Origin of the sequence: Gordonia sihwensis NBRC 108236 (assembly GCF_000333035.1) — a bacterium.
Lineage (GTDB): Bacteria > Actinomycetota > Actinomycetes > Mycobacteriales > Mycobacteriaceae > Gordonia > Gordonia sihwensis.
In genome coordinates, this window is sequence record NZ_BANU01000020.1 from 1 (window position 1) to 57,008 (window position 57,008).

Genomic DNA, 57,008 nt, shown 5'->3' on the forward strand with positions numbered 1-57,008 from the left:
CATGCCGGTGTTTCTCCTTGGGGCGCTGGCCACGGAGATCACCGCAACAATCCGCGTCCCGGCCTACGGGATCGGCCTGGCGGTAGGGGTCTACTGGGCTGCGGCCGCCCTCACCTCCGCGTGCACCGGTGTGATTGGTCGTGTGCTCAGCGAGAAAGGCATGGGCATCGCCGCCTTGCTTCTGGCGGTCGTGAGCCTGACCGGCAGCGCGTCCTGGATCTCTGCGTGGCCGTGGCTAATTGTATGGGCATCCCTGGGGGGACTCGGGAACGGTCTCGGGCACCCTTCCTCCAACCACTTGCTCGTCACGCACATCCCAGCCGCCTCGTGCGGGCTGGCCTTCGGGGTGAAACAGGCCGCGGTCCCTGTGACGGGGTTGGTCGCCGGCGTTTCGATCCCGTTGGTTGCGTTGACTCTGGGATGGTCCATGGCCTTCCTGCTGATGGCTGTACTGGGCATGCTCGTACTGGTCCCCGTGGCCCGGACCCGGACCATGCCGGTCGTTATGGGTACGACCCGGCCGGCGGGGCAATGGGATACCCAGATGCGTTCGGCGTTGGTGCTGATGGCCGCGATGACGATGTTCGCGGGCGGTGCCGTTACGTCCGCCGTGGCCTTTGCCGTGATCGGCGCGCTGGAGCGGGGGATTGCAGTCGGCCCGGCTGGTGTGATTCTGGCCGTCGGCAGCGCCTTAGGAGCCGCGACCCGTATCGTCATTGGCGGAGTCGTCGATCGAGGCGGCGTGTCAGCACTTTCTCTGATCCAGACAGCACTCATCGTCTGCGCCGTCGGGCTTTCACTCATGGCGATCCCCACCACCTGGAGCTACGTGGTAGGTGTCCTGCTAGCGGTGGGCCTGGGGTGGGGGTGGCCAGGTCTGGTGCACTTCCTCATCTCGCACATGGCGCCTGGGGCCACCGCAGCGGCCACCGGCATTGTCCAGACCGGCACGTACATCGGCAATACCATCGGCCCCGTGCTCACCGGGGTGGCCCTTAGCCCCGCTGATTCACGGGCCGGTGTGACTGCTGCTGTCGGGTGACGGCGGGATCGATTTCGTGGGTGGGCGTGCGTGTGTGCCGGCTGGCGCTGCCGGTGGGCGGGTCCCCGGGTGGTGATGTCGTGGGCGGGCATGTGAGGTCAGGCTGGTTTGGGGATCGCGGCGATCGTGTTGAACACAGCGACGATCGCGACGGCCCAGGGCCATGTTTCCGGGATCTTCACTTTTCGCCGTCGGCCGCTGCGGACCAGCCGGGCTGCCACGTGAAGGAAGCGGTAGCGCAGTGCCTTGGGCTCGCACAACGCCAGGACTGCGGCCTCGCCGGTGCAAGCGAGCATCCGCGTCCAGGCAACGAGGTCCGCTGCGATCATCACCGCGACGAGCCAGGCCTGGTTGAGCGCGAACCCCCGCGAAGGTAGCCGCCCGAGCCCGGTGTCCTTGGCGTGGCGTATCCGGTCCTCGACCCGGGCGTGAGCCCGATGCCTGGCCTCGAGGAATTGCAGCTGACCCGTGGCGGTGGTGTTGGTGACAAAAGCCTGGTAGCGCCATCCATCGATCTCCTCGAACATCGACAACTGAGCACCCGGATGGGGCCGCTCGCGGCGCACGATCACCCGCATCCCGTCTGGCCACTTGGCGAGCATCCGTTGGGAGAGGAATCCGGTCAGCTCCGCGATGTCGGCCCCGTCACGAATGTCCCCGTTGGGGTTGAGCGCTGGTCCCCACGCGGCTTCGGGGCAGGTCGCGATGGCCCGGCGAATCGGGGCAGTGATGGAGAAGCCGACCGAGTACTCCACCTGTCGACCACGGACGCGGTTCTGCTCGGTGATCCAGTCGATCAGGTCGTGGGAGGCGCCGGCACCGTCGGAGCGGATCAGCAGATCACGCCGATGACTGGCGGGGATCTGCGCGATTGCCTGGCCCAGGACGTCGATGTGGTCGGCGGCGGTGTTGGACCCGGCGTTGCCTGGGCGCAAGCTCGCGGCGAGGAACTCTTCTGTGTTGTCGCACCACACGCCGATCGGGTGGTACCCGAACGTGCGCTTATACGTCGGCGCAGCAAGCTCCTTCTCGCTGTGAGTGACCACAATGGTGGCGTCCACATCGAGCACGACCGTCGATCCCAGATCCCGCCCCGCACACGCCGATGCGGGCACTCCGCCGGGCAGGTGGGACCACACGTGCCGCCGCGTGCGAGCCCGCGCCACCTGGATCTTCTTGCGCTTGCCGGCAGTGACCTCATCGAGCGTGCGCCACACCGTCGGCGCCGACGCCACTGGGCCCAGGGCGCCGGACTGGTGGCGCAGGACGCCGATGTCGGAGATGGACTCGCCGCCATCGGCGAGCATCACCGCGGTATCGATCAACACCCGGCCGCGATCGTGGATCGGGATGAACCGGCGGCGAGCCATGGCCCCTGACAGCTCGGCGGTCAGACCGACCTGATCAGCCAGAAGTCGAGGCACGATAGCCCCGGCATGCGAGACCACCCCGACACCATCTGCAGTAACGGACAGACCGGCCGACCACGAAGTACGCTTCACCTACCGAGTGCTTTCTGCTGGAGAACATGGAACCTTAGACAAGTCCCAGTTTCCCCTGTTCAGGAAGCACTTCGGTCTATTTTCGCCCAGCGATCCGCAGATTCCCATGAATCACCCGGGTTAGCCTCGGTAACTCGACACTGACCTGGGCGATGCTCGTCACTATGGCAACCGTCGCCGTGGTCATTTCCTTCTTCTTCGGGCTCCGACTGCGGAGAATCGACTCTCTGGAATCGCCGCTGGCCTGAGGTGGTCCTGTCCACAGCACCACCGTCACCGGCCGTCGAGATCCTTAAACGAGCAAGTTCTGGATTTCTTTGGCGACTGTCTGGAGCATAGCTCCGAGTTCTGTGCGGAGTTGTTCAGTCATGCGGTGAGCGGGCACGGATACATTGATCCCGTAGTATCCTCCGCTCGGGCTGGTGATGGGAACAGCGACTGACATGACGCCGTCTTCGCTTTCTTCCTGGCTCGTTGAGTACCCGGTTTGCCGAATCGTTTCGAGGGCACGCTCCAGATCGGAACGGGAAATGATAGATCCCTTGGTGAGACCCGGGAGCTCCTCATACGGGTACAGGGCATGCAGTTGTTCCGTGGTGAGTAGGCTCAGCATTGCTTTGCCCGTTGCAGTGCAGTTGGCAGGAAGCATCGCACCTTGACGTGAGGCAACGCGGACGGCACGTTGGCTTTCGATGGCCTCCAGAAAGTGTGCGTTCGAGCCTTTGAGCTCGGCAAAGTGCACCGTCTCTCCGGTTGCCTCGAATACCCTTTCCATTGCTGGACGAATTAGCGTTCCGATGTCGACGTGGCGCCGTATGGCGAAGGCGATGGAGCTGAGTGCTTGTCCGGGTTCGTACGCTTTGGTCTGAGGGTTCTGCCGTACGAAACCTCGGTAGAGGAGCATCCCCATGAGGCGATGGGCCGTAGATGACGCCACTCCGAGGTACTTGCTGGCATCGGTGAGCCGGATGCTCGGCCGAGTCTCGAAGAGCAGCAACAATCGGAGTGCGTTGTCGACGGATTCGATGGGGTACTGCGGAGGAGGGCCGTATCTGGAGTCGTCCTCCGCCCGTGATGCGGACATGAGCTTCATGTTACTGACCGGGGGTTCAGTCTCTGTCCGGCTAGGGCGCAGGCCATCAACGAGGCTCACCAAGTCGTGCGAGTTCATGTCTCCAAGCAGTCTCTGTGTTGAATGCTCCTCCGAGGTCGGGCAGTTCGGCCATATCGGCGTCGGGCAGATCGACGAGGTGCCCACCAGCCGAAGTCACTTGCAGTGCCAACCCGGACAGGCCGTCCACGCTGATGGCCTGGAGAACTGCTTGCTCGACGGTTTCGGCCGCGCTGGTGAGGCCGTGGCCCCGCAGCACAACAACGGGCCTTGTTCCCATAGCATCGGCCATTTCGGTGGCGAGCCGACGGTCGCGGATGAGTACTCCGCGGGGATAGACGGGCACCCCGTTGGCGGCGAGGCGGGCTCCGGGAATGTCGTACGCCCCTACGATGGGGCGTACTGCAAGCCCTGCCAGGTCGGCGGCAACCACTCGCGGGGGATGGGCGTGAACGACAGCCCGGATGTCTGGGCGGCGCCGGAAGAGCTCGGTGTGCAGCGGCAGTTCGTTGGGGACCGTGTATCCGCCCGCGAGCTCGCCGTCGGCGGCGGGATTGCCGTCGAGGTCCACCATGCGGATGTCTTCGGCTTGCGTATACGCCAGTCCGCGTTCGTACGGGCCGCGACAGCGCACCAGCAATGTGCTGTCGGTAATTTTCAGGCTGATGTGACCCAAGATTCCATCTGCAAGGCCCCGATGGGCCAAGACCCGGCAGGCGAGGGCGATACGTTCCCGGCTGACGCTCTCGGTCTGGGGCAGCAAGTTTCCGGGTGTCATGACGCCCTCCTCGGCGGTGGCTCCAACTGGGGTTCGAGCTTGGCGCGCAGATCCTGCACCGTGATGCCCCTGGCCATGCCCAGACGGCAGGCAATGAGGGCTTTGGGCCAGTTCACGATGGCTGCGCCCCGGACGGTGGTGCCGTCGATGGTGTAGAGGGCGGCGAACTTGCCGTGGACCTGCGGGTGTCCGATGAGGACGTGGTCGACATTGCCTCCGACGCGTCCCACGACCTGGATCTTCCAGTCGTGCTGGTCGCTCCACACGTATTCAATGGGCGTGTAGGCGCGCGGCTGTTCCGGATGGATGATGTTGTAGGCCACGCAGGCGGCCTGTTCCACCGCGTTAGTCCAGTGCTCGGTCCTGACGTCCTCGCCGTGCTTCTGGTGGCGCCAGCGGGCTACGTCGCCGACGGCGTACACGTTCGCAGCGTCGAGGGCTTGACAGTACTCGTTGAGCACGACCCCGTTGTCCACCAGCAGGCCGGATGCGCTAAGCCAGGAGTCATTGGGGATGACGCCAATACCGATCAGCACGGTGGCCGCCTGAACGCTCTCACCGTTGGTCAGGTGGAGGGAGAAGTTGCCCTCCTCGCCTTCGATAGCTTCCACTCCGGTGCCGAACATGGTGTCGACCCCGTTGTCCTGGTGAAGGTCTGCGAACCACTGGCCGATCTCAGGGTTAAAGAGGCGGCTCATGGGCACGGGCACCGGGTCGATGACGGTGACCTCCAATCCCAGGCCGCGGGCGGTGGCTGCCGCTTCGGCGCCGATGAACCCTGCCCCGATAACGGCCAGCGCCCCACCCCGGAGAAGGTCCCCACGTAGTTCGCGGGCGTCCTCAAGGGTGCGCAGCACGTGAATCCCTGGAGACTGGCCCCAGGGAGAGGGCCGGGGTGATGCTCCGGTGGCAATGACGAGGTTGTCGTAGCGAAGGGGGTCATGCCCTTCAAGCTTCAGCAGGTTCTCGGCGACGTCCAGATCGACAGCGCGGTGCCCCAGCAAGAGTTGGATGTCCTCGGCATCGGCCTGCTCCTGTGTCAGCAGCCGGATAGAGTCCTCGTCGGCGGATCCCGCAAGAACGGATTTCGACAATGGCGGCTTATCGTAGGGAAGTTCGGTCTCTTCTCCCACGAGGATGATCTCCCCCTTATAGCCTTCCAGCCGGAGGGACTGCGCGGTGCGCACCCCGGCAATGGAGGACCCGACGACGACGACGGTGCCCGGGCTCATGCGTCCTCTACCACCAGTGCGGAGACCGGGCAGCTGCGCGCGGCTTCGGTGACGCGGGCGCGGTCGGCTTCGGGGACTTCGGTCTGGAGCAGCACGACGATCCCGTCGTCGTCCAGGTCGAAGTAGTCAGAGGCTCCGACGACGCAGTTCGCGTATCCCTGACAGGCCTGCAGATCGGCTTTTACAACGGGCATGGTCGAACTCCTTAGCTTGAGACGGTGGTGCTCTGGCGGTTGGGGTGTTTATTCGTCTTCGGCCACGAGCGGCCCGAAAGGGTGTCCGATCATGGCCGAGAACGTGGCCGGGGCCTGCCAGGTCAGGGACTCCAGTTCCAGCGGACAGAGCGTTACCCACTGGCCCGAACGAGGAGATTGAATCATCAGCCGCGAACCGTTGCGGGTCTCGATGCGGGTGACCTGGACCTCCGAGAACTCGTTAGCGATCACGATCGGCTTGCCGGTGACGTGCTCTTCGAGCCGGCGGCGTTCCTCGGTGGCCTGGATCGCCGCGAGGCGGTCTTCCTCCTCGCCTTCCCATTCCAGTTTCACAGGAAGATCGCCAGGTTCTGCATGCGGATGACCGACTCGTCGACCATGATGGTGCGACGGGCCAGCTCCCACCCGGACCCGGATGAGGTACGGCGGAGGAGATCCTCGCGTCCTGCCGAGACAGTGGAGGACTCCCCGACGTCACCACGGCTGCGGAAGAGAAGAACCGCCGAGTCCACGATGATCTCTTGCGGGTCGGGGGTGCGGAAGGTGCGCACGTTGGTGATGTAGTGGCGCAGCCGTGATGGGGGGTCTTCGGTCCACGCGTGCTCGGTGGCGAAGCGTGCCACGCGGCGACTGAGCGAGTACTTGTTCTCGTCCCAGTGCGCCATCCCCGGTGAGGTGGAGTATCCGGCGCCCAGGGCAGTGGTGACGCGGACGGGCATGAGATAGTGCACGTCATCGGCGATCCGGGAGAGCCACTCGTCGTAGTCCTGGGCGTCCAACAGGTACGCCTCATCGACCAGCCAACGATGCGCCTCCAGGTGAAGTTCATCGTTGAAAGGCAGGGTCTGCCCCGTCCGCTGAGTACGCGGGGCGTGGGCTCCCAGCGCCGATTGTTCGGACAGCGTCAAGTTCTCGTTCTCGTGTGCCGTTCCAACACTCATGATCAGACCTCCTCGTGAAGGGTTGCTGCGGGCGCGGTCTCTGCGCTGCCGCAGGCCGGGCGGGCGGGCCCCGATCCGGCGGCCGGTGGCGCTTGCACCGGGTCCGAGCCCACGTGCACCTGCGCTGCGGCTTCTACCGGACGTTCGAGGTGATCGGCCCACCGGCGCAACAACTCCCGCTGGTTGTACTCGCTGTAGCCGACACGGGTGGCGCCGGGTCCCGAGTATTCCTCGGGGGACAGGGCCTCGACGACGTTCTCGCCGTTCTCGAGCATGCCCATCCGGCTGTTGAGCAGCAGACGCCGTGCCATGGAGCCGGCGGCAGTATTGGTGAGGGACACCCAGTTCTCGACGTCGTCCTGCTCGAACATGCCGCCACTGCCGAAGCACATGAGATACGCCTTGTAGGAAAGCGCTTTGTACTCCTCCGGCGCGTTCTTGTCGACGGCGAACCACGAGAGGACTTCCGTCTCGTTCTCGCTGATCGGCTGCCACACGCGGATAGAGATGAAGGGGAGCACCTCGTCGGAGCCCTCTTCGACCCGCGGCCAGTTATGGACGAAGCTCATGTTCGGGAACAGTGAGGCCGCCGAGATCATGAACCCGTCCTTGCCGACCACGTCGAGCTGCTCCTGGGTCCACTGCTCCTTCATCCGGGCGATCATCTCGTCCGGGTAGCCCACGTAGCGCAGGCGCTCCTCCAGGCCACCTTCGGGCAGCTTGTAAGTGGTGCCGCCACCGTTGCCAGCCCAGTACGTGGTGCCGTCCTTGCGCTTCTCCGCCTTGGGCTCGCGGAAGAGGCCGATCTCCACCACCGAGGTGTGGGTCTGGGGCGTGTGGTACATGTCCCCGGCGAAGTTCTCGGCCCCGATCTTCCAGTTCGCCTTGACCCGCCAACGCTGAGGGCCACGCAGCTCGATGCCGTCCGCGCTCTGCTTCGTGTAGTAGTCCAGGTAGAACTTGAAGTCCCCCAGGAACTCCTCCAGGGGCTCGGCATCCGGGTCCATGCTGATGAAGATCAGACCGTTGTACGTGGCCAGCGAGGGAGCAGGCAACAAGGTCTGGCCCTTCTTCTTGAAGCCTTCCTCCCCGCCGTATGCCTCCTTGTGAAACGGCAGGCCAACGAGGCGCCCGTCATTGCGGTAAGACCAACCGTGGTACGGGCAACGGAAGTGGGAGGCATTGCCCATCTCCGCCCGGCACACCTGCATGCCCCGGTGGAGGCACATGTTGAACAGGGCCCGGACCTGGCCCTGTTCGTCCCGAGAGATAATGAACGAGTCCTCGAGGACCCTGCGGACCACGTAGTCACCAGCCTCGGGGACCTCCGACTCGTGGGCGACGAACAGCCAGCTGCGGCTGAAGAGACGTTCCTTCTCGAGTTCGAAGAGCTCTTTGTCGTTGTAGATATGTGCAGGGATCATGCCCCGCCGTACGTCCTCGAGGACGCCGTGATGGTCTGCCATGGGAGAGCTCCTTCTCGATCATCGATCAGTCAGTCTGTAGAGCAGAGGTCCACTCTGTCGTGAAGAGGTTTCCGCATTTTGTGATCTACGTCAACCCCTCCCACTCTTCGTGCCAGGTACGGGTGGGTGCGGCAAGGGTCAGTGGCCGTTTTCGGGGGAGTCGGAGTCGCGGGCGGCGTTCTCTCCGCGGTCCAGCCTCGCCAGGGCGGCCATTTCCTCGGCAGTCAGGGAGAAATCGAACACCGAGATGTTCTCGACCAGCCATGCGGGTTTGGCGGCCTGCGGGATCGGGACGATTCCTTGCTGGACGTGCCAGCGGAGCAGAACCTGCGCCGGACTCTTTGCTGTCCGTTGCGCGATCTGCACCACGATGGGGTGGTCACGCAGTCCCGATTCGCGACCAATAGGGCTCCAGGCCTCGGTAATGATGCCCAGGTCCTGGTGCACTGCCCGCGGGGGTAGCCGTGCGAGATCGGGGCTGAGCTGGATCTGGTTCACGTCAGGAACCACGCCGGTCGCGGCAATGACCTTCTCCAAATGGTCCGGCTTGAAATTGGAGACACCGATCGCTTTGACACGGCCTTCGTCCAAGAGCTTGACGAGGCCTCTCCATGCCTCGGTGTACTGGTCCAAGGCCGGCACGGGCCAGTGGCACATGAACATGTCCAGGTAGTCCAGGCCCAAGGCTTGGAGACTGCGGTCGTAGGCCCTCTGCACACCGTCGACGCTGTGGGACTCCTTGTTGAACTTGCTGGAGACGAACAGCTCTTCACGCGCAACGCCGGCAGTGCGGACACCGCGTCCCACCGCGTCTTCATTGCGGTACTGGAACGCGGTGTCGACGAGCCGGTAGCCGCTTTGAATGGCGTAGCGGACGGCCGTCTCGCACTCTTCCCCCACCAGTGGCCAGGTGCCCAGGCCCAGATGCGGAATGCTATGCCCGTGCCGCAGTCGGAGCCTCGGGACCGTTGCGGGGTCATCGCTCGGATGGGTTTTCGTCGTCATGGACAGCCTCTCGTCGAAACGTCTTGCTTTCTTGTCACCGGAGGCAAATAGCGCGAGCCTCGGGGTCTGTGTCGGTCAGTCGACATCTTTGTTGGATCTCCAGGTGGTTGCAGCTGGGGTGATGATGAGCAGGCCCGCGGCCAGCAGGGCCGCGGTCACCGGAACGAGGGTGACCAGCCCGGCCATGCCCAGCGGTGAGAGGAAGAGCGCCGTGGCGCGGAAAGTGCCCGTCAATGCGAGGGCGTCTCCGCGTTCTTCTGGGTGCACCTTCTCCGCTGCGATGGCCGGACCGACGGTCTGCAGGACCCCGGCACCGATGCCGGAGATGGCCAGGGCAATGGCCACCGGGGCGGTCAGACCGGCGAACGGTCCCACTGCGGCCAGTCCCAGCCCTGTAGCTATCATCCCGATGACCAGAGACGCCCTGACGCCCCGGCGCCGGACCCACCCGCTGGCGGTACTACCGACGAGAACGGTGGCGTTGGCGATGGAGAGCAGGATACCGATGACTGCAGCCGGTTGGCCTGCCAGGGACAGGGCCAAAGGGACGTAGGAGTTTAGAAGGCTTTTCCAAACCCCTGCGCCCGTGTTCATCCAGCAGGCAGCGTTGACACCGGGTCGTCGCCACAGACGGACATCCCTGCCAGTGGGTGAAGAAGGCCTGGCCGCGAACGGGGGAAACCTGATCAACAAGGCCGCGGGGACGACGGCGACGGAACCTGCGACGATCCCCATCATGAGTGGCAGTTGCACCGAGGCCTCCCAGAGGTATCCGGCCACCGTGGGGCCGAGAAGCGCACCGATCCCCGCCGCCAGATTGACGTCCCGGAGGCCACTGACCGGTGCGGCGGATGTACGAACGGCGTGGGTCTGGCTGCTGGTCCAGAAGAACGCCCGGGCTATTCCCTGGACCAACTGGGACGCGACAAAAAACACGACCGCGGGAGAAATCGCGAGCAGTGCGCACGAGATCGCGATCATCAGCCCGGATCCAGCTTCCTCTTCGAAGTTGTTTGTATCAGACATCTGGTCTTTCGAGCACGAAAGACCGACGAAGGGTTCTGCTAAAGCGAGATGAACGCACCAACCGCGGCGTTGAACTTTTCGCGCTGGTCACTGAACACGTGATGACCAGCGTTGTTGATGAGATAGAGCGAGCTATCCAGGGTGTTGGCAGCGATCAGATCGAAGAGCCCCTTACCCATCGACACCGGCGCCGATCGATCATTGACTCCCCACACAACCAGCGTCGGCACCGGGATTCCTGCGTCGGCAAGCCGTTCCTGAACCCAGCGCCTGCCCTCGCTGAGGCTAGGCAACCAGTGCTCCTCCGCATTGCGTGCATATCCGGCGACAGCGTCGCGCTGCTTTTCGCTCTCGAGCCACTTTGTGGCGATCCCGATGTAGTCCTCGGGCAGATCTCCCTCATTAACCGCCTGGGCAGCATGATAGTGACGGATCAACTCGGCCGAACCTCCGGGGGCAGTCCTTTCGACTCGCTCGTAGAAGTCCATGTCGGTTCCGACGGGCGGCGCCGGTGCCGCAGTCGCACTGCTGATGATGACCAGCTTCTTTACCATCTCAGGGTACTTCAACGCGAGAAGGACCGCCGTCATGCCGCCGCGCGAGTGACCCACCAGGGTCAGGTTCTTGAGCCCCAACTGAGTTGCAAAGTTCGCAACGTGTTCGGCGACCGCGTCGACAGTCCAGTCTTCGTCATTCAGCGGGAGACCAGTCTCGCCCTGACCGAGTTTGTCGACCGCGAGGACACGGCCGTACTCGCCGAAATCCTCTAGAACGTTGCCCCAGGATTCGATTCCGGCCGGTATGAAGAACCCGAAATGCCCCCCATGGATGAGGAGGATCGGATCCTTGTCCTGGCCGTCGTCGAAATAACGCGTCTGAACCCCTTTCACATCGACGAAATGGAACTTCTGGGTGATTGAAGAGCTTGGCACGGATAACGCCTTTCTGTGCACGATAACGATTGAACAATTCATCGCAGTTCGACCCCTACCGACGTGGTAGTTCTGGCCAGTAGAAATCTCTTCTGCGTGTGCCTGAAAGCTACGCGCCTCCGCATCGACTGTCAATAGAAAGGGCCCTTCCGGATTCAGAGTGCATTGATCCGATCCTGAAGCTGTCCGGAGTGGATCAGTGACCGCAAGATGTAGTGCTTGAGGTTGCGGAAGCCCAGGGCGATTCCGCGGAGGTGTTCGAGCCTGCCGTTGATGGCCTCGACGGGGCCGTTGGAGGCACCCACGTCGAAGTAGGCGAGGATCTCGCGGTGCCGCTTCCATAGCGACCGGCCGAGCTGGGCGAGCTCGGGCAGCTCGGTGGGCACCCCGGTCCGGATCGAGCGCAGGAGCTTGTACATCGCGATCTTGCCCTCCCGCTTGCCCGAGGCCTCGTAGGCGGCGATGAGTCGCTGGTAGACGCCGTAGGTGACCTCCACCGCCGCGTGCGCATCGTTGGCGGTGAACGCCTTGAACAAGCGCACTTTCTGTTTGTCGGTCAGCAGCCCTGCCCGGGTGTTGAGCGTCCTGCGGATGCCGTACAGCGGATCGCCGGTGCGGCCCCGGTGCCCGGTGGTGGCCTGCTGGATGCGTTGGCGGCACACGGTGAGCTTGTCGGCGGCAAGATGCACGACGTGGAACGGGTCCATCACCGTGCGTGCTGCGGGCACGGCCTTGGCTGCGGCGGAGTGGTAGCCGGCGAACCCGTCCATCGTGACCACCTTGACTCGGTCTCGAAATGCCTGGTCGCGGGCGTTGAGCCACTCGGTGAGGACCTTCGCCGAACGGCCCGGGACCATCCTTTGGCGCGGCCGAGGAACTTGTGCCCGCCGCCGTCGGGGATGCGTCCGAGCTTCTTGATGTCCACGTGCACCAGATCGCCCGGTGCGGCGTGCTCATAGCGCTGCGGGCGTCGCTTGGTGGCGCGCACCGGGGCGCCGGTGGCCGGGTCGGTGAACGCCAGGCGCACGCACCCGAAGCGGGACAGGATCTTGTGCACCGTCGAGGGGTGCATTCCCAGGTGGTAAGCGATTCGGGCTGGCCCCCACCGGCGCGATACGCGCAGGCCGATCACCCGGCGCTCCCGACGACGCGGGGTGCGGTGGGGGCAGGTGTGCGGCCGGCTGGAGCGGTCAACCATGCCGGCCTTGCCCTGCTCGCGATACCGGCTGGCCCAGCGTCGGGCCGTGGTGACCGAGACACCGAACCGTTCCGCAGCTCGGGCCGGGGGCCAGCCGTCTTCGACGACACACCGGGCCAGGCGCAGTCTTCCCGTGGGCGTCAAGGTCGCGTTAGCGTGGGACACGAAGACCTCCGTTGTGGGTGTGGTTGCTTGGTCGCTTTCACACCTCACACGGAGGTCTTCCTCATTTCATCTCGCCATGCCGACCGGAGACACAACCTCCGTGGTCAGTACATCTAGCCGACTGGGCCAGTGCCCGAGGTGCGGCAGGAAGGCAGGCCGGTATCCTCTTGGGCGTCAACGATATGCCCGCCGCGGCGACCAAATGCTGTACGCGTGGCAGCCCGGGATGCTGGCATCGAGCCCCGGATCGCGAGTCGCCCGGTCTGACAACGTGGTCGTTGACCCGCTCAGCGATCGGCCATTGCGGCTGCCACCCCTCCAACCGAGAGCGCGAGCGGAGAGAACCTGCTGAACGGCGCAGCCGGCCGCTAACGTCGGTGGTAGCACGTTCACGAACCGGGGCACAGGGCGTACCGGCCACCGCCGCCCGACGGGGTTCGTTCTCGACCGCGGTTGCCACCGCGTCCGGCGAAACTCCGTCGGTCACCGGCCGCGCCGCGGCAGCGATGGTTCGTCCACCAGGGGGTCGGAGACGGTGATGGCCCGCATCGGGCAGCTCGCGGCGGCCTCGAGCGCTAAGGCGCGGGTGCGGGGGCCACCGTCAACAGGCTCCAGAACGACGGCGACGCTTCGCTCGTCATCGAGGTCGAAGAGCTCGGGCGCGGTCACAACGCACGAGGCGAAGCCCTCACACCGCTCGAGGTCCACCGTAATGTTCATCATGTTCATCGTCCCTCCGTGGTTAAGTCATGGGCAGTCTGTTCGGCGGCGAAGCGCCGCATCGGATCGATCCTGAGCGCGCCGGCCAGCTGCATGATCAGCAGTGGGTGGGCGCCCCTTTGCTGGAGGGTGACCAGGTCGCCCTCCAGGACGGCCGCAAGATCGGCCAGCCGTACGCCTGCGAGGTCGGCCGCGAGCTGGCCCGACTCTTCCGCAATAGAACGAAACTCCGGATCCCGGACGACCCGGCGGATGACCTGGTCCAGGGGTAAGTTCACGGTTCCTCCTCGGGGGCCAACCGAGCCAGCGCGATCCCGGTCGCCCAGTCCGGGACGGACTCGTATGCCAGGACGACCCCTCTCGGCCCACGGGCCGTCCGCTCAGGCTCCGACACTCCCCAGCCCTCCTGACGGGACGCGGCGGCCATCGCGGTGACCCAGTTGCAGATCTCCGGGGCACCATTGCCGGCCTCAGCGAGGACGTCGGCGGTCTTCATGGCGAGGATCGCGCCGAGGTCCCCTGCGCGCACGTGCTGCAGGAATCGCTCGTCGAAGGCGGAGTTGATCTGGCCCATCTCCGGCGTGCCGACCCAGTGGGAGAGCCCGCCGGTCCCGAGCACGACCACTGTTTCGGCTGCGGGCCGCCGCGTAATGACGTCGCGCAGCAGTTCCCCCAGTTGGGCGCTGCGCCACAGGGGTGGCAGAGGCTCGGTGTTGGCGTTCTGGAACACCGGGACCACCGGGATGTCCATCTCTGGTCGGATCAGGGTCAATGGTGCCATGAACGCATGGTCGATCTTCGGGTTGGCGGAGAACGCGAGGTCGAATCCGGCGGCCACCCCTTCGGAGAGCAGCTGGGCAGCGAAGGCGCCAGCAAGTGGGACCTCGGCGCTGGCCACTCCTCCATCGCCCCAACCGGTGGCTATCTCTCCGATTCCGACGCATATCTGCGGAAAGCTGTCGTAGCTGAAGGATGCTAGGTGCTCGCTGCTGACGACGACGAGCACGTCAGGGGACAGCCGGTCAATTTCCGCACGCACCTGAGCGAAGGCCTGATGGACTGCGGCGTGCACGTCGTTGTCCGGTTGGAGCTTTCGGATCATCATCGCCGTGTGGGACGTCGCGTACGCACCTACCAGCCTGCCCATCAGCGGGCCGCCCGTTGCCGGTTGGTGGCCGGATCCGTGGGGCCGCCGTCGCCGTCGCCGTCGGTGCGCCCACCTCGGCGCCCCGCGGTGACCGAACGCACGAAACCGCCGACGACAGCGTGGAATTCCGCCGGCTTCTCGAACTGCGGCCAGTGACCGGCGTCCTCCATCAGACGGAACGTTGCATCGGGAATGATCCGGCTGGCCGCCTCCCCCACCGTCCACGGCATGGTCGGGTTCTGCCGGGTCCACAGCACGAGCGTCGGGCAGTTGATCGTCGCGAGCCGCTCGGCGGTCAGCAGTTCCTCCGGCCGGGGCCGGGAGGTGAATGCGGCGACCATGTCACCGGCGGTGGCGGCGAAGTCCGGGCTGGCGTAGATCCGGTACCGGGTCTCCACCAGTTCGTCGGTGACCACGGACGGGTCATGGACCAGCCATTCCAGCCGAGTCCGGACCTTCTCCCGGGTCGGGGTGTCCAGAGCCTTGGTGGTAGCCTCCGCGACCTGCCGGCCGACGTTCTCGGTCAGCGTGGCACCGTCGGCGTCCACCTGCAGCCCCGCCCCGGTGACGCTGACGAGCGAGGCGACCCGCTCGGGGTGGTGGACGGCGAGAAACGCCGCGACCCAGCCACCGAGAGACTGCCCGACCAGGTGGGCTCGCGAGGCGCCGATCTCGTCGAGGAAGCCGAGCACGTGCTCGGCGAGCGCGCGGATCGAGTACTCGATCTGCGGCTTGTCGGTGAAGCCATGACCCAGCATGTCAATGGCATGCACGCGGAAGTCCCGGCCGAGGACGGCGACGTTGCGCACCCAGGTCTCGGCGTGCCCGCTCACGCCGTGCAGCAGGACTACCGGCTCACCGGCGCCTGCCTCGATGCTGCGGGTGCGGTAAGAGCTCGCCTGGCGGTACCGGACCTCGGTTCCCAGCAGGTCCACCCAGAACGAGTTCCCCTGGGGCTGGGCCATTCCCCCTTCAGTGCTCGTCACGTTGAAGCTCCTCTCTGTTCGGCCGTGCGGCCGGTGCGGGATGGTCGGTCACTCCGGTCCGAACGGCTCGGAGAGCAATGTCGTGTAGGCCCTCTCGTCGAGCCAGGTGAGGCTCTCCAGCTGCAGCGCGTCAAGGAAGACCTCGCGGCCGGTGCGCAGGCTACGGATGGCCAGGCGAAGGTCGTTGCCGTCTCGGTCGGCGCGTACCCGCACCCGGGCGAACTCGTTGCGGACTACGAGCTCGCCGTCGGCAGAGCCGATGCGCAGCCAAGAACTCGGCTCTGGTGCGCCATCAGCCCCGACGTCCCGACTGCCGTCGAGGTCAGCCGCCTGGGCCTCAGAAGAAGATGGAGATGGCACGGGGCAACACCCGGTGGTCGAGGAGCACGGTCCGTTCGGCGATCTTCCAGCTCTCACCGGAGGTCACGATCCGGTCGCGACGGGAGCCGACGAAGAACTGCTCGGAGTTGGCTCGCCGGGACTGGAAGATGATGAAGTTGCACTCCGCTACCAGGTCGCCGTCCGGCCCGGGGGTGACCAGGACGTTGCTGATGAACCGGCGCGTCCGCGACCGCGGCTGCTCCGCGTGGGCAAGGCCACCGGCCAAGCGCTCCATCCGCTTGGCGAGGAAACGGGCGTCCTCCTCCATGAGCGACCACTCGCCGGGGACGTGGTCCCGGTGCTGCCGCACCTCACGGGTCTCCGTGATCGGCATCCAGTAATGGACATCCTCAGTGAACAGGTCGAGCCACTCGTCGTAGCGTTGCTCGTCGAGCATCTTGGCCTCGCTGTAGAGGAAGTCCTCGACGTCGCGGCGCAGATCGGTGAGGGAATTGGTCATTTCTGCTCTCCCGGGGTGGTCATGAGTTCGAGCCAGTAGCGATAGAAGTTGCGGTGGTTCTGCTCCGAATAGTGGGGCCCCAAATGGCCGGGGTATCCCTCCTCGTGGATCTCGCCCTCGTGCCCCAGGCCCATCGCGTAGTTGAAATCCCGGGTCTGGGAGACCACCCCTCGGGCGGACTCGGTGATTTGCTCGAAGTTCTCGCCATCGTCCTGGCCAAAGATCCCGGCCGCGGCGTTCTCCTGGGACATCTGGGTGCGGGCGAAGTCCTTGACCGACTGCGGCGCGTCGCGGTCGAAGAGCGCCGTCTGCCAGACCTCGATCTCACCCGGTCCCCTCGGGTGCCATTGGAAGAGCCCGAAGACGTGGAAGACGCCGAACTTGATCCATGACAGGTTCGGGAAGATATTGCCCTGACCGAGCCCGTGCATCTCCGCCTGCAGCGGGGAGACCCGGGCCTTGAGCCGCTCGTGCACGGCGTTGACGTACTCGATCGCCTCCGGCCCGAGGAGCTGAGCCATCCCGACGTCGTTCTGATAGGCCCGGCCGGGCTTGCTGATGTCGCCCATCCCGTGGCCGTGGTCGAAGTATGCGATGTAGTCGCCGAGCGTGTCGTAATCGGGGAGGAAGCCGATCTGGAAGGCCGACCCATGTGTGTAGAGCACGTGGTAGTCGTCGCCGGCGAAGTTCTCCGCCGCCAGCTTCCAGTTGGCCTTGATCCGGAACTTCATCGTGGGGCCGATCACCTCGAGCCCGCCGAGCGGCGCCTCGAAGGCCAGGTCCAGATACCAGAGCTGGTCAGCGCCGAGGTAGTCTACCAGCGGGATGGCGTCCTCGTCCCAATTGGCGAAGATGAAGCCCTTGTAGTTCTCCACCCGCGGAACGGCCTTCAGACCTAGGCGCGGCTTGTCCAGCTCGCCATGGTAGACGGTATCTGCGCGCGGTGCACCGATCAGATCGCCGTTGTTGCTGTAGGTCCAGCCGTGGTAGGGGCAGCGGAAGAACTTCGAGGACCCGGCGTCGGTGCTACACACGGCCATGCCCCGGTGGGCGCAGGAGTTGAGCATCACCCGGATCACTCCGTCCGCACCGCGAGTGGCGATCACAGGGTCCTCGCCCATGAAGTTCGTCAGGTAGTCGCCCGGCTCACTCAACTGGGACTCGTGGCCGATGAACAACCACGTCTTGGTGAATACCCGGTCCAATTCCTTGCGGTAGGTTGCCTCGTCGACGAAGACTGTTCTGCTGACGGCACCCTCGTCGGGCTTCACCAGGTCGTGCAGTCTTGCGGCGGCCACGTCAACGGGGCGTTCGCTAATGCTGGTCATGATCGGGTCCTCTCGGGGTCTGACGGGTTGCGTGAGGTGAGATGGGAGGGCGGACCCGAACGGCCCACCTGTAGGCGGATCGTCTGGGCGTCTGCGGTATCACTGAGCGCTGTCATTGCTGGTCCAACTGTTCTGGGCCCCGAGGTTTGCCATGCCCGCGGCGTACAGGGCACCCTGCGCGTCGAAGGGGAGGTGGGCCACGCCGGCCCGCTCGTATGACGGGGTCGCGGCTTCCAGCCGGCTGTAGATCTCCTCCATGTCCGGAGGCAGCTCATGGTCCTGCCAGGCGGCGTAGTCCCCGTAGCCGTGGTCGTAGTTCCACTCCGGCACGTAGTAGAGGCGCCCGGACGTCCCCGCGCTGTCCTGGGCGGCGAGGAAGAGCGAGATCGGCAGCAGGTGCTCGGGAATCGCCGGGCGCATGAAGTAGGCAATGCCCTGCTCGTTGAAGGCCCGGGCGGTGGCGTCGAACCACGACGCTCGGGTGTGCCCCGGCATGATCGCGTTAACCGCGACCCCGTCGCCGCGCACTTCCTCGGCGAGGTAGAAGGTCAGCGCCATCACGGCGGCCTTGGTGGCCTGGTAAGGCATCTCGACCGTCCACGGGCGCAGCCCGTGGTAGCCGCCGCCGGCGGCGACGGCCAGGACGCCACTGCTGACGACGTTGACGATGCTGCCCCGCTGCTGGGCCCGCATCGGCTCGATGAACCGGCGGATGGCCTTCAGCGTGCCGAACACGTTGACGCCGAACATCACCTCCCAGTCGCGGTCGGTCGTGTCAAGGGTGTTCCGGTGGCCTGTGGGCGGGAAGAGGGTTTCGGAGACCAGAGACGCGTTGTTCACTAGGACGTCGACGGTCCCGAACCTGTCGATTACAGCGTCTCGGGCGGCGTCGAGGGCGTCGTCGTCGGTGATGTCCATGTCGACGGCCATGCCGCTGCCGTCCGACTCCAGCTGCTTGCGGAAGTCGTCAGCGTCGTCCCACGTCAGGTCCGCTGCAACGACCTTGGCGCCGGCGCGCAACAGTCCCTCGCAGAGGGAACGGCCGATGCCGCGGGCTCCACCGGTGACAACGATGACTCGACCCGCCGCCTCGCCCTGCCACTCACCGAGTGCCCGCTCGACCAGCTGACGCTGCCGCGCAGTGGCCACGGTTTCTCCACCAGACTCCGACATCCAATTCTCCTCAAGTTAGGACGGCTTTCTGCATTGCAGTACACATAAAAGAGTATGACCTTCATCACAGGCTGTCTATGGGCTATTTTGGTATCGAGCTATTCACTGGTGAAACTAGGAGCCGTGCGTGGAGCTGCGTCAACTCAGGTATCTCGTTGCGGTGGCCCGCGAGGGGTCGTTCCTCCGCGCCGCCGCCACCCTCGATGTGCCGCAGCCCTCGCTGTGGCGTTCGATCAAGGCGCTGGAGGCGGAGCTGGGCATCGCCCTCTTCGAGAGGTCCGGCCGCGGAGTACAGCTCACCGGTGCCGGGAATCAATTGCTGCCCCGCGCCCATTACCTGCTGAATCGAGCGGAGTCGGTCTCCCAGTTTGCCCACGAACTCGCTCGCGGTCGAGCGGGCGTCGTCACGGTGGCCTGCGCATATCCGCACGTGTCACGGTTCCTCGCGCCCCTGATCGGCACCTTCCGGTCGGCGCATCCCGCTATCCACGTCGCCGTCCACGAGTACTCGGGCCTGCCCGCGATCGAACAGGTGCTTAACGGGGACGTCGATCTCGTGACGGGCCTCGGGCAGGCCGACCAGCGTCTTGCGGGCCACCAGCTCGGCGACGTGCGGCTGGCGGTGGTGACCTCCGACGACCACCCGTGGCGGGGCCGGAGCCACGTCTTGGTCGCTGAATTGCGTGGCCAGCCGGTGCTCACCGGGCACGCCGATAGCCTCACCCGGCGCCTGCTGGAGCCGGCGCTGCGGGCAGGGGGCTTCGGGCTCGACATCACGTCGGAGAGCGTCAACGCCACCACCATCGTTGCGCTCGCCCGGGCAGGGCTGGGCGTGGCCGTCATCGCCGACGACAACCTCAGTGCCGACGACTCGGCCAGATGGCCAGTGCTGGTCGACGAGCACACCCCGATGAGCGCCCCGCTGTGGATCTACTGGTCACGCGAAGGAGGCATCGCCCCGGCGGTACGGTCCTTCGTGCGCCACGTCCAGGGGACCGGCAACCGGCTGGACCGGGACGGCGGGCAGCCCAGTCCAGCCTGAGGCCCAGCCGACTTCGGCCTGACCACGCCGATCAGAGCAGGAGATGGTCGATCTCCTCCGCCGCAGCTACCAGCCGAGTGAGGATGTCCTGCTCGGTCGCCGAGCTCATGCGACTGAGCGGCAGCGAGGCCTTGACAGCCAACCGCGGAGAGCGGGTCGAGGCCAGTGCGACGGCGAGGGAGGCGACATCCTCCTCGCTCTCCTCCTTGCTCGACGCGAACCCCCGGGAACGGATCGTGCGCACCGCGTCGAGAAGTTCGGTCCGGGTGCCTAGCGAATGGGCTTTACCGCCTGGTGGACGCCGCCTACGAGAAACGTGCCATCGCGATCAGCTCGAACCTGCACCCGGCCGGTTTCGACGAACTCATGCCCAAGACCATCGCCACCGCGACAGTGGATCGGCTACTGCACCGCGCCCACGTCTGCCAGACCAGCGGCGACTCCGTCCGCCTCTCCGAAGCACTCGCAGGCCAGGGAGTGAAGCCCTTGTCCTGACAACCCGAAAACCCGAGATGGCCAACTTCTGGGCAGATCCCATTGAAGTGCCCCGGGTAATCGATGTCTCCATCAAACCCGGGGCACTTCAGCGGTCAGGTCGTCGGTGAGGCAGCATCGTGCGCACAGTCCTCGGCGGTGGGGTTCGTCCTGGTCTCCGCAGCGGGTGCAGGTCAGTCGGGGGTCGTCGATTCCGGCACAGTCAGTGCAGATGGGCTGGTCGTTGGCGAGGCCAGGCAGCAGTCGATCCGGGCGTTGGCAGCGGGGGCAGGTGCCGCGTCGGCGGGTGGCCTGTTGGTAGCAGCGGCGGCAGACGAAGCCCTCGGGCCAGCGCACTCCGCGATGCTGCTGCTCGTCGTTGCACCGTGTGCAGTGGTACTTCGATGTGTCAGCCATGTGTCCGCCGCCTGCCTGGGGGTCTACGCCGTCGGTCCGGGTCGGTGGATGTGTGCCCGCTTCGGTCGCAGTGGCACGTCGGTTGCGGGGGAGGCGTCGGTGGCTGTGGCGGTGCGTCTGGAGGGGGAGGTGTCGACGTGGAAGACGCAGAGGTCTTCGACGGTGCAGTCCAGGACGTGGCACAGCGCTCCGAGTAGGGCCAGGGGCAGTCGCTCAGGGGTGCGTCCCAGGAGGCGGTAGAGCTGGGAGGCGGAGAGTTCGATTCCCACGTCGTGCAATGGCGTGATCAGGTCGGACAGGGTGTGCATATCTCGGTCGGTCATGACCTGGCGTAGTCGCCACTGGTAGGCGATCCGGTGTTTCATTGCTGGTCGGTCCTTTCGGGCAGGCGTTTGGCCGCGGCGCGAAGTGCGGCGGCCACGACACGGCTGCGGTAGTCGGGGGAGACGAAGGTGTAGAGCGAGGTGGTTGAGGCGTACTTGTGTCCGACTTGTTCCTGGATGAAGCGGGTGTCGTATCCGGACTCGACCAGCAGCGTGACGTAGCTGCGGCGCAGGGAGTGAAAATCCAGTCCGGGATCGGTCAGGCCGGCGGTGTCGCAGAGGTCGGCGAAGCTATGGGACAACGCGCCGTTCGAGATGCGCTCGGATCGCTCGGTCGGGAACAATGCGGTCCCGACCGGGTGGTCAAAGGTGGTGCGGCCCTGGTCGATCCATCGTTTGAGGCAGTCGATCGCCCAGGCGGTCTCCGGGACCGTCAGGACGCCACGCCGCTTGGCCGCAGATCCCTTGCCGGGTTTGCCGTGGCGGACGTAGCAGAACCCGAACTGGCCGAACTGTGGTGCTCGAGGGTTCGGTCCGAAGTCTGTCAGATCCAGCATGCGGACTTCGTTGCGACGCAGGCCCCACGCGTAGGCGACCTTGATGATCGTCGCGGTCCGCAGGGCCACCATCGCGCCCTTCGAGCCAGCCTCGAAACGGTGGTTGACCTGATCGTCCGCGAAATCGCAAAGGTCCTGCAGTTCATCGGTGGTGTAGGCCCGTTTGAGTGGATTGTCGGGGCCCTCGTAGGTGTGGCGGGCCGAGTTGGCCTCGGTGATGATCTGTATCGGATGCGTGTCGAATCGGTCCTGGCATTGCTGGGTCCACTCGTAGGCCGGATCGAGCAGGTAGTCCATGAAATGCCGCAGTGCACCCTGGTAGCTCAGCACCGTGCCCAGGGCCAGGCCGTGGACCCCGCGCAGTTCGGTGAACCAGTCATCGACCATCGGGGCGTCCAGTGCCAGGGGCCGGCGACACCGCAGAAGTCCTGGAACCGCCGGATCGTGGCGACCTGGGCCGCGATCGTGCCAACGGACAGGTTCCGGGCCATCTGCTGGTGCGACCACCCGGTGACCATCGCCTCGAACACCGCGGCTTCCGGCCGCAGGACAGCGATGCCGTCGGCCAATTGCAGCCGCGCCGACCCCGGCGGAGGATCCTGATCTGCCATCTCGCACCACCCAAACATGGTTCGCGATATATGCGAAAGTATCGCACTTTGCGCGAATCAACACAAGAGGTCGCAGGTAGCGGCATTGCCAGTCAGTCCGCGGAGGTTGGGCCACTGCACTCAGAGGCGGCCCCGGGAAGCGGTCCGTCACGTGACGACGTGCAGGTCAGTCGGGGTGCCGGACAGGGCGGGCGAGAGAATGTCCGGGAGGTGTCGAGTTCGCAGAACTTACAACTCAGCACCCGCTACTTGTCATAACGTCTGGTTACCGGTGCTCGATGTGGGTGGCAAGGCGACACGAGTTTTCGGACACTGCTGCCCTGCGGAAACGACTGGTTCTGTGAGTGTCGCGAAATCGATCGCTAGCTAGCGGACGCGCTCGGACGGGGGTTTGACTACCTTGAGCCACCGTCGTGAGGTGGGGTCGTCACGTCCCACGCTGACTTGCGGATACGAGATGAAGGTCGCTTCGTCGATGTAGGGCGGGACCGTGGCTCTTTCTGGTGACGTCCTGCCGTGTGTCAGTTGAAGCCTCCGGACGGTGTCGTGGCCTGCTCTCTTTGCCACATGACGATGGTCAGTTCGGCGTAGAGGACGGTGTGGTCGTCCTGATCGGTCAGCCGCATTTCTATCTTCACTCGCCCGCGTGTTCCGTCGAGAGTGATCTCGGCAATTTGGGCGGTTCCGGTGAGAACGTTGCCGGGTCGGACGGGCACCGGGAACCGTACCCGGTCGAATCCGAGCCCGGCGATCACTGCCCATTGGTTGAGCATTGTTTGTGTGAGCAGCCGTTGAGCGATGGCGATGGTGTGTACCCCGCTGGCGATGAGTCCGCGGAAGTGTCCCTGATCAGCGGCTTCCTCATCGATGTGAAACCACTGGGCGTCCCAGCGGGTGGCGAAGTCGACCAGTTCGGACTTGGAGACGGTGTGATCGCCCAGTTCGAGGATCTGGCCCGGGGTGAAGTCTTCGGCGTAGACGGACGGACTCGGGGGCGCGGCGTTCACAGTGACCTGGCTACGAGCAGCTTCATGATCTCGTTGGTGCCGCCGTAGATCCGCTGCACGCGGGAGGCGGCGTACATCTGGGCGATGGGGTATTCCATCATGTAGCCGTAGCCACCGAACAGCTGTAGGCACTTGTCCACCACGCGGCACTGCATGTCGGTGGCCCACATTTTGATCATGGAGGCGCCGGCGGCGTCCAGGGTGCCCTCGATCTGGCGGCGGATGCCGTCGTCGATCAGCGCCTTGCCGGCGTAGACTTCGGCCTTGCACTCGGCTAGTACGAACTGGGTGTTCTGGAAGTCCAGGAGTTTCTTGCCGAACGCATCGCGCTCTTTGACGTACCGGATGGTCTCGATCACCGCGGCCTCGGCCACCGCCACGCCGGCGACTCCGATGATGAGTCGCTCCCGCGGCAACTGGGTCATGAGTTCGGCGAAGCCGGAGCCCTCCTCGCCAAGGATGTTCTCCACCGGTACCCGCATGTCGTCAAAGAAGAGTTCGCGGGTGTCCCATCCGTGCATGCCGATCTTCTCGAGGACGGCGCCGCGGGAGAAGCCCGCGACGTTATTGTCGACCTCGGCGACTAGTAGGGAGATGCCCTTGCCGCCGGCCGCTGGATCGGTCTTGGCCACGATGACAACCAAGTCGCAGTGGGTGCCGTTGGAGATGAAGGTCTTGGCGCCGTTGACCACGTAGTGGTCGCCGTCGCGGATGGCTGTGGTCTTGACGTTCTGCAGGTCTGAGCCGGTACCAGGCTCGGTCATGGCGACGGCCACCACTTTCTCGCCGGAGGCGAGCCCGGGTAGCCAGCGGCGCTTTTGCTCCTCGGTCCCGTAGGCGTTGATGTAGTGGCTGGCGATCGTGGAGTGCACGGTGAAGCCGAACGCGCTGTCGTGCGCGTACGCCAGTTCCTGGGCCACTACAGCCTCGTGGCCGAAGTCGCCTCCCCCGCCGCCGTCCTTTTCGGCGATGTCGGTGAGCAGTAGGCCTGCCGCTCCGGCTCTGTTCCAGAGTTCGCGGTCGACGTGGCCCTGCCGGGCCCAGTCCGCCTGGCGGGGGGTGACTTCTCTGGCGAAGAAGGCGCGGGCGTGGTCCCGTAGCAACTCGTGGGACTCGGTTTGCCAGGTGGGGCGGTGGTCGGGGAACAGGGTGGTGGTCATGATCTTGTCCTTGTCGGGCCGGGTCAGCGGCCGGTGAAGTTCGGCGAACGCTTGGCCACGAAGGCGGCCTGGCCCTCGTGGCTGTCGTCTGAGGCGAGTGAATAGACGAAGTTGCGCTTTTCGTGCTCGAGCCCTGCGGCTATCGACCCGGTCTGCGCGGCCAGGGCGGCGTCTTTGGCCAGGGCCACGGCCAGCGGGGAATTAGCCGAGATCCGCTGCGCCAGGGCGATCGCCTGTTCGACGACCTCGTCGTCGTCGACCACCTTTCCCACCAGGCCGAGGGTGGCGGCCTCGGTCCCGGTGACCAGGTCGCCGCTGAGCAGCAGTGCCATGGCGCGAGGTTTGCCGAGCGCCCGGATGAGTCGTTGGGTGCCGCCGCCGCCGGGGATGACGCCGAGCTTGACCTCGGGTAATCCAAGGCGGGCACCCTGGCCGACGATGCTGGTGTCGCAGGCCAGGACGAGTTCGAGCCCGCCCCCCAGGGCCAGGCCCTCGACGGCTGCGATCACCGGTTTGGGGAAGTTCTCCAGGTCGGCCCATAGAGTCCCCCCGGAGGCCCGCCGCTGCCCGATCAACGGATCGGCCCGCAGGGCGTCGAACGCGGTGATGTCTGCTCCAGCGCAGAACACGCCGCTCGCGCCGGCCAAAACTATGGCGCGCACGGAGTCATCGGTCCGCAGCTCGGCTAGGTGCCTGTTCAAGGCTGCGAACACCGCGGCGTTCAGTGCATTCCGGGCCTCGGGTCGGTTGATGCGCAGGATCGCGACGGCTCCGCGTCGTTCGCTGCGCACCACATCATCGTGTCCGCTCCGGTTGTTCATTCCTCGGCTCCCCGGTAGAGATCGGCGTGGTCGGTGCGTAGCGTCTTTTTGTCCAACTTGCCGACGCTGGTGCGCGGCAGCGCGTCGGCGAAGATGACGATGTCGGGCAGTTGCCACTTGGCGAACTTGTCTTCCAACACGGCGTGGATGTCGTCGACGTCAAGATCGGCACCGTCTTCTTGGACGACGATCGCAACCGGGCGCTCTTGCCACTTGGGATGCTCGATCCCCACCACGGCGGCTTCGCGGACCTGTGGGTGGGCGACGATCGCGTTTTCCATGTCGATCGAGGAGATCCATTCGCCGCCGCTTTTGACCACGTCCTTGATGCGGTCGGTCAGCTTGAGGTAGCCGTCGGGGCGGATCGTGCCGGCATCGCCGCTGCGCCACCACCCATCGGCGAACGCGCCGCCTTTGTCTTCCATCTTGTGGTAGCGCTCGATGATCCACGGGCCGCGCATGAGCACCTCGCCCTGGGAGACACCGTCGTGGGGTAGTTCGGTTCCGTCCGGTCCGACGACCTTGATGTCGATCCCGTTGACCAGCAGACCCTGGGCCCGCTTGAGATCCCACTTCTCCTTCTCACTGAGCACGTCCCGCAGCGTGTGCTTCAGGCCTGCGTTGACGGTGACCAGCGGAGTGGTCTCCGTGGCGCCGTAGGCGTGGATGATGTCGGCGCCGGTGAGGTCATGGAAGCCGCGCATGAGCGTGAGCGACGGTTCGGTCGCCCCGGACAGCAGACGGGCGCGGCTGAAGTCCGGGCGCGTCTTGAGTGTGCGGATGTAGTCGAGCATCGGCTCGAAGATCGCGGGGGCACCGTTGGCTACGGTGACGGACTCGGAGATCATCGCGTCAACCAGCACAGAGGTGTCCTCGGCCGTATACCGTCCGGGCAGCACGACCTTGGCGGCCGAGTAGATGGCCGACTGCGGCAGTCCCCAGCCCTGGCCGTGGAACATCGGGGTGATGACCATGACGGTGTCGTCGTCGCCCATCTTCAACTGCGCTGCCTCGGCAAGAGTGTGGAGGTAGATCCCGCGATGGGAGTAGTACACGCCCTTGGGGCGGCCGGTGGTGCCGGTGGTGTAGCACGCGCTGTACGCCGAGGTTTCGTCGATCATCGGCCAGTCGAAGGTCGATTCCGCGGCCGTCAGCGCGTCTTCCCAGTGGACGACCCCGGGCAGGGTGGTGGAGATCTCCGAGAGTGGCTTGTCCGTCATGACCACCCAGGTCTTCACCCCGACGCCCTGCTCGACCAGCGCCTCGGCCACGGGCAGCAGGGACTCGTCGACCAGCACGATCGAGGCTTCGGCGTGGTCGGTGACATAGGCCAGGTCCACCGGGGCGAGCCGCAGGTTCATCTGCAGCATCACCGATGCGATACCGGGAATCGCCCAGTACAGCTCCATATGGCGTTTGGAGTTCCAATCCAGGATTCCCACCACCGTTCCGGGGCCGGCCCCCAGCCCGGTGAGCGCGTGGGCTGACTTCCCGACCCGCTCGAACATGTCTGCGTAGGTGTAGCGGTCCCAGCCCCCGTCGATGGTGCGGAATACGATCTCCTGCTCGGGGTAGGTCCGGGCGGAGTGCCGCAGCAGGGTGGTGGTGTTGAGCTGGTAACTGTCACCGTGTGTCGACGGCAGACCGGTGACGATGGGGTGGGACGTCATGTTGGTGCTCCTGAAGTGGGGTTGGGACGGTGGCTGGGACGGAGGGGGCTCGTCAGAGGCGTTCGATGATGGTGGTGTTAGCGGTGCCGTGGGCTTCGCAGATGGTCTGTAGCCCGTATCGGCTGCCGGTGCGTTCGAGTTCGGTCAGCAGGTCCGTCATCATGCGGGCGCCGGTGGATCCGAGGGGGTGGCCGACAGCCACCGAGCCGCCGTTGACGTTGAGTTTGTCGTCGGGGACGCCGAACTCTTTTTGGAACATCAGCGGTACTCCCGCGAACGCTTCGTTGACCTCGAACAGGTCGATATCGTCCACCGTGAGCCCCGACCGGTCCAGGGCCTTGCGGGTGGACTCGAGGATTGCGGTGAACTGGATGATCGGATCGGCCGCGGCGACCGCGTGGACCACGAAGCGGGCGCGGGGGGTGAGCCCGTGGGCCTCGGCGAACTCGCGGTCGGCGATGAGTAGTGCGGCGGCGCCGTCGCTGAGCTGGGAGGAGTTGGCTGCGGTGGTCTTGCCGTCTTCGGCGAACACCGCCCGCAGGGACGCCATCTTCTCTGGGTCGAGCTCGGCCCGGATCCCCTCATCCGCGGTCACGGGCTCGCTGGAGTCATCGAGCGGGTCGCGGCGCAGCGGAACCAGCTGGGTCTCGAAGCGGCCGTCGCGGGTGGCAGCCAGCGCCCGCTCGTGGCTCCGGCGGCTGAAGGCGTCGAGTTCCTCCCGGCTGAGGTCGAAGCGGGTGTTCATCAGCTCACTGGACGGGCCTTGAACCAGCAGTCCGCCGTCGTAGCGGGCCAGTTCGCGGGGGGAGTATTGCGGGCCTAGCGGGGCGCCGGGTTGTAATGAGGATGGCAGCGCCACCTGTGACATCGACTCCACGCCGCATGCGATGGCGAGGTCGTAGGACCCCGCCTCCACACCGTGGGCGGCAAATGCGACAGCTTGCTGCCCCGAGCCGCACTGTCGGTCCACGGTCACGGCCGGCACCGAATCGGGCAGGCCGGAGGAGAGCACCGCATGGCGAGCGATGTTGGAGCTCTGCTGGTCGTGCGTCATCACACAGCCAGCGATCACGTCGTCGATTTTCTCCGGCGCCACATCACTGCGGCGAACCAGTTCACTGAGGGTGGCCCCCAGCAGATCGGCGGGATGCCAGGCGGCCAGCGCCCCGCCGCGCTTGCCGACCGGGGTCCGGACGGCATCGACGATCACGGCCTCGCGGGTGGCTCGGGAACTACGGGGCTGGGGGGAGTCGGTCATGACTGGGTCCTTCCTCAAGGTGGTCAGGTGGTGGGCGCCGTGGGCGCGTGAGTGGTCTGCGCTGTGGCCGGGTGGGCATCGCGAACGGCGGTGAGCGGGATGTCGTGGCGCGCGGCCAGATCCTCCCAGTGGGCCGTGGTGTGCGCGGCGAAGGCGCGGGTGTAGGCGGCGGATGTGCCGTCGCAATCGAGTACTTCTCTGGTGCGGGCCTCGAAGTGCGGTTCGAGTGCCCCCAGGGCGATGTGGCCGTCGGCGGTGGCATAGATGTTGTAGGAGGGCAGAGCCCCGCCCAGTGGTGCTCCATTGCCAAACAGGCCGTGCCGGAGGGCAGCCGCGGAGTCGTACGCGGCCGCGTCGAGAGTGATGCGTTGATGTCCGCCGGAGTCGTGCTGTCCCCGGGCCAGCAGCAGGGCCAGGGCGGCCGAGATGGCCCGCTCCCCACCGACGGTGTCGGCGACCGGGACCAGCGGCAGGTGCGGCGGCCGGATGGTGCCGTATCTCGCCTGATATGTCAGGTCGTGGCCCGCGACCTCCTCGTCGGCGCCGTCGTAGCCCACGATCTCCACATGGCACAACCGCGGGTAGCGGTCGCTGAGATCGCCGAGGCCGAGTCGGCAGAACGCTGACGGGCGCATGGCGGTCACCAACACGTCCGCCGTATCGAGCAGCCTGGTCAGCTCCTCCAGGCCGCTACGACTTTTGAGGTCGGCCCGACGAACCTCCACCCCCTGTGTCAGTTCTGCGTACCAGGAGGGCGCGGCCACGGCCAAGGCGTCACCCACCGGCGGCTCCACTTTGATCACCGCTGCGCCGAGGTCACGAAGGCCTGCCACGGCCAGCGGACCGGGCAGGTTGGTAGCCAAAGAGACGACCTGTATGCCGGCCAGGGGTCGGAGCGATCGAAGACTCATTTCAGCGACTATACAAGTAGTCAGTAAACTTAGCCACTGTATAGCTTTAGCGATTGGCGCGTCCCCGTAGACTCGTTTGTCGACCGAAGGGAGACCGCGTGGACCGCCCCGCCCAGCACTCCGGCGACCAAGATCTCACCGCCAAAGCGCGAATCCGCAACGCCGCTCTCGAGCTTTACGCGGCCAACGGCGAGGACCGCACACCGATGCGGGCGGTCGCGGCCGCCGCCGGGGTTACCGTAGGGCTGGTGGTCCATCACTACGGGTCCAAAGACGGCCTCCGCGAGGCTGTGGAGCAGATCGTCGTGGAGCGTTTTGCGTCGGCCCTTGCTTCGGCGCCGACCGACGGGGCCGGCGAAGAAATCGCTCGCGTGCGGAACGAGGCTGTCTCGGAAATGCTGGTCAGAAACCCGGAGGTGGTCAACTATCTCCGCCGGGCGCTACTCGAACCCGGTGGTCAGCGGGGGCAACTGCTGGAGCGGCTCACCGAACTTACCCACCGGGAGGTCGTTGCGATGCGCGAGACCGGCGCGGCCTCGCGGGGTCGCGCCGACTCCGTCCAGGTGGTCGACGTGATCATCAACCAGATGGGCCGGCTGTTCCTGCAGCCGCTGGTGGATGCCGTCTGGACCCACCTCGGGACCTTTACCCACACCGAGGGGCGCAGCAAGCCCGAACTCGGCGTGAGCGTGTCCGGGGGAGGAGCTGTCGATCGTTCCCACGGGTCAGCCACCTGACTCGAGTTTCACTTTCACTGAACATCTGTACAAGCATCACGCTGGCGGTTACTGTTCCTGCTGTGTCCGGGGTCACATATCCGATCTCGGAGTCATCGACACCTCAGGAGTCACCATGGCCACTCTCGGAGGCGCCCTCGCGCTCAATGCCCGCCGGCACCCGGACAAGACCGCACTGATCTTCGGCGAGAGCACCTACTCGTACGAGCAGCTCGCGGCCCGGATCAATCAGTATGCGCACGCGTTGGCGTCGCTCGGAGTCGGCAAGGGCGACAGGGTGGCACTGCTGAGCCCGAACTCCGACGCGTACATCCTGGGCCTGTACGGAGCGTTCCGACTGGGGGCCATTGCCGTGCCTCTCAACCCTCGCGTGCCGGCCCGCGAACTTCGCTACCTGCTCGAGGACTCCGGTGCGACGGTGCTGCTGTACTCCGAGGGGCTCGCGGTGGTGGTGGCCGGCCTCGACGAACTCGATCCGCTGCCGTCCGCGCCGCAAAGTCTGGTGCTGGACGAGCCCGCCGCGCAGGGCATCGCGCGGCTCGCAGACACCATGCCGACCACCGCGCCGGAAGTGGAGGTCATCGAGGACGACGACTGCATTATCCTCTACACCTCGGGCACGACCGGGCGTCCCAAGGGAGCGGTGTTCGACCATCACCGCATGCTGTGGGTGGGGAACTCGGTTTCCGCACTCGGTATGAATATCTTCGACCGGAATCTGCACGTCGCGCCGATGTACCACTGCGCGGAGCTGGTCCTGTTCGTTATGTCAGGGTTCAGCCTGGGCACCACTCACGTGGTGCTGCCAGCGTTCGAGCCCAAGGCGGTCCTGGATGCGCTGGAGAAGCACCGCATCACCGTGTTCCTGGGCGTGCCCACCATGTACCAGATGCTGCTGCAGCACCCCGAGCTCGGCACGCGCGATCTGTCCGCGTGGCGGCTGGGCTTCTTCGGCGCCGCACCAATGCCGCCGAGCGCGGCGACCAGCTTGCTCGCCACCCTGCCGCACGTGCAGTTCTTCCAGCTGTGCGGCCAAACCGAAGGCGGCCCGACCGGCATCTTCCTCACTCCGGACGAAGTACGCGCCCGCCCAGATGCCACCGGACGGGCGTCCATCACTAACGCCGAGACGCGGATCGTCGACGACGAGGGCAACGACACCGCGGTCGGCGAGCCCGGGGAGATCATTTACCGAGGCGAGACCATCATGAAGGGCTACTGGAACAAGCCCGAGGCCACCGCCGATGCGCTCCGCGACGGCTGGCTGCACAGCGGCGACGTGGCGGTCCGGGACGCCGACGGGTTTATCACGATCGTTGATCGGATGAAGGACATGATCATCACGGGCGGGCGCAACGTGTACTCGGTGGAGGTCGAACAGGCCCTCGCCGGCCACCCGGACGTGGCCGATGTGGCGGTCGTCGGGCGGCCGGACGAGATGTTCGGGGAGAGCCTCATCGCCGTCGTCACCCCGGTCGAGGGCCGCGAGGTCACCTTGGAGTCGCTCCGCGAGTACGGATCCCAGTTCATTGCGGGTTACAAGCTTCCGCGCGAGCTCATCACCCGGCCCATTCCCCGTAACCCCTCGGGGAAGATTCTCAAGCACGTGCTGCGTGATGCAATCACGGAAGGCACAGTCGCCACCAGCTAACAATCGGATAGCTCGTTAGGCTCCTCTACCAAGCCACCTGCCATTTGGCCCGCTCTGGGAGAGGTCGAGTTCGCCGGATACTCGGCGTCGCCTACTTGTCATAACGTAAGTTATCGGCGTTAAACTCTCGGGAGCTGCGGTAGGTGCGGTTACTGCCGTCTACCTGGGATGATGGGGTTTGTGCTGGTGGGTGCCGGGTTTGGCTGGTGCAGTGTCGACGCCGCGGATGTGATGCTTGTGCGTCGGTCCAGCGTCCCGTAGGTTTCTTGCATTAGATGCAGGTTTCCACGGGTCGGAGGTCGGCGTGGACGGTGTCCCGGGATTCGTTCCGCGGCTGTTGCGCGACGGTGAGGTCGGCCTGTTCCGCGCCGAGGACCGCGTGTTTGAAGCAATGGTCGAGGGTTGGCGGGCGCAGATGCTGGCGCGTGGGCTGACGAGAGCGACGATCGACGGGCGCTGCGGGGTGCTGCGCCGGTTCCAGGAGTTTGCGGGCACGTTCCCGTGGTCGTGGCGACCGGTCGATCTGGATGACTACATGGCAGATCGGCGCTCGGGTGAGAAACCGGTGAGCTGGACGACGCTGCGTTCGGACAGCAATGCCATCGCGATGTTCTGTGCCTATGTTTCGAGCTCGAGCTACGGGTGGGGTGCGCTTTGCCAACGGGTCTTCGACGATGTTCCGGCCCAGATCGCGTTCGACGAATGTGTCCACCGGGAGGCACATTCTCATCGAAAACGTACCGATCGGGGCTGCTCCTGTCGTGAATCAGGACCAAGTCAGACGAGCCGATCTTCCCCCGAGTCGACCCACCCCGCGAGAGCAACGACCGCGCCCGCGGACTCGCCGCCGCCACAGCCGCGGCTCCGGCGATCGCCCACACCGGCAACGGAATCGACCCACCGTCATCGTCGGAGGCAGGCGACAGGAACGCCTGATCGGACGGTGACGGATCCGACTGCTTCACCGGCACTCCGGCCGGCGCCGGGGTGCTACCGGGCGTCTGCTCTTTGTTGGCCGGCTGGCCCGGACGGTTCGGTGTGACCGTTGCCGGGGCTGTGGTCCTTGGACCTGCCGGTACTCCGGCCCGTCCCGGGCGATTCTGTTCCGTCGGCTGTCCGCCGACGATGGGCGTGCCGTTACCGGTCCCAGGTCCTGGGCCGGCGTCGCCGCTGAATCGTCCCGGGTTTGATGGAGACAGGTTTGACCGGAAGGGACACTTGTTTCATGCCTCGCCCACCGAAGTACTCACCCGAGTTGCGCGATCGTGCCACGCGGATGGCCGTCGACGCTCGGAAGGACCCCGAGACCGCACCGGGAGCGTTGGCTCGGATCGCCAAGCAACTCGACATCAACCCCGAAACGTTGCGGACCTGGGTCCGCAGAGTGGAGGCCGGCCAAGCCGAAGCGCCTGGCATCGAGACGGTCTCCGATATTGAGCGGATCCGCTTGTTGGAGAAGGAAGTTCGAGAGCTGCGTCGGGCGAACGAGATTTTGAAGACGGCGTCGGCTTTCTTCGCGGCCGAGCTCGACCGGCCACACCGCTGATCGTCGCTTTCATCGACCAGCACCGGACTCGATGGCCCGTCGAGGCGATCTGCACCGCCCTGACCGAGGCCGGTTGTGCGATCGCGCCATCGACCTACTACGCCGCCCGCACCCGAGCGCCCTCGGCTCGGGCGGTGCGCGACGAGCATCTGAAAACACAGATCATGCGCGTTTATGAGGCCTCCGGCGGCATCTACGGACGCCGCAAGATCCGCGCCGCCCTCGGCCACGAAGGGATCACGGTGGCCAAATGCACCATCGAACGACTCTGCACCGACCTTGGGATTCGTGGGATCGTGCGCGGGAAGTTCCCCCGCACCACCAGACCTGCGCCCGAGACCGAACGCCCAGCGGATCTGGTCGACCGCACCTTCGCCGCCGAGGCGCCGAATCAGTTGTGGGTCGCCGACATCACCTACGTACGGACCGAGGTCGGCTGGGTGTACGTGGCGTTCGTACTGGACGTGTTCTCCCCGATGATCGTCGGCTGGCAGACCTCGACCCGCATGTTCGCCGACCTGGCCATCGACGCCCTGGCGATGGGATTGTGGCAGCGCCGTCGGGCCGGGCACGACCTGACCGCACTGATCCACCACTCCGATCGCGGCGTGCAATACCGAGCCATCCGCTACACCCAGGCCCTCGATGAGGCCGGGGCCATCGCCTCGGTCGGCTCGCGCGGGGACTCCTACGACAACGCGATGGCCGAAGCACTGAACTCGCTGTACAAACACGAACTGATCTACAAGAAAGGACCGTGGACAAGCACCAACACCGTCGAGATCGCCACCGCCGAATGGGTCCACTGGTACAACACCACCCGCCTGCACTCCGCCCTCGACTACCAACCGCCGTCAGCAGTCGAAGCCGACTACTGGACCCAGAACCGGACCCTCGAACTCACCTCACAGAACAACTGATCGGTCTCCACCAAACCCGGGTCTTGACAATGAGTCGCGACATCGTGTGTAAACGATGTCGCGACTCATCACACAGCGGAAGCGGAGGGATTTGAACCCCCGGTGGTTTTACCCACGCTCGCTTTCAAGGCGAGTGCATTCGGCCGCTCTGCCACGCTTCCCTGGCGATCCACGTTATCGCATGCTCGGTGCCCGGGAGCCCGCCGGTGGTCCCGGGCCGCACCGGACGAAGGGGCTCTCGACGCGACCGGGCTCGTGCTGGAACACTGAACCGTATGCGAGCCATCCCCGGTACCGCGTCCGCGACCCTCACCGACGTCCCCGACCCCGAACCACAGCCCGGCGAGGTCGTCATCGACGTGGCCGCGGCGGGAGTCAATCGAGCCGACCTCCTCCAGCGCGCCGGGCACTATCCCCCGCCGCCGGGAGCCTCCGACATCTTCGGGCTCGAAGTGTCGGGCGTGGTCAGCGCGCTCGGCACCGGCGTCACCGGGTGGCGGGTCGGCGACGAGGTCTGCGCGCTGCTGGCCGGCGGCGGTTACGCCGAGCGCGTCGCCGTGCCTGCGGTCCAGGTGATGCCGATTCCGCACGGCGTCGACCTGGTCTCGGCGGCATCACTGCCGGAGGTCGCGTGCACGGTGATGTCGAATGTGGTGATGACCGGCCGGCTGGCGCCGGGCGAGCTCTTCCTCGTCCACGGCGGCACCAGCGGCATCGGCACGCACGCGATCCAACTGGCGAGCGCGCTCGGCGCGCGCGTGGCGACCACCGCGCGCAACGAGGACAAGCTCGCACGCGCGGCCGAGTTGGGCGCCGACATCCTGGTCGACTACACCGTCGACGACTTCGTCGAGCGCCTCAAGATCGAGGGCGGCGCCGACGTCATCCTCGACATCATCGGCGCCAAGTACCTGGCCCGGAACGTCTCGGCGCTGGCCACCAACGGCCGCCTGGTCATCATCGGCATGCAGGGCGGCGCCAAGGCCGAACTGAACATCGGGCAACTGATGGCCAAGCGCGCGTCGGTCAGCGGCACCACCCTGCGTCCCCGCCCCGCCAGCGGCGGACCGGATTCGAAGGCCGCGGTGGTCACCGAGACCGTGGCACGCACGTGGCCGCTCATCGAGTCGGGCGACATCCGGCCGGTGATCGACTCCACCTTCCCGCTCGCGGAGGTCGATGCGGCGCACGCGCGTCTCGAATCCGGCGACGCCGTCGGCAAAGTGCTTCTGACCATCGGCTGACGGCCGCGGCGGCATCGCCCTTCGGCGTCAGTCCTCGGTCTCGACGATGCGTGCGCCGAGGTTGCCGAAGAGCGTGCAGAGCTGCTCGAACTCCTCGGGAGTCAGTTGGTCGACGACGAGTCGGCGCACCGCCCGGTCACGCGTGTCGAGGATCGGCTTGAGCGCTTCCATACCCTCGTCGGTGATCTGCACCCACTTCTGACGGGCATCGTCCTCCACCGACTCCGCGCGCACCACGTAGCCGCGCTCCAGAAAGCGGCTGACCTGGCGCGACACCGTGCTGAGACCGATCTGGGTGGCATCGGCGAGATCGCTGATGCGCAGTTGCGGCGCGGACGCAAGAACCTCGAGCAGTCGCCAGTCCGCCGACGTCAGCGGCGCCGCACGGTCGATCTCGCGGAAGAACGCGCGGTACATCATCCAGCCGCCGCTCACGAACTGCTGCCACAGCTTCTGCTGCTCCGGCGTCAACGCAGGCCCTTCAGCGCCGCGCTCAGCGAAATCGCCACCTTCCGGTTCCGCCAAGGTCGTGTCCTCCACCCTCATGAGATTCTCGATCGACCGCCACGACGAGTCGCGGTCGGCCGATCACGACCCTACCGGCGGGTACGCGGTGGCCAAACTCGACGTCCGCCGAACGGATCAACACCGTATGCGCGATCAGCCGAACGAGCCGAGCACCCTCACCAGCTGGTCTACCTCGTACGGAGTGGAGTACGGAGAGAGCCCCACCGTGACGGCGCCGCCGATCTCGTCGACGCCGATCGCCCCCAGCGCGCGGCTGGGAACCTCTGCCAGTGCGGCGATCCCGTTGTCGCTGAGCCGAACACAGACTTCGGTGGCCGGAACACCCTCGACGACGAAGCTGACCACGGGGACCCGGTGCACATCGGGCCCGATGACCCGCACGTTCGACAGATGGGACAGGGAGTTCACCAGGTAGTACAGCAGACGGTGCACGTACTCGAAGGTCGCGTCCATCGACGCGGTGATGCGTTCGCGGCGGGTGCCCGCAGCTGCTTGATCGAGGCCGGCGAGATACTCGATCGACGCGATCAACCCGGCGAGCAGGGCGCCCGGCAGCGGCTCGGGTTCGAGGCGTGCCGCGCCGGCGGCCTTCGGATTCATCGACACGCGGACCAGTGAGCCCAACTGCTCCGGATCGGCGAAGACGAGGGCGGCGACCCGCGGGCCGCCCCACCGCTCGGCGCTGACCAGCACCGCATCGGCGCCGAGCTCGTCCATCGACAGCGGCACATAGGGCGCCGCGGTGGTCGCGTCCACCAGAAGCCGGGCCCGCGCGGCGCGGGCGTGCCCGGCGATAGGACCGATATCGGTGATCGCGCCGTTCACCGACGAGGCGAGAGTGACTGCCACCAGTGAGGTGCGGTCGTCGATGATGTCCGCGAACTGCCAGGTCGGAAGGGTCCCGTCCTCCACGTCGATCTCCGCCCACCGGACCTGAGTCCCGTGGCGTGCCGCTCCGGTCAGCGCCGGCGTCAGAACGGCCTCGTCGTCGGACCGCGAGAGCACGATGTTCCGGTTCAGCCACGCGGACAGGGGCAACGCGTCGGCCAGCGCCGACATCAGCGCAGCGCGGGACGACCCCAGCACCACACCGGCGGGATCGGCGCCGAGCAGATCCGCGACCGCCCGCCGGGCGTTCTCGATCGTCTCCGCCGCTGCGCGAGCCTGGGGGCTACGACTGCCCGCGACCACCGGAAGCGACCGGAATCCGGTCGAGACGGCGGACGCCACCGAATCGGGGATCTGCATCCCGGTCTGCGGATCGAGGTAGATCCAGCCGTCCCCCAACGCGGGAAAGAGCCCCCTGACCGAGGCGATGTCGAACGGCATGCGCACAACGATACTGGCACCGAAAAGGCACAATGGACGCCATGCACCCCGCAATGTTCGGCTCCCCGACACCGGGCGGCCCAGACGACCAGCCCGATTCGGGCTTTCCCCAGCAGCAGTCCATCATCCTCCCCGGCGGACTGCCGTCGAATGAGGAGAGCCGCGATTCCGCGGACGACGACCAGCCCGGCACCGTCGCGTCGATGGTGGAACAGCCCGCGAAGGTGATGCGGATCGGGACGATGATCAAGCAGTTGCTCGAAGAGGTGCGCGCGGCTCCTCTCGACGACGCCAGCCGCAACCGGCTCGCGGAGATCCACCGCACGTCGATCGCCGAGCTCGCCGACGGGCTGGCGCCGGAACTCCGTGACGAGCTCGACCGGCTGGCCCTGCCCTTCTCGGACGATGTGACCCCGTCTGACGCCGAGCTGCGGATCGCGCAGGCTCAGCTCGTCGGCTGGCTGGAGGGCCTGTTCCACGGCATCCAGACCGCGCTGTTCGCTCAGCAGATGGCCGCCCGCAGCCAACTCGAACAGATGCGCCAGGGCGCGCTGCCTCCGGGAGCTGTGCCACACGACGGGCACAGCACAGGTCAGTACCTCTGAGGCACTTGTATGCTGTGGCCTTGTGTCAGCCGTAGTCAATGACGGCGGAATCCCGCCCGCGCCCCAGGCCTCCGACTCGAAGACGTTCGGTCGTGGCTTCAAGGACCTCGTCGACGGGTTCCGCAACTCCGAGCTGTGGTTGCACCTCGGCTGGACCGACATCAAGCAGCGCTACAAGCGCTCGGTGCTCGGTCCGCTGTGGATCACGGTCGCCACCGGGGTCACCGCCGTCGCGATGGGAATCCTCTACGGCGAGCTGTTCCACCAGGACATCAAGGTCTTCCTGCCGTACGTGACCCTCGGCTTCATCTTCTGGGGCTTCATCGAGACCTCGATCCTCGACGGCTCGGTGGTCTTCTCCACCAATGAAGGACTGATCAAACAACTCCCCGCGCCCACCAGCGTGCACGTGTACCGGGTGGTGTGGCGCAGCCTCATCATCTTCGCCCACAACATCGTGATCTATCTGATCCTGCTCGCGGTGTTCCCGCAGCCCCTGGGCTGGACGGTCCTGCTCGTCTTCCCCGCGCTGCTGCTGTACGCGCTGAACGCAGTCTGGACGACGATCGTCTTCGGCATCATGTCGACCCGGTTCCGCGACATCGGCCAGCTGCTGACCACCGCCGTCCGGCTCGTCTTCTTCATGACGCCGATCATCTGGTCGGCGCAGTCGCTCAGCAGCACCGGCGCCGACGAGTCGAGCCGGCTGAAGCTGGTGGAGCTGAACCCGATGTACCACTACCTGGAGATCGCGCGCGGCCCGTTGCTCGGCCAGCACGTCGCGCTGTACCACTGGCTGATCGTGATCGGTTGCACAGCCGTCGGCTGGACGGCAGCGATGTTCGTGATGCGCAACTACCGCGCCCGCGTGGCGTACTGGGTCTAGGAGGACCTGTGACAGCCAACACCGACATCCGCGTCGACACCTGGGACGCCTGCGTCGACTTCCCCATCTTCGACGCCAAGACGCGATCCCTCAAGAAGGCGGTGATCGGCGCCGCCGGCGGCGTGATCGGCGCCAACAATTCCAAGACCGTCGTGGTCGAGGCCCTTCGCGACATCAACTTGCACCTGCAGCACGGCGATCGCGTCGGCCTCGTCGGCCACAACGGCGCGGGAAAGTCGACACTGCTGCGTCTGCTCTCGGGTATCTACGAGCCGACCCGCGGATCGTGCCGCGTCACCGGCCGCGTGGCGCCCGTCTTCGACCTCGGCGTCGGCATGGACCCGGAGATCTCCGGGTACGAGAACATCATCATCCGCGGCATGTTCCTGGGGATGAGCCGCAAGGAGATGCTGAAGAAGACCGACGAGATCGCGGAGTTCTCCGAGCTCGGCGACTACCTCGAGATGCCCCTGCGCACCTACTCCACGGGCATGCGCGTGCGTCTGGCGCTGGGCGTGGTCACCAGCATCGATCCGGAGATCCTCATCCTCGACGAGGGGATCGGCGCGGTGGACGCGGAGTTCATGAAGAAGGCCCGCGTCCGGCTGCAGGCCCTGGTGGAGCGTTCGGGAATCCTGGTCTTCGCCAGCCATTCCAACGAGTTCCTCGCTCAGCTCTGCGACCGCGCGCTGTGGATCGACCACGGTCAGATCCGGATGGACGGCGGCATCGAAGAGGTCGTCGGCGCCTACGAGGGTCCCGACGCCGCGCAGCACGTGCGCAAAGTTCTCGACGAACTCGCCGACGAGCGCGACGGCGCGTCCGGCACCCCGGGTTCGGCGTGAGTGCGCCGACCGCCGAGATGGTCGTCGGCGTCGTCGTCACCCATAAGCGCCGCGAACTGCTCGCCGAATCCCTGAAGGTGCTGGCGGCGCAGGACCGACCGCTCGACCACCTGATCGTCGTCGACAACGCCGCCGAGCCCGAGGTCGGCGAGCTCGTGGCGAGCCAGCCCGTGCCGACCACCTACCTGCCCTCGCGGCACAACCTCGGCGGTGCCGGCGGCTTCGCCCTCGGCATGCTGCACGCGCTGGCGCTGGGCGCCGACTGGGTCTGGTGCGCCGACGACGACGGCCGGCCGGAGGGCCCGGAGGTGCTCTCGACACTGCTGGACTGCGCTCGCCGCCACCGCCTCGGCCAGGTCTCCCCCGTGGTGGTGAACATCGACGCGCCCGACGACCTCGCCTTCCCGCTGCGCCGCGGTCTGGTGTGGCGGCGCAAGCGGTCGGAACTCTTCACCGATACCGAGACACCCGGTCACGACGATCTGCTGCCGGGCATCGCGTCGCTGATGAACGGTGCATTGTTCACTGCGGACACCCTCGACGCGACCGGCGTCCCCGACCTCCGGCTGTTCTTCCGCGGCGACGAGGTGGAGATGCATCGACGCCTGGCACGTTCGGGGATCGGCTTCGGCACCTGTCTGACCACCGCCTATCTGCACCCCGACGGCAGCGATGAGTTCCGGCCGATCCTCGGAGGCCGGATGCACACGCAGTACCCCGACAACGAGGTGAAGCGGTTCTTCACCTACCGCAATCGCGGTTATCTGATGAGCCAGCCCGGCATGCGGAAGCTGCTTCCGCAGGAGTATGCGCGATTCGCGTGGTACTTCCTGGTGCAGCAGCGCGATCCGGCGGGGTTCCGCGAGTGGATGCGGCTGCGCCGCCTCGGTCGCGCGGAGCGGTTCGGCCGCCCCTGAGCCACGTGCGGAGGCGGATGGGCGGACCCGGTCGCCGGAGATCCGGAAACCTCGTCCCGCACTAGAACGTGTTCTAGTCTGGGGTCCATGCGATTCACCTTTGCCGAAGCGATGACCGACTACACCTACTATCCGGCGCTGGCGCAGGCGGCCGAGCGATCCGGGTTCGCGGGCATGACGATCCCCGACTCCCTCGCCTACCCCAAGGAATCGGACTCGGTGTACCCCTACACCCCGGACGGCAGGCGGGAGTTCCTCGAAGACAAGGACTTCATCGAGACCTTCATCCAGGCCGCCGCCCTCGGCGCCGTCACCAGCACCCTGCGCTTTCTGCCCTTCGTGCTCAAACTGCCCGTCCGACCGCCGGCACTCGTCGCCAAGCAGGCCGCGTCGGTGGCCTGCCTGACCGGCAACCGGCTCGCCCTGGGCGTCGGAACCAGCCCCTGGCGCGAGGACTACGACCTGATGGGCGTCGACTACGCCCGCCGCGGCAAGCGCATGGACGAATGCATGGACATCATCCGAGGCCTGACGACGCCCGGGTACTTCGAGTTCCACGGTGAGTTCTACGACATTCCCGAGATCAAGATGAGTCCGACACCCTCCGAGCCGATTCCGCTCCTGGTCGGCGGCCACGCCGACGCCGCGCTGAAGCGAGCCGTGATCCGCGGCGACGGCTGGATGCACGGCGGCGGCGCCCCCGAGGAACTCGACGCTCTGATCGACAAGCTCGGCGCGATCCGCAAGGCCGAGGGCAAGGAGAACGATCCGTTCGAGATCCACGTGATCTCCCTGGATGCGTACACCGTCGACGGGTGCCGCCGCCTCGAGGACAAGGGCGTCACGGACGTGATCGTCGGGTTCCGGCTGCCCTACATCATGGGCCGCGACACCGAGCCGCTGGAGACCAAGATCGCGAATCTGGAGCGCTTCGGCGAGTCGGTGATCGCGAAAGTCAACGGGTGATCGCAGTCGTGCGACGGCCCCACCGGGCGCCGGCCGGCCCCGAACCCGGCATTTTTCTGCTCCCTCGCACGTCAGGTACCTTATTCGAATGACCAGCCGTGAACTGACTCGCGCTGAGGCCATCGATCAGGCGATCGGAAAGGTCTTCACGACAGCCGACTACTACGAGGTGGGTCGCGAGAAGATCCGCGAATTCGCCCGCGCCCTGCACGACGACAACCCGCTTCACTGGGACGACGCCAAGGCCCGCGAAGGCGGGCACGCCGCGCTCGTCGCACCCCTGACGATCGTCGCCATCATGGGTGCCAAGGCGCAGGCCCAGCTCCTGGAGAAGGCCGTCCCCGGCGACCTGCTGAAGTCGGGCGTCCTGCAGATCGACCAGCGGTTCGCCTTCCACCGGCCGATCGAGGCCGGCGACCGGCTCTACTGCGACGTCTCCCTCGAGTCGTACCGCACCGTGGCGGGAGCCGACCTGTTCACTGTCAAGACCCTGGTCCGAGACATCGACAAGGGCGTGCTGCAGGAGTCGTGGACGTCGCTGGCCGGTCCCGGCGAGGACGCCGACCGTCTTCCCGACGACTTCGAGGAGATCGTCGACGGCATCATGTTCACCGGTGGCGACCGGCACGTGCAGCCGCTCAGCCCGGCCGAACCGGCGGCGATCCCGCCCGAGTCGGATGTGCGTTGGACGACGATTCCGTTCGACTCGCTGACCGAGGGCATGGACCTGCCGGTCCGCGCGCAGCGCTTCACCCGCGGCGACGTCATCAACTACATCGGCGTATCCGGCGATCCGAACCCGATCCATCACAGCGCGAAGGTGGCGCAGGCCGCCGGGCTCGACACCGTGGTCGCGCAGGCGATGCTGACCCTCGGAACCGCCGCCGGTTACCTCACCTCGCAGGTGGGCGACCCCGCGGCCTTCCGCGACATGAGCGCACGGTTCACCAGCCCGGTCTACGTCCCGGCTCACGAGCCGGCGGTCGTCGAATACACCGCGAAGGTCAAGTCGCTCGACCCCGAGACCCGTCGCGCCCTGATCGTCTTCGGCGCCAGCGTCAACGGGAAGCGCGTCTTCGGCCGCTGCACCGCGACCGTCCAGTTCGCCTGATCGTCTCAACTCTCATGCCGTATTCCGTTACCCGATTCGGGTAACGGAATACGGCATAACACTTCTCGGACGTCAGCGGATCTTGAAGATCACCGCACGCTGGACGACGAAGTTGATGACGGTCGCGACACCTTGCGCGATGCAGAAAGCCAGGACGATGAGGAGGAAGCCCGTCCCCCAGGCGTGCATCAGCCAGTTGTAGAGACCGATGTTGACGAAGAAGGTCACCGCGTAGAGCAGGACGACGGCGATGAACCGCGCGGTGCTCGGCTCGGCTCGGAAGGTCCACCGGCGGTTGATCAGATAGGCGATCGTGGTGCCGAGAATGAAGCCCGCCGCTTTGGCCAGCCAGAACGGCGCACCGAATACCTCCTGGAGCAGGAAGGTGAGGCTGAAGTCGAAGACCGCCGAGAGCGCTCCAGTCGCGATGAACCGGATGATCTGGGTCTTGATGTCGACATCGGTCGACGCCTCTTCGTCGTCGAGCGGCAGCTCGATCGGCATCGGTGCGTGACGGGTGTGGAAGTCCTCGTGCTCCGGATGATGTCCGGGCTTCGCAGGATCCTCGTTCACGGGCGACGTATCTGACACCGTGCCAGCCTAGCCCGTGGCCGACCGAGGTCGATATGAGCGAAAGCTGAGAACGCGGTCCCGCAATCGAGCCGTCCGGCTACCGGATTGTGAGGCGGTTGGCTTAGGGTCGTCCACTATGAGCAGTCCCTCCCTCCTCCGTTTCAAGCGATCGGTGGTCGCCCTCACCGTGGCGGCGACTGCGGCCGCCGGCCTCTTCGCCACCGCTCCGGCCGCTCGCGCCGACGACGCCGCCACCGGCGCACCGGTCTGGTCGGGTCTCGACGCCCGGGGCTACAACGGCCCGATCGGCGCACCCGGCACACTGATCCAGAAGACGCCGCTCGCCGGGTCGGTCGACCTGACCGGCGCGTCGAGCGCCTATCGCATCCTCTACGCGACCACCGACGTCCACGGTGCCCCCGCGGTCAGCACCGGCGCCGTCTTCCTCCCGAAGCGCCCGGCACCGAAGGGCGGCTACAAGGTGATCGCCTGGGCGCACGGGACCACCGGGCTCGGCGACGACTGCACCCCGTCGGCCCAGCCGCGAAGCGATCGCGACCAGGAGTACCTGAACCACTGGCTGAACCAGGGCTACGCGATCGTCGCGACCGACTACGCGGGCCTCGGCACTCCGGGCCTGATGAACTACCTGAGCAGCAAGGTGCAGGCCCACTCGATCGTCGACTCGGTGAAGGCCGCATCGCACTCCGGCCTGCCGCTGTCGAAGACGTGGGCGATCGTCGGACAGTCGCAGGGCGCGAGCGCGGCGCTCAACGGCGCCCGCCGTGCGACCGAGTACTCGCGCGGATCGGGCCTGGACTACCGCGGCGTGGTCGCCACCGGCACCCCCGCCAACATCGAGCACATCGTCTGGCAGGCCGGTCCCGGCTTCCCTCCGGTCGCGTTGCCCACCGGTCTGAACGTCTACGCCGCCTACATCTGGGCCGGTTTCTCCGACGCCCGGCCCGACCTCAAGCCGCTGTCGATCCTCACTCCCGAGGGGCGTCGAGTGGTGAACGAGGCACGCACCCGCTGCTACCCGGAGATGCGTTCGGTGGTCGAGGGAGCGAAGATCCGCGACTGGTTCCGCAAGCCCGTCACCTCCATCCCCGGCGTGCAGGGCGCGCTGGTGGACTACATGAGCACCCCGTATCGCGGCTACGACCGTCCGATCTTCCTCGGCCAGGGGCTCAAGGACATGGACGTCCCGGCTCCGTCGGCGCTGTCGCTGTACGCGCAGATGGTCTCGGCCGGGCAGCCCGTGGAACTGCACGTCTACCCGACCCAGGATCACTCGGGCACCGTCCTGGCCTCGATGAAGGACTCGACGCCGTTCGTCGCGCGGATTCTGCGCTGACGCCCGGCGCACAGTAGACACTCCATTCGACGACAGAACCCCCGTCCCGGACGGGGGTTCTGTCGTCGAACGGCGCGGAGGCGCGCGGCTCAGGGTTCGGGTTTCACCACGAGGACGGGCTTGCGGCATTCGACGAGCAGGTATTGCGAGGTACTGCCCAGCAGCAGCTTGCCGACCTGGGTGCGTCGCCGCATGCCGATGATGAGCAGTTCCGCCTCGGGATCGTCCATCGCGTTGAGGAGTTCCTCGGCCGGGGTGGTGCCGATCGGCTGCGTGATACGGAACTTCACCCCCGACGACGACAGCCGCTCCTGAATCTGCACGATCTCGTCGGCCTCGGCGTAACGCTGGCCGCGTGCCTCGGAGACCGCGTTGATCACCAGGAGATCGGTCCCGCGGCGGCGCGCCTCATCGATGCCGTGCTCCAGGCAGGTTCGCCCGAACGAGCCGGACGAGTATCCGACGACGATCATGCCCGCCACCTCCCTGGTTCCTGTCACACGTCTCGAGAACAGAATGTAGTCGACGCCGGCGATCACCACAGTCCGCGGCGGCCACAGCCCGACCTCGATACGCAGTGCCGCCCGACACAGCGCCGACTCAAGGATCCCGGACCAGCTGACCGACGAGTAGTCTCTACTCCGATGACGAACACAGCTGTACTCCCGATCGAGACCCGCAAGCTCATGGGGTGGGGCCGGACCATGCCGACAGAAGGCCATGTCCTGTCGACTCCGTACCCGGAGCTCATCGCCGAAGCGGTGGCACGCGTGGCCGACGACAACGCAGACAAGCCCAGCTACCTTCGCCGCGGCGTCATCGCCCGCGGCCTCGGCCGGTCGTACGGCGAGAACGCCCAGAACTCGGGCGGTCTGACGATCGACATGACCCAGCTGACCAGGATCCACGAGATCGACGACGAGACCGGGATCATCGATCTCGACGCCGGCGTCGACCTGGACACCCTCATGCGCATCGCGCTGCCCCACGGCCTGTGGGTTCCGGTGCTGCCGGGCACGCGCCAGGTGACGATCGGCGGCGCCATCGGCTGCGACATCCACGGCAAGAACCACCACAGCGCCGGCAGCTTCGGCAACCACGTGGTCGAGATCTCGCTGCTCACCGCGTCGGGCGAGATCCTGACGCTGACCCCGGGCGGCACCTCCGACGACCCCGACGCCTCCATCTTCTGGGCGACGATCGGCGGCATCGGCCTCACCGGCATCATCCTGCGCGCCAAGATCCAGATGACGCGCACCGAGACCGCGTACTTCATCGCCGACGGCAGCGTCACCAACAGCCTCGACGAGACCATCGCCCTGCACATGGACGGGTCGGAGGAGAACTACACGTACTCCTCGGGCTGGTTCGACGCGATCAGCAAGCCTCCGCGTCTGGGCCGAGGCACCTTCTCGCGCGGGAGCCTCGCGCGGCTCGACCAGTTGCCCGACAAGCTCGCGAAGGACCCGCTGAAGTTCGACGCGCCCACGCTGGTGAACTTCCCGGACATCTTCCCGAACGGGCTGGCCAACAAGCTGAACTTCTCACTGGTCGGCGAGGCCTACTACCGGATGGGCGGCAACTACCAGGGCAAGATCCAGAATCTGACGCAGTTCTACCACCCGCTCGACCTGTTCGGGAACTGGAACCGCGCGTACGGATCGAAGGGTTTCCTGCAGTACCAGTTCATCGTTCCGCCCGAGGCCGTCGAGGAGTTCAAGGGCATCATCTACGACATCCAGGCGTCTGGCCATGTCAGCTTCCTCAACGTCTTCAAGCTGTTCGGCGAGGGCAACCAAGCGCCGCTGAGCTTCCCGATGCCGGGCTGGAACATCTGCGTCGACTTCCCGATCAAGCGCGGCCTGCACGAGTTCGTCACCGAACTCGACCGTCGCGTGATGTCCATCGGCGGACGCCTGTACACCGCGAAGGACTCGCGGACGAGCGCGGAGACCTTCCACGCCATGTACCCCGAGATCGACAAGTGGATCGCCACCCGGCGCCGCGTCGACCCGAACCACGTCTTCATGTCCGACATGGGCCGCAGACTGGAACTGGTCTGACCCGAGCCGGCTGAGTCCGAACCGGCTCGACGAGCCCTACACCGACCGCACGTGAGAAAGCAGACACCCATGTTCAACGCCGTCGGCGTTCCGCAGTCCATCCTGATCCTCGGCGGCAGCTCCGAGATCGGTCTGGCCATCGCTTCGGAGTTCCTCACCCGGGGTCCGATGCGCGTGGTGCTCGCCACCGTCCCGAACGACCCGGCGGCCGCCGCGGCGGCCGAGCAGATGACCGCCGCCGGCGCGTCGTCGGTGGAGCAGATCGACTTCGACGCGCTCGCCACCGACACCCACCGCGAGGTGATCGACAAGGCCTTCGAGGGCGGCGACATCGACGTCGCCATCGTCGCGTTCGGAATCCAGGGCGACGACGAGCAGGCCTGGCAGGACCAGAAGCTCGCGGTCCTCGAGGCCGAGATCAACTACACGGCCGCCGTCTCGGTGGGCGTCCTGCTGGGCGAGAAGATGCGCGAGCAGGGCCACGGTCAGATCATCGCGATGAGTTCGGTGGCCGGCGAGCGCGTCCGCCGCTCCAACTTCGTCTACGGCTCCACCAAGGCCGGCCTCGACGGCTTCTACCTCGGGCTGGGCGACGCGCTGCGTCCCGAGGGCATCCGGGTGCTGGTCATCCGCCCAGGCCAGGTCCGTACCCGCCTGTCCGCGCACGTCGCCGAGGCCCCGCTGACGGTGAACAAGGAAGACGTGGCACGGATGGCCGTCGCCGCGGTCGACAAGGGCAAGGACGTCATCTGGGTGCCCGGCCCGTTCCGCTTCATCATGATGGTGTTGCGGCACATCCCGCGCCCGGTGTTCCGCAAGCTCCCCATCTGACGGCCGGTGGAGACCTCCGCTGCCGACCGGCCCCGGCTCTCCGGTCGTACCCGTGACGTCGTCGAACTCGGCGGCGCGGTCCTCGGTGCGGCGGTCATCGCCTTCGCCGGGCTCAAGATCATCGGCGCAGTCGGCTGGCCTGCGTTCAACACCTCCAATGTCACGCGGGCGCTGACCACGCTCGGGCAGACGGCCTGTCTGCTGCTCGCCGTGGTCGCCGTGGTGTGGTCGCGCTACGGCTCGCGGATCCTGGCCTCGCTGTTGTCGGCGTTCGCCTCCGCCGGGCTGGTGACGGTGACGCTGGGCATGCCGCTCGGCGCCACCAAGCTGTATCTCTTCGGCCTGTCCGTCGATCAGCAGTTCCGCACCGAGTATCTGACGCGCCTGACGTCGAGCCCGCATCTGGCGGACATGACCTACGCGGATCTGCCGCCGTACTATCCGGCGACCTGGTTCTGGCTCGGCGGCCGGTACGCGAACACCCTGGGGTTGGCCGGCTGGGAGGCCTACAAGCCGTGGGCCATCCTGTCGGTCGCGGTGGCCGCCGCACTCGGTGCGGCCCTGTGGAACCGGATGGTCGGGGTGACGGCCGGGACCGCCGTCTCGATCGCCGTGACCCTGGTGACCCTGCAGTTCGCGTCGCCCGAACCCTATTCCGCCACCCTCATCCTGGTCGGCATCCCGATGCTCGTGGTGTGCGCGTACGCGCTTCGAGGCCGGTCGAGACTGGCCGGCGGTCCCACGCCGCTGTCGCAGACGAGTTGGCTCGCGGTGATCGCGGGCGGCGTCTTCATCGGCCTCTCCGCCACCGTGTACACCCTGTTCACTGCGCTCTTCGCCGGCACCGCGGTGCTGATGGCGCTGGTCTATCTGGTGCAGGCCTGGCTGCTGCCGCGCAACAAGACGGTGCCGCGCGAGACGATCTCCGCGGAGCGACGGCCCCGCATAGTCGCGGTTCTCATCCGGCTCGTCGTGATGGGGGTGCTCGCCGGCGCCATCGCGCTCATTGTGTGGGGGCCGTACCTCGTCGAGCGGTTCAGGACCGACGTCGCGGTGAGCGGCAGCGCCGAGCACTACCTGCCGGAGTCCGGTTCGATTCTCGCGCTGCCCATGTTCCATGTGAGCCTGCTCGGCCTGCTGTGCCTGATCGGCTTCGTCTGGATCCTGATGCAGTGCCGCCGGCGCACCATCGCGATGAGCATGGCGTGCACTCTCGTCGGCGTCGTCGGACTGACGCTGCTGTCGCTGGCCCTCACGGCCAAGGGAACCACCCTGCTGTCGTTCCGCCTCGAGCCGGTCAGCACCGCCGTCCTCGCCGCGGCCGGCGCGTTCGGCGTGGTGTGGCTCAGCCGGGCGGCGATCGCCCGATTCGGCGACATCCGGACCGTGATCGGAGTGGTGGCAGCGGCCGCCGCGCTGGCCGTCGCCCAGCAGATCCCGTCGGTGCTGTCGGTGGAGATCACCACCGCGTACACCGACACCGACGGCCGCGGCGTACGCGCCGATCAGCACGCTCCCGGCGCCGAGTCGTACTACCCGAAGATCGACGAGACCATCCGTGCCCAGACGGGCCGGCCGGCCACCGACAACGTGGTGCTGACGGCCGACTTCGGTTTCCTCTCGCTCTACCCGTACTGGGGATTCCAGGGGTTGACCTCGCATTACGCGAACCCGCTGGCGGAGTTCACCGAGCGTGCGGCGACGATCGAGAAGTGGTCACAGGCGTCGACGCCGCAGGAGATGAAGGACAACCTCCGCACCAGCCCGTGGCGGCCGCCGAACGTCTTCCTGTTCCGCTACAGCCCGGACGGCTACACGCTGCGACTCGCAGAGGACGTCTATCCCAACGATCCGAACGTCAAGCGGTATACCGTCACCTTCAACCCCGCGGCCTTCGACGATCCGGCGTTCACCGTGACGGAGATCGGGCCGTTCGTTCTCGTCGTGAAGAAGAGCTGATCGCATGGCAGACCTCGACATCACCACCATCGACCACGGTTCGGCCAAGACGCACCTGGTGCACACGAAGTATGTGAACTGGGTGATCCTTCAGTCCGATGAGGGCGTCACGCTGGTGGACGGCGGGTATCCCGGTCACGCCGACGCGGTGGCCGAGTCGCTGCGTCGGGTGGGCAGCGACCTGTCGGAGGTTCATGCGGCCCTGCTGACCCACGCGCACATCGATCATCTGGGCGGGCTGGCGCGGATCGGCCGGACGCGATCGTTCCCGGTCTACGCCGACCCTGCGGAGGTGCCGCATGCGCGTCGTGAGTTCCTCGAGCAGGCGGACGCGTCGACCATCGCTCCGATCGCCTATCGTCCGCGGGTCCTCGGCTGGCTGCAGGGCGTGGTGCGCCTGGGCGCCCTCGACAAGTCCGGCATCGGCGACGCTCAGCCGCTCGGCGACCTCTCGCTGCTGCCGGGCTCGCCGACCGCGGTGCCGACCCACGGGCACACCCGCGGGCACAGCGCCTTCCTCGCGGGCGACGGCGAGGTGCTGATCTCGGGCGACGCGCTGATCAGCGCTCACCCCACCACCAAACGCCGCGGACCGCAGTGCCTCGACCACGTCTTCACCCACGACGTCCCCGCGAACGAGGAATCCGTCGCGGCGCTGCGCGACCTCGACGCGGTGATCGTGATGCCCGGCCACGGCCCGATGCTGTGCGGCCGGGTCGCGACCTTCGTCGATCAGGCCCTGAGCCGATAGCCTCGGCCGGGCCCGAAGCGAACCGTCAGCCGCGCGGGGCACCCGCCGGGCGACTGGCGCGGCGACGACGGCGCGGGGCCGCCGAACCCGCATCGGACTTGGGCGTCGAGGACGTGTGGACCGCCTTGGCGGCCGGACGCGACGGCTGCGTCTCGCCGTGGCCCGCGCTGCCGGAACGCGGACGTCCCGAACCGCCGCGAGCCGAAGCACCCCGCCCCGAAGCACCCCGTCCCGAACCGCCGCGACGAGCACCGCCGCCGGATGCGGAACCGGAGCCCTGACCCGACCGGCGACGCCCCTGGCCGCCGCCCTGCCGCTGCGACTGCTGCGGCGCCACCGGCGGCGCCTCGCGGTACGGCGCACGCTCACCCACGAGTTCGTCGACGACATCCGACTTCGCCGTCACCTGCTGGCCGGGAACCTTGATCGCGGCCTTCTGCAGCAGCTTGCGGAGATCGCCCCACTGCTCGGGCAGGCAGATGGTGACCACGTCGCCCGCCGAGCCCGCACGCGCGGTGCGGCCCGAACGGTGCAGGTACGCCTTGTGCTCGGCCGGCGGATCCACGTGGACGACGAGTTCCACACCGTCGACGTGAACGCCGCGCGCCGCGACATCGGTCGCGACGAGGACCTTGGAGCCGTCCGGTGCGGCGAACGAGGCGAGGTTGCGGTCGCGCTGCGCCTGCGACAGGTTGCCGTGCAGATCGACGGCGGGCACGCCTTCGGCGGTCAGCTTCTTGGCCAGCTTCTTGGCCTGGTGCTTGGTGCGGGTGAACAGGATGCGCCGTCCGGTACCGGAGGCGAGCTCGCGAACCAACTCGGTCTTGTCGGCGGCCGAGCCGACGCGGAACACGTGATGGGTCATCTGCGCCACCGGCGAGGTCGCGTCCTCCAGCGAATGCGTCACCGGCGTGGAGAGGAATCGCTTCACCAGCTTGTCGACGCCGTTGTCGAGCGTCGCGGAGAACAGCATCCGCTGGCCGCCCGCGGGGGTGGCGGCCAGGATGCGGGTCACCACCGGAAGGAAGCCGAGGTCGGCCATGTGATCGGCCTCGTCGAGCACCGTGATCTGGACGTCGTCGAGACTGACGATGCGCTGTCGCATCAGGTCCTCGAGACGTCCGGGGCAGGCGACGACGATGTCGGCGCCCGCGCGCATCGCCGACTCCTGGCGGGTCTGCTTCACACCGCCGAACACGGTGGTGACGCGCAGGCCCACGGCCGAGGCCAGCGGCTCCATCGCGGTGGCGATCTGTGTGGCGAGTTCGCGGGTCGGCGACAGCACCAGTCCGGTCGGGCGGCCGGGCTTGCGGCGCACGCCGGCTCCGGCCAGGCGGGTCACCAGCGGCACGGAGAAGGCGAGAGTCTTACCGGAGCCGGTCTTGCCGCGGCCGAGGACGTCGCGGCCGGCGAGAGTGTCGGGGAGCGTGCGCTCCTGGATGGGGAACGCCTCGGCCTTGCCTTCGGCGGCGAGCGCGTCGGCGATGGGGGCGGGCACACCGAGATCGGCGAATGTGGTCATGGGGGTGGGAGCCTTTACATGCGGGCATCCGCGTACGGCACATAGGCGCCGCAGAGCGGATTCAGGTGGCGAACACGCGCCGCGGGCGCGTGTCGGTTCGCCGTATGAAAGTTCGACGCACCCGCGTTGGATCCGGGGTCTGCGTGGAGGCGTTCTACGACGCACGGCGCATTTGCGCCGAATGAACGAGCGTGCGCAGTAGCACGCTCCGACTCTTCCATCCTACGGCATCGGAACCGATAAGCGGTGAACGAGCAGGTCAGAGCCCCATGAGAGCGGCGATTCGGCGCACCGCGAACTCGTATCCGGCGGTTCCGCAGCCCACGATCACCCCCGCGGCGATCGGCGAGATGTACGAGTGCTGGCGGAACGGTTCGCGGGCGTGCACGTTGCTGATGTGCACTTCCACCACCGGCACCTCGGGCACCACGAGGGCGTCGGCCAGCGCGACTGAGGTGTGCGTCCATCCGCCGGGGTTGATGACGATGCCGCCGATCTCGCCGCGGGCGGCGTGGACGGCGTCGATCATCTCGCCCTCGTGGTTGGTCTGCAGCGCCCGGACCGTCAGGCCGAACTCGGCCGCGGTCCGGCGGGTCGACTCGACGACGTCTTCGAGGGTGTCCGCGCCGTAGACCTCTGGCTGACGCACCCCGAGCATGTTCAGGTTCGGGCCGTTGAGCAGCAGAATCGGCGGAGTCTCGGGGGCATCAGACATGGTTGGGACTCTACTCGGCACCGCCGTGCGCCGCCGTGGGCGACGGCTCCACCAGACCGCGCAGCGTCTGCGCGACCGACTCCGGCAGCGGGCGGGACCGCTCCGTCGCGGTGTCGACGTTCACGTACACCAGCCGCACCTCGCTGACCGGCTCCCCGCCCCTGCTCATCGCGAACCGCAGGGAGAAACTCGACCGGCCCACTGACAGGCATGTCACGTCCACGTCGATCACGTCGTCGAACTTCGCGGGCCGGGAGAAGGTGATCTCGGCTTTCACCACGGATGGGTCGAGGCCGTCGTCCAGCAGTCCGGGATACGGGTGGCCGATCGCGCGGAACCACTCGGTCATCGCCACATCGGCGAGTTCCATGTACCGCGCATTGAAGAGAAATGTCTGCGTATCGGTCTCGTGATACCGAACCCGGTGCTGGTAGGCGATCAATCGTCGGTCCTTTCGCATCTCGGCGATGTGATGCTCTCCCGATACTGCCTCACCCACCGGCCGCCCGACTCTGGTAACGGTGGAGGAGGTCCATCACACGCGGGCCGGTCCGGCCCGCCGCTATTGGAGGGAGGATTCCTTGACTACCGCGCGGAGCACCCACGAGGCCGTCGACGACCGCTACCCCTCGCGGCTCGACGCCAGTGCCACCCACGACATCAACACCATTCCCCGGCCCGATCCGACGGTCTGGGGCGCCACCCCCGGCCCCTTCCCGGCGACGGCGCTCGCCGAGTACGAGCGCAAGGGGTTCCACATCGAAGACGGTCTGTTGACCCCGGCTCAGGTGCAGGAGTGCTGGTCGGAGTTCGACCGGATGACCGACGACGCCGACCTCGCCGACAGCGGACTGCTGATCCGTGAACGGGAGTCCGGGGCCATCCGGTCGATCTTCCGCGTCCACCGGGTCAGCCCGGTCTTCGAGGCCCTGGCCCGCACACCCCGGATCCTCGACCGCGCCCGCCAGATCCTGGGTTCGGAGGTCTACATCCACCAGTCGCGGATCAACGCGATGCCGGGCATGGCAGGCACGGGGTTCTACTGGCACTCCGACTTCGAGACCTGGCACGCCGAAGACGGCCTGCCGGCGCCGCGCACCGTGAGCCTGTCGATCGCGCTCACCGACAACTTCCCGTTCAACGGCGGCCTGATGCTCATGCCCGGCGCCCACCGGACGTTCGTGCCCTGCATCGGCGAGACGCCCGACGGCCATTTCCACGAGTCCCTGCAGGACCAGCGCGTCGGCGTCCCCTCGCCGAGCGCCATCACCGAGCTCGGATACGAACACGGCATCGAGCAGTTCACCGGCGCCGCCGGCGCCGGCCTCTTCTTCGACTCGAACTCGATGCACGCCTCCGGTAACAACATCTCGCCCTACCCGCGGGCGAATGTGTTCCTCGTGTTCAACAGTGTCGAGAACGCGCCCCGCGAACCGTACGGGGGCACCGCACCGCGGCCGGACTATCTCGCCGAGCGCGACGTGACTCCGCTGACCCCGCTGGCGGATTCACCGTTCGCGTGAGGAACGGCCGCCGGCCCGGATCGGGCCGGCGGTGCGCGCGGCGGCGGGGCGGCGGGCACCGCGAACCGCCGGGCTAGGATGACGACCTGTGCCAGCTTTCACCGTCCGACGCGCCCAGATAACCGCGATCGTCACCGGCGCACTGGGCGTCCTCCTGGCTCTGGCCACCCCGCTGCTCCCGGTGAAGCAGACTGTCGCGGAAGTGAGCTGGCCGCAGCACGGCGTCGTGGAATCGGTCTCGGCACCGCTGTTCTCCTACGCACCGATCAACCTGAGCGTCGACATTCCGTGCTCCGCGGTCGGCTCCCTGCCCGCCGGAAAGACGGTGCTGTTCTCGACGACCTCGCCCTCTGCGCCGAAGGCCACCGACCGCGGACTGTTCGTGCGGGTCACCGGCTCGGAGAACCCCAGCGTGGAGGTCGTCACCCGGAACATCCCGATTCTGTCGGCACCGTTGTCGCAGGTGCGCTCCAGTGCATGCGAACAGATCCGGGTCCGCGCCACCTCCGACGAGGTCAGCGCGGCCTTCACCGGCCTGCGCACCGCATCCGGCGAGCCCCTCGAGGCCGCGACCGGATCCGGCAACATCCCCGGCGGCGACCAGCGTCCGCAGGTCACCGGGCTGTTCACCCAGCTCACCGGCCCGGCGTCGACGCTCGACGGTCTCGATGCCCACATGGTGATCGATTCCCGCTACAGCACGGCGCCGACGATCACCAAGTGGATCGCCATCGTCGTCGGAGTGCTCTGCACGCTCATCTCGCTGGCCGCGCTGGCCCGGCTCGACGCCACCGACCGCCGCGGGCACCGCCGGATCTTCCCGGCACGCTGGTGGCGGCTGAACCCTCGCGACTACACCGTCATCGGGCTGCTGGCCGTCTGGCACATGATCGGGCCCAACACCTCCGACGACGGCTACCTCATGACGATGTCGAGGGTGGCCCAGAACAGCGACTACACCGCCAACTACTTCCGGTGGTTCGGCGCGCCCGAATCACCGTTCGGCTGGTACTACGAGGTCTTCGGTCTCCTCAGCCACGTGAGCGTCGCGAGCCCCTGGATGCGGCTGCCCGCCCTCGCCTGCGGGATCGTCAGCTGGCTCATCATCAGTCACGAGGTGATACCGCGGTTGGGACGCGCGGCACGCATCCGCCCCGCCGTGCCGTGGACCGCCGCCGCGGTCTTCCTGGTCGCCTGGTTCCCGTTCAACAACGGCCTGCGACCCGAGCCCATCATCTGCCTCGGCGCCCTGCTGACCTGGTGTTCGGTGGAACGCGCCATCGCCACCGGGAGGCTGCTCCCCGCCGCGGTGGCCTGCGCGGCCGGCGCGTTCAGCATCGCGGCCGGGCCCACCGGCGTGCTCGCGATCGCGGCCCTCGTCGCAGGTGCGCGCCCGATGTTCCTGGCCCTGCGCCGCCGCGCGATCGAGGTCGCCGCGCTCACCGGCCGCGGCCGGTTCCAGGCCTACGCCGCACTGCTCGCGCCGATCGCCGCCGCGGGCACCTTCGTGATCTTCGTGGTCTTCTCCAATCTCACGCTGCGCGCGTTCAGCGAGGCGTCGAAGATGAAGACCGCGCTCGGACCGTCGCTGAACTGGTACAACGAGATCGATCGCTACTCGTCGCTGTTCGCGTTCTCCGCCGACGGCGGCATCGCCCGGCGCTTCGCGGTTCTGGCGATGGTGCTCGGCATGACGGTCGCCGGAGCGGTCCTCATCCGCAAGTCACGCATTCCCGGAACCGCGCTCGGACCCGCGCGGCGCATCGTCGGCATCACCTTCGGTTCGCTGCTGTTCCTCATGTTCACGCCTACCAAGTGGACGCATCACTTCGGCGTGTTCGCCGGACTGGCTGCCGCACTGGCCGCCCTCGCCACCATCGCCGCGAGCAGTCAAGCCACCCATTCGCGCCGCAATCGGACGATCTTCGGTGCGCTGGTCCTGTTCGTCGCCGCGCTCGCGATGACTGCACCGAACTCGTACTACTACGCCTCGGCGTGGGGTATGCCGTGGGGCGTCTCGCAGGTCATGGTCGCCGGCGTCCCGCTCGGCGACATCCTGCTCTACGCGGCTCTGGCGCTGCTCTGCCTGGCGTTGTGGTTCCACTTCCGCGAACCGTTCACCGGCACCGATCCGCACCCGGCTCCGCCCGCTCATCCGTCACGGCTGCGCCGCTCGGCCGGCGCCGCGACCCACATGATCGCCGCCGCCCCGCTCGGGATCGTCGCGGGCGTCCTGGTGGTCTTCCTCATCGCGACCGCCGCGATGGCGGGAGTCCGTCAGAGCGACTCCTTCTCGGTGCCGCGATCGAATTTCGCCGCCCTCGCCGGCCGTCCGTGTGCGATGGCCGACAAAGTCCTGGTGGAGACCGATCCGAGTCGCTTCCAGCTCACACCGGTCGACGCCTCACTGGCCGACCCGCTCGCCGGATCGCCGACGCACTCCGATTCCGACAACGGTCCGACCACCGGTTTCACGCCGGACGGCATCCCCGACGAGGTGGAGATGAAGGCCTCTTCGGGTTCGCTCGGAGTTCTGGCCCGGGACGCCGCCTACGACCCCGATCTGCTCATCGCGAACAGCGGGGGCACCGGCGGCGGCACCACCGAGACCGCGGGCGTCAACGGCAGCCACGCCCAGCTCCCGTTCGAGCTCGACCCCGCCCGCACGCCGGTGATGGGCAGCTACGACGCCGACGAGCAGACGCCGTCGTCGCTGACCTCGGGCTGGTACCGGCTGCCCGCCGACTACAAGAGCCGCCCGCTGATCACCCTGTCTGCCGCGGGCGTGTTCCCGTCGCGGAATCTGCGGCTGGAGTACACCGACGCCCGCCTGACGCCGGGGATCAAGGACGATGCGATCGAGTCGACGGGCTCGATCGGCCTCATCGACCCCGGACCGCGGCCCTCGTGGCGGAACGTGCGGATCGACACCGCGTCGCTGCCCGACGATCTGACCGCGGTCCGCATCGTCGCCACCGACAACGACCTCGCGAAGGACCATTTCATCGTGGTCACTCCGCCGCGACTGCCGGAGATGACGACGCTGCAGCAGACCGTCGGCAGCTCCGACCCCACGCACGTCGACTGGACCTCGGGTCTGGTGGTGCCGTGCCAGCGCCCGTTCGACTTCCACGCGGGCGTCGCCGAGATCCCCAAGTGGCGGGTCCGTCCCGGCGCCGACCTGGCCGCGGTGAGCGCATGGCAGGGAGCCCTGGGCGGCGGACCGCTCGGCTGGCTGGAGGTGTCGCAGCGCGCCGACACCGTCGCGACCTACCTGAGCGACGACATCGGCCGCGACTGGGGAGCTCTCGAACGCTATACGCCGTACGACGCCGCGGTGCCCGCCCAGATCGACTACAGCGAGAAGGTA

The 57,008-nt window shown here is 66.8% G+C and carries 52 protein-coding genes, 1 tRNA gene and 6 pseudogenes (1 of these 59 running past the window's edge); 20 read left to right on the forward strand and 39 right to left on the reverse strand.

Annotation, left to right across the window (positions count from 1 at the left end; genetic code table 11):
- A partial coding sequence (locus GSI01S_RS13085; protein ID WP_006897050.1) for an MFS transporter occupies positions 1-1,042 on the forward strand: 1,042 nt, incomplete at its 5' end.
- 98 nt (positions 1,043-1,140) lie between these two features.
- On the opposite strand, the gene GSI01S_RS13090 is transcribed toward GSI01S_RS13085, so the two are convergent.
- From GSI01S_RS13090 to GSI01S_RS13180, 21 genes and pseudogenes are all read right to left on the reverse strand, one after another.
- Positions 1,141-2,544 carry an IS1380 family transposase gene (locus GSI01S_RS13090; RefSeq protein WP_006897051.1) on the reverse strand — a complete coding sequence of 468 codons (1,404 nt, stop codon included), beginning with the start codon at positions 2,542-2,544 and terminating at the stop codon, positions 1,141-1,143.
- A gap of 292 nt (positions 2,545-2,836) precedes the next feature.
- A complete protein-coding gene (locus GSI01S_RS13095; protein WP_006897052.1) occupies positions 2,837-3,637 on the reverse strand; it encodes an IclR family transcriptional regulator in 801 nt (266 codons plus the stop codon).
- 46 nt (positions 3,638-3,683) lie between these two features.
- Positions 3,684-4,433, reverse strand: coding sequence for a 3,4-dihydroxyphthalate decarboxylase (gene phtC / locus GSI01S_RS13100; RefSeq protein WP_006897053.1), 750 nt, complete (start codon positions 4,431-4,433; stop codon positions 3,684-3,686).
- A complete protein-coding gene (locus tag GSI01S_RS13105) occupies positions 4,430-5,665 on the reverse strand; it encodes an NAD(P)/FAD-dependent oxidoreductase (protein ID WP_006897054.1) in 1,236 nt (411 codons plus the stop codon). The genes phtC and GSI01S_RS13105 overlap by 4 nt, the downstream gene beginning before the upstream one ends.
- Positions 5,662-5,859: a ferredoxin gene (locus GSI01S_RS13110; protein WP_006897055.1), complete on the reverse strand. Its 198-nt coding sequence runs from the start codon at positions 5,857-5,859 to the stop codon at positions 5,662-5,664. The genes GSI01S_RS13105 and GSI01S_RS13110 overlap by 4 nt, the downstream gene beginning before the upstream one ends.
- Positions 5,860-5,907: 48 nt before the next feature.
- Positions 5,908-6,213: a hypothetical protein gene (locus tag GSI01S_RS13115; protein ID WP_006897056.1), complete on the reverse strand. Its 306-nt coding sequence runs from the start codon at positions 6,211-6,213 to the stop codon at positions 5,908-5,910.
- A complete protein-coding gene (locus tag GSI01S_RS13120; protein WP_006897057.1) occupies positions 6,210-6,821 on the reverse strand; it encodes a 3-phenylpropionate/cinnamic acid dioxygenase subunit beta in 612 nt (203 codons plus the stop codon). Before GSI01S_RS13120 ends, GSI01S_RS13115 begins: the two co-directional genes overlap by 4 nt.
- Before the next feature lie 2 nt (positions 6,822-6,823).
- Positions 6,824-8,287, reverse strand: coding sequence for an aromatic-ring-hydroxylating dioxygenase subunit alpha (locus tag GSI01S_RS13125; RefSeq protein ID WP_006897058.1), 1,464 nt, complete (start codon positions 8,285-8,287; stop codon positions 6,824-6,826).
- A gap of 138 nt (positions 8,288-8,425) precedes the next feature.
- Positions 8,426-9,292 (reverse strand): aldo/keto reductase, encoded by an 867-nt coding sequence (locus GSI01S_RS13130; protein ID WP_006897059.1) that lies wholly within the window; start codon positions 9,290-9,292, stop codon positions 8,426-8,428.
- Positions 9,293-9,367: 75 nt separating this feature from the next.
- Positions 9,368-10,318 (reverse strand): MFS transporter, encoded by a 951-nt coding sequence (locus GSI01S_RS20375; RefSeq protein ID WP_006897060.1) that lies wholly within the window; start codon positions 10,316-10,318, stop codon positions 9,368-9,370.
- A gap of 38 nt (positions 10,319-10,356) precedes the next feature.
- Positions 10,357-11,250, reverse strand: coding sequence for an alpha/beta fold hydrolase (locus tag GSI01S_RS13140; RefSeq protein WP_006897061.1), 894 nt, complete (start codon positions 11,248-11,250; stop codon positions 10,357-10,359).
- A 155-nt stretch (positions 11,251-11,405) separates the two neighbouring features.
- Positions 11,406-12,107, reverse strand: a pseudogene (locus GSI01S_RS13145) (ISL3 family transposase); the annotation flags it as partial.
- Positions 12,107-12,613 (reverse strand): annotated as a pseudogene (locus GSI01S_RS19830) (helix-turn-helix domain-containing protein); the annotation flags it as partial. The pseudogenes GSI01S_RS19830 and GSI01S_RS13145, both read right to left, overlap by 1 nt.
- 483 nt (positions 12,614-13,096) lie before the next feature.
- Positions 13,097-13,342: a ferredoxin gene (locus GSI01S_RS13150; RefSeq protein WP_006897064.1), complete on the reverse strand. Its 246-nt coding sequence runs from the start codon at positions 13,340-13,342 to the stop codon at positions 13,097-13,099.
- A complete protein-coding gene (locus tag GSI01S_RS19835; protein WP_006897065.1) occupies positions 13,339-13,611 on the reverse strand; it encodes a hypothetical protein in 273 nt (90 codons plus the stop codon). The genes GSI01S_RS13150 and GSI01S_RS19835 overlap by 4 nt, the downstream gene beginning before the upstream one ends.
- A complete protein-coding gene (locus GSI01S_RS13160; RefSeq protein ID WP_006897066.1) occupies positions 13,608-14,480 on the reverse strand; it encodes a DODA-type extradiol aromatic ring-opening family dioxygenase in 873 nt (290 codons plus the stop codon). The genes GSI01S_RS19835 and GSI01S_RS13160 overlap by 4 nt, the downstream gene beginning before the upstream one ends.
- Positions 14,480-15,466 (reverse strand): alpha/beta fold hydrolase, encoded by a 987-nt coding sequence (locus GSI01S_RS13165; RefSeq protein WP_137809379.1) that lies wholly within the window; start codon positions 15,464-15,466, stop codon positions 14,480-14,482. Before GSI01S_RS13165 ends, GSI01S_RS13160 begins: the two co-directional genes overlap by 1 nt.
- Positions 15,467-15,514: 48 nt before the next feature.
- Positions 15,515-15,826 (reverse strand): hypothetical protein, encoded by a 312-nt coding sequence (locus GSI01S_RS20160; RefSeq protein WP_006897068.1) that lies wholly within the window; start codon positions 15,824-15,826, stop codon positions 15,515-15,517.
- Positions 15,804-16,307, reverse strand: coding sequence for an aromatic-ring-hydroxylating dioxygenase subunit beta (locus tag GSI01S_RS13170; protein WP_006897069.1), 504 nt, complete (start codon positions 16,305-16,307; stop codon positions 15,804-15,806). The genes GSI01S_RS20160 and GSI01S_RS13170 overlap by 23 nt, the downstream gene beginning before the upstream one ends.
- Entirely contained in the window at positions 16,304-17,635 is a 1,332-nt protein-coding gene (locus GSI01S_RS13175) for an aromatic ring-hydroxylating dioxygenase subunit alpha (protein ID WP_006897070.1), read from the reverse strand. The genes GSI01S_RS13170 and GSI01S_RS13175 overlap by 4 nt, the downstream gene beginning before the upstream one ends.
- A gap of 99 nt (positions 17,636-17,734) precedes the next feature.
- Complete coding sequence (locus tag GSI01S_RS13180; protein WP_101841495.1) at positions 17,735-18,784, reverse strand: SDR family NAD(P)-dependent oxidoreductase; 1,050 nt, start codon at positions 18,782-18,784, stop codon at positions 17,735-17,737.
- A 151-nt stretch (positions 18,785-18,935) separates the two neighbouring features.
- On the opposite strand from GSI01S_RS13180, the gene GSI01S_RS13185 reads away from it, so the two are divergent.
- Entirely contained in the window at positions 18,936-19,850 is a 915-nt protein-coding gene (locus tag GSI01S_RS13185) for a LysR family transcriptional regulator (protein ID WP_006897072.1), read from the forward strand.
- Positions 19,851-19,881: 31 nt separating this feature from the next.
- Here GSI01S_RS13185 and GSI01S_RS13190 read toward each other — a convergent pair.
- A pseudogene (locus GSI01S_RS13190) lies at positions 19,882-20,106 on the reverse strand (IclR family transcriptional regulator domain-containing protein); the annotation flags it as partial.
- 17 nt (positions 20,107-20,123) lie between these two features.
- Between GSI01S_RS13190 and GSI01S_RS19840 the strand changes: the two are divergent.
- Positions 20,124-20,345, forward strand: a pseudogene (locus GSI01S_RS19840) (ATP-binding protein); the annotation flags it as partial.
- A 527-nt stretch (positions 20,346-20,872) separates the two neighbouring features.
- Here the strand turns inward: GSI01S_RS19840 and GSI01S_RS13200 are convergent.
- The 9 genes and pseudogenes from GSI01S_RS13200 to GSI01S_RS13235 all read right to left on the reverse strand — a co-directional run.
- Positions 20,873-21,106: pseudogene (locus GSI01S_RS13200) on the reverse strand (helix-turn-helix domain-containing protein); the annotation flags it as partial.
- Positions 21,103-22,008 carry a tyrosine-type recombinase/integrase gene (locus GSI01S_RS13205; protein WP_006897077.1) on the reverse strand — a complete coding sequence of 302 codons (906 nt, stop codon included), beginning with the start codon at positions 22,006-22,008 and terminating at the stop codon, positions 21,103-21,105. The gene GSI01S_RS13205 and the pseudogene GSI01S_RS13200, both read right to left, overlap by 4 nt.
- Positions 21,945-22,232 carry a hypothetical protein gene (locus tag GSI01S_RS20325; protein ID WP_006897078.1) on the reverse strand — a complete coding sequence of 96 codons (288 nt, stop codon included), beginning with the start codon at positions 22,230-22,232 and terminating at the stop codon, positions 21,945-21,947. Before GSI01S_RS20325 ends, GSI01S_RS13205 begins: the two co-directional genes overlap by 64 nt.
- Before the next feature lie 521 nt (positions 22,233-22,753).
- A complete protein-coding gene (locus GSI01S_RS13210; protein WP_006897079.1) occupies positions 22,754-23,239 on the reverse strand; it encodes a MaoC/PaaZ C-terminal domain-containing protein in 486 nt (161 codons plus the stop codon).
- Positions 23,236-24,399: an acyl-CoA dehydrogenase family protein gene (locus GSI01S_RS13215; RefSeq protein ID WP_006897080.1), complete on the reverse strand. Its 1,164-nt coding sequence runs from the start codon at positions 24,397-24,399 to the stop codon at positions 23,236-23,238. The genes GSI01S_RS13210 and GSI01S_RS13215 overlap by 4 nt, the downstream gene beginning before the upstream one ends.
- Positions 24,400-24,422: 23 nt before the next feature.
- Positions 24,423-25,220: an enoyl-CoA hydratase/isomerase family protein gene (locus GSI01S_RS13220; protein WP_039867704.1), complete on the reverse strand. Its 798-nt coding sequence runs from the start codon at positions 25,218-25,220 to the stop codon at positions 24,423-24,425.
- Positions 25,217-26,890, reverse strand: a complete 1,674-nt coding sequence (locus GSI01S_RS13225) for a long-chain-fatty-acid--CoA ligase (RefSeq protein ID WP_006897082.1) — start codon at positions 26,888-26,890, stop codon at positions 25,217-25,219. The genes GSI01S_RS13220 and GSI01S_RS13225 overlap by 4 nt, the downstream gene beginning before the upstream one ends.
- A 52-nt stretch (positions 26,891-26,942) precedes the next feature.
- A complete protein-coding gene (locus tag GSI01S_RS13230) occupies positions 26,943-28,148 on the reverse strand; it encodes a thiolase family protein (protein ID WP_006897083.1) in 1,206 nt (401 codons plus the stop codon).
- Positions 28,149-28,171: 23 nt separating this feature from the next.
- Positions 28,172-29,059 carry a CoA transferase gene (locus tag GSI01S_RS13235; RefSeq protein ID WP_039867705.1) on the reverse strand — a complete coding sequence of 296 codons (888 nt, stop codon included), beginning with the start codon at positions 29,057-29,059 and terminating at the stop codon, positions 28,172-28,174.
- A gap of 98 nt (positions 29,060-29,157) precedes the next feature.
- Between GSI01S_RS13235 and GSI01S_RS13240 the strand changes: the two genes are divergently transcribed.
- The 3 genes and pseudogenes from GSI01S_RS13240 to GSI01S_RS13255 all read left to right on the forward strand — a co-directional run bounded on the left by GSI01S_RS13240 (position 29,158) and on the right by GSI01S_RS13255 (position 33,913).
- Positions 29,158-29,796, forward strand: a complete 639-nt coding sequence (locus tag GSI01S_RS13240; protein WP_006897085.1) for a TetR/AcrR family transcriptional regulator — start codon at positions 29,158-29,160, stop codon at positions 29,794-29,796.
- Positions 29,797-29,911: 115 nt separating this feature from the next.
- A complete protein-coding gene (locus GSI01S_RS13245) occupies positions 29,912-31,447 on the forward strand; it encodes an acyl-CoA synthetase (RefSeq protein ID WP_006897086.1) in 1,536 nt (511 codons plus the stop codon).
- Positions 31,448-32,672: 1,225 nt separating this feature from the next.
- Positions 32,673-33,913: pseudogene (locus GSI01S_RS13255) on the forward strand (IS3 family transposase).
- Positions 33,914-33,989: 76 nt separating this feature from the next.
- On the opposite strand, the gene GSI01S_RS13260 reads toward GSI01S_RS13255, so the two are convergent.
- Positions 33,990-34,074: transfer RNA gene (locus tag GSI01S_RS13260), tRNA-Ser, on the reverse strand.
- A gap of 114 nt (positions 34,075-34,188) precedes the next feature.
- On the opposite strand from GSI01S_RS13260, the gene GSI01S_RS13265 reads away from it, so the two are divergent.
- A complete protein-coding gene (locus tag GSI01S_RS13265; RefSeq protein ID WP_006897090.1) occupies positions 34,189-35,157 on the forward strand; it encodes an NAD(P)H-quinone oxidoreductase in 969 nt (322 codons plus the stop codon).
- A gap of 27 nt (positions 35,158-35,184) precedes the next feature.
- On the opposite strand, the gene GSI01S_RS13270 is transcribed toward GSI01S_RS13265, so the two are convergent.
- A complete protein-coding gene (locus GSI01S_RS13270) occupies positions 35,185-35,682 on the reverse strand; it encodes a MarR family winged helix-turn-helix transcriptional regulator (protein WP_233500125.1) in 498 nt (165 codons plus the stop codon).
- A gap of 135 nt (positions 35,683-35,817) precedes the next feature.
- On the reverse strand, positions 35,818-37,014 hold the full coding sequence (locus tag GSI01S_RS13275) for an aminotransferase class V-fold PLP-dependent enzyme (RefSeq protein WP_006897092.1): 1,197 nt from the start codon (positions 37,012-37,014) through the stop codon (positions 35,818-35,820).
- 32 nt (positions 37,015-37,046) lie between these two features.
- Here GSI01S_RS13275 and GSI01S_RS13280 point away from each other — a divergent pair, with 32 nt between their 5' ends.
- The 6 genes from GSI01S_RS13280 to GSI01S_RS13305 all read left to right on the forward strand — a co-directional run bounded on the left by GSI01S_RS13280 (position 37,047) and on the right by GSI01S_RS13305 (position 42,344).
- Positions 37,047-37,619, forward strand: a complete 573-nt coding sequence (locus GSI01S_RS13280) for a bacterial proteasome activator family protein (protein WP_006897093.1) — start codon at positions 37,047-37,049, stop codon at positions 37,617-37,619.
- A gap of 22 nt (positions 37,620-37,641) precedes the next feature.
- On the forward strand, positions 37,642-38,505 hold the full coding sequence (gene wzm / locus GSI01S_RS13285; RefSeq protein WP_006897094.1) for a galactan export ABC transporter permease subunit Wzm/RfbD: 864 nt from the start codon (positions 37,642-37,644) through the stop codon (positions 38,503-38,505).
- Positions 38,506-38,513: 8 nt separating this feature from the next.
- Positions 38,514-39,350: a galactan export ABC transporter ATP-binding subunit Wzt/RfbE gene (gene wzt, locus GSI01S_RS13290; protein WP_006897095.1), complete on the forward strand. Its 837-nt coding sequence runs from the start codon at positions 38,514-38,516 to the stop codon at positions 39,348-39,350.
- A 17-nt stretch (positions 39,351-39,367) separates the two neighbouring features.
- Positions 39,368-40,267: a galactofuranosyltransferase GlfT1 gene (gene glfT1 / locus GSI01S_RS13295; protein WP_039867711.1), complete on the forward strand. Its 900-nt coding sequence runs from the start codon at positions 39,368-39,370 to the stop codon at positions 40,265-40,267.
- Between the two features lie 87 nt (positions 40,268-40,354).
- A complete protein-coding gene (locus GSI01S_RS13300; RefSeq protein ID WP_006897097.1) occupies positions 40,355-41,233 on the forward strand; it encodes a TIGR03619 family F420-dependent LLM class oxidoreductase in 879 nt (292 codons plus the stop codon).
- An 88-nt stretch (positions 41,234-41,321) separates the two neighbouring features.
- Complete coding sequence (locus GSI01S_RS13305) at positions 41,322-42,344, forward strand: fused (3R)-hydroxyacyl-ACP dehydratase subunits HadA/HadB (protein WP_006897098.1); 1,023 nt, start codon at positions 41,322-41,324, stop codon at positions 42,342-42,344.
- Positions 42,345-42,416: 72 nt separating this feature from the next.
- Here GSI01S_RS13305 and GSI01S_RS13310 read toward each other — a convergent pair whose 3' ends face one another.
- A complete protein-coding gene (locus tag GSI01S_RS13310) occupies positions 42,417-42,917 on the reverse strand; it encodes a GtrA family protein (protein ID WP_006897099.1) in 501 nt (166 codons plus the stop codon).
- 136 nt (positions 42,918-43,053) lie between these two features.
- Between GSI01S_RS13310 and GSI01S_RS13315 the strand changes: the two genes are divergently transcribed.
- Positions 43,054-44,274 (forward strand): alpha/beta hydrolase family protein, encoded by a 1,221-nt coding sequence (locus tag GSI01S_RS13315; protein WP_006897100.1) that lies wholly within the window; start codon positions 43,054-43,056, stop codon positions 44,272-44,274.
- Between the two features lie 89 nt (positions 44,275-44,363).
- Here the strand turns inward: GSI01S_RS13315 and GSI01S_RS13320 are convergent, their stop codons facing one another.
- Positions 44,364-44,747 carry a universal stress protein gene (locus GSI01S_RS13320; RefSeq protein WP_039867714.1) on the reverse strand — a complete coding sequence of 128 codons (384 nt, stop codon included), beginning with the start codon at positions 44,745-44,747 and terminating at the stop codon, positions 44,364-44,366.
- A gap of 171 nt (positions 44,748-44,918) precedes the next feature.
- Here GSI01S_RS13320 and dprE1 point away from each other — a divergent pair, with 171 nt between their 5' ends.
- From dprE1 to GSI01S_RS13340, 4 genes are all read left to right on the forward strand, one after another.
- Positions 44,919-46,337 (forward strand): decaprenylphosphoryl-beta-D-ribose oxidase, encoded by a 1,419-nt coding sequence (gene dprE1, locus GSI01S_RS13325; protein WP_006897102.1) that lies wholly within the window; start codon positions 44,919-44,921, stop codon positions 46,335-46,337.
- A gap of 69 nt (positions 46,338-46,406) precedes the next feature.
- Positions 46,407-47,168 (forward strand): decaprenylphospho-beta-D-erythro-pentofuranosid-2-ulose 2-reductase, encoded by a 762-nt coding sequence (gene dprE2 / locus GSI01S_RS13330; RefSeq protein ID WP_006897103.1) that lies wholly within the window; start codon positions 46,407-46,409, stop codon positions 47,166-47,168.
- 6 nt (positions 47,169-47,174) lie between these two features.
- A complete protein-coding gene (locus GSI01S_RS13335) occupies positions 47,175-49,127 on the forward strand; it encodes an arabinofuranosyltransferase (RefSeq protein WP_006897104.1) in 1,953 nt (650 codons plus the stop codon).
- 4 nt (positions 49,128-49,131) lie between these two features.
- Positions 49,132-49,878, forward strand: coding sequence for an MBL fold metallo-hydrolase (locus GSI01S_RS13340; RefSeq protein ID WP_006897105.1), 747 nt, complete (start codon positions 49,132-49,134; stop codon positions 49,876-49,878).
- 25 nt (positions 49,879-49,903) lie between these two features.
- On the opposite strand, the gene GSI01S_RS13345 is transcribed toward GSI01S_RS13340, so the two are convergent.
- The 3 genes from GSI01S_RS13345 to GSI01S_RS13355 all read right to left on the reverse strand — a co-directional run bounded on the left by GSI01S_RS13345 (position 49,904) and on the right by GSI01S_RS13355 (position 52,614).
- Positions 49,904-51,400: a DEAD/DEAH box helicase gene (locus tag GSI01S_RS13345; protein ID WP_006897106.1), complete on the reverse strand. Its 1,497-nt coding sequence runs from the start codon at positions 51,398-51,400 to the stop codon at positions 49,904-49,906.
- Between the two features lie 259 nt (positions 51,401-51,659).
- Complete coding sequence (gene aroQ / locus GSI01S_RS13350; RefSeq protein WP_006897107.1) at positions 51,660-52,115, reverse strand: type II 3-dehydroquinate dehydratase; 456 nt, start codon at positions 52,113-52,115, stop codon at positions 51,660-51,662.
- A 10-nt stretch (positions 52,116-52,125) separates the two neighbouring features.
- The gene (locus GSI01S_RS13355; RefSeq protein ID WP_231650338.1) at positions 52,126-52,614 is read right to left on the reverse strand and encodes an acyl-CoA thioesterase; all 489 of its coding nucleotides are present in this window, start codon (positions 52,612-52,614) and stop codon (positions 52,126-52,128) included.
- Between the two features lie 82 nt (positions 52,615-52,696).
- On the opposite strand from GSI01S_RS13355, the gene thpD reads away from it, so the two are divergent.
- Both thpD and GSI01S_RS13365 read left to right on the forward strand, forming a co-directional pair.
- Positions 52,697-53,638 carry an ectoine hydroxylase gene (thpD, locus tag GSI01S_RS13360; protein WP_006897109.1) on the forward strand — a complete coding sequence of 314 codons (942 nt, stop codon included), beginning with the start codon at positions 52,697-52,699 and terminating at the stop codon, positions 53,636-53,638.
- An 88-nt stretch (positions 53,639-53,726) separates the two neighbouring features.
- Positions 53,727-57,008: the 5' portion of an arabinosyltransferase domain-containing protein gene (locus tag GSI01S_RS13365; RefSeq protein WP_006897110.1), read on the forward strand. 39 nt of this gene lie beyond the right edge of the window; the window shows 3,282 of its 3,321 coding nt (coding positions 1-3,282); its start codon is at positions 53,727-53,729; its stop codon lies off the right edge, out of view.

Coding starts and splice junctions, on each gene's coding strand:
- GSI01S_RS13120 (WP_006897057.1), bottom strand. CDS start 6,821: ATGAGTGTTGGAACGGCACACGAGAACGAGAACTTGACGCTGTCCGAA.
- dprE1 (WP_006897102.1), top strand. CDS start 44,919: ATGACGAACACAGCTGTACTCCCGATCGAGACCCGCAAGCTCATGGGG.
- GSI01S_RS13150 (WP_006897064.1), bottom strand. CDS start 13,342: ATGAACATGATGAACATTACGGTGGACCTCGAGCGGTGTGAGGGCTTC.
- GSI01S_RS20325 (WP_006897078.1), bottom strand. CDS start 22,232: ATGGCAGATCAGGATCCTCCGCCGGGGTCGGCGCGGCTGCAATTGGCC.
- GSI01S_RS13340 (WP_006897105.1), top strand. CDS start 49,132: ATGGCAGACCTCGACATCACCACCATCGACCACGGTTCGGCCAAGACG.
- GSI01S_RS13300 (WP_006897097.1), top strand. CDS start 40,355: ATGCGATTCACCTTTGCCGAAGCGATGACCGACTACACCTACTATCCG.
- GSI01S_RS13265 (WP_006897090.1), top strand. CDS start 34,189: ATGCGAGCCATCCCCGGTACCGCGTCCGCGACCCTCACCGACGTCCCC.
- GSI01S_RS13275 (WP_006897092.1), bottom strand. CDS start 37,014: ATGCCGTTCGACATCGCCTCGGTCAGGGGGCTCTTTCCCGCGTTGGGG.
- glfT1 (WP_039867711.1), top strand. CDS start 39,368: ATGGTCGTCGGCGTCGTCGTCACCCATAAGCGCCGCGAACTGCTCGCC.
- GSI01S_RS13220 (WP_039867704.1), bottom strand. CDS start 25,220: ATGAACAACCGGAGCGGACACGATGATGTGGTGCGCAGCGAACGACGC.
- GSI01S_RS13130 (WP_006897059.1), bottom strand. CDS start 9,292: ATGACGACGAAAACCCATCCGAGCGATGACCCCGCAACGGTCCCGAGG.
- aroQ (WP_006897107.1), bottom strand. CDS start 52,115: ATGTCTGATGCCCCCGAGACTCCGCCGATTCTGCTGCTCAACGGCCCG.
- GSI01S_RS13305 (WP_006897098.1), top strand. CDS start 41,322: ATGACCAGCCGTGAACTGACTCGCGCTGAGGCCATCGATCAGGCGATC.
- GSI01S_RS13105 (WP_006897054.1), bottom strand. CDS start 5,665: ATGAGCCCGGGCACCGTCGTCGTCGTCGGGTCCTCCATTGCCGGGGTG.
- GSI01S_RS13315 (WP_006897100.1), top strand. CDS start 43,054: ATGAGCAGTCCCTCCCTCCTCCGTTTCAAGCGATCGGTGGTCGCCCTC.
- GSI01S_RS13110 (WP_006897055.1), bottom strand. CDS start 5,859: ATGCCCGTTGTAAAAGCCGATCTGCAGGCCTGTCAGGGATACGCGAAC.
- GSI01S_RS13225 (WP_006897082.1), bottom strand. CDS start 26,890: ATGACGTCCCACCCCATCGTCACCGGTCTGCCGTCGACACACGGTGAC.
- GSI01S_RS20375 (WP_006897060.1), bottom strand. CDS start 10,318: ATGTCTGATACAAACAACTTCGAAGAGGAAGCTGGATCCGGGCTGATG.
- GSI01S_RS13230 (WP_006897083.1), bottom strand. CDS start 28,148: ATGACCGACTCCCCCCAGCCCCGTAGTTCCCGAGCCACCCGCGAGGCC.
- GSI01S_RS13160 (WP_006897066.1), bottom strand. CDS start 14,480: ATGGGCAGGCTGGTAGGTGCGTACGCGACGTCCCACACGGCGATGATG.
- phtC (WP_006897053.1), bottom strand. CDS start 4,433: ATGACACCCGGAAACTTGCTGCCCCAGACCGAGAGCGTCAGCCGGGAA.
- GSI01S_RS13245 (WP_006897086.1), top strand. CDS start 29,912: ATGGCCACTCTCGGAGGCGCCCTCGCGCTCAATGCCCGCCGGCACCCG.
- GSI01S_RS13280 (WP_006897093.1), top strand. CDS start 37,047: ATGGACGCCATGCACCCCGCAATGTTCGGCTCCCCGACACCGGGCGGC.
- GSI01S_RS13095 (WP_006897052.1), bottom strand. CDS start 3,637: ATGAAGCTCATGTCCGCATCACGGGCGGAGGACGACTCCAGATACGGC.
- GSI01S_RS13320 (WP_039867714.1), bottom strand. CDS start 44,747: ATGATCGTCGTCGGATACTCGTCCGGCTCGTTCGGGCGAACCTGCCTG.
- GSI01S_RS13170 (WP_006897069.1), bottom strand. CDS start 16,307: ATGACCAATTCCCTCACCGATCTGCGCCGCGACGTCGAGGACTTCCTC.
- GSI01S_RS13215 (WP_006897080.1), bottom strand. CDS start 24,399: ATGACCACCACCCTGTTCCCCGACCACCGCCCCACCTGGCAAACCGAG.
- dprE2 (WP_006897103.1), top strand. CDS start 46,407: ATGTTCAACGCCGTCGGCGTTCCGCAGTCCATCCTGATCCTCGGCGGC.
- GSI01S_RS13235 (WP_039867705.1), bottom strand. CDS start 29,059: ATGAGTCTTCGATCGCTCCGACCCCTGGCCGGCATACAGGTCGTCTCT.
- GSI01S_RS13345 (WP_006897106.1), bottom strand. CDS start 51,400: ATGACCACATTCGCCGATCTCGGTGTGCCCGCCCCCATCGCCGACGCG.
- GSI01S_RS13175 (WP_006897070.1), bottom strand. CDS start 17,635: ATGACCAGCATTAGCGAACGCCCCGTTGACGTGGCCGCCGCAAGACTG.
- GSI01S_RS13125 (WP_006897058.1), bottom strand. CDS start 8,287: ATGGCAGACCATCACGGCGTCCTCGAGGACGTACGGCGGGGCATGATC.
- GSI01S_RS13205 (WP_006897077.1), bottom strand. CDS start 22,008: ATGGTCGATGACTGGTTCACCGAACTGCGCGGGGTCCACGGCCTGGCC.